The sequence below is a fragment of the Leisingera sp. F5 genome, assembly GCF_001593695.1.
Genome location: NZ_LUKH01000004.1, coordinates 111,553 through 167,478 on the forward strand (window position 1 = coordinate 111,553; position 55,926 = coordinate 167,478).

Consider the following 55,926-nt stretch of genomic DNA (forward strand, 5'->3'; position numbering starts at 1 on the left):
AAGGTGACCGAAACAATGGTCGCCATCGGCGCGATCTTCAGCGAATTCCACATCGCAGACTGCCAGGAGTCGTTGCTGAAGAAGTCGCGGTAGTGCTTCAGCGAGTAGCCTTCGGGATCCAGCCGCAGCATCTCCGGTGTGAAGGTGAAGAAGTCCTGCGCATTAAAGCTGAGCGGGATGATCACCACGATCGGCGCGATCAGGAAAAAGAACACCAATCCGCAGATGACCCGAAAGGAATAGTACCAGGCACGCTGGCCGGTGGTTGCATAAGGAGGAAGTGCGCTCATGTCCGTTATCCCAGCTTCACGTTATCGATGCCGACGATCTTGTCGTAGACCCAGTAGAGAGCCAGAACGACCGCCAGAAGGATTGCGCCCAGTGCCGCGCCCAGACCCCAGTTGCCCGACGTCGAGATGTGGTAGGCGATCAGGTTCGAAATAAAGGTGCCTTTGGTGCCGCCGACCAGGGCCGGAGTGATGTAGTAGCCAACAGCCAGGATGAAGACGAGGATCGATCCGGCACCGATGCCCGGCACGGTCTGCGGGAAGTAGACCCGCCAGAACGCAGTCCAGTCGGTTGCCCCGAGGGATTTGGCGGCGCGCAAGTAAGACGGGTTGATGGTCTGCATCACCGAATACATCGGCAGGATCATGAAGGGCAGCAGGATGTGGGTCATCGCAATAATGGTGCCCAGCTCGTTGTTGATAAGAACCAATCGGTTGGCATCATCCACCAGCCCGATCCAGACCAGCGTATCGTTGATAACACCCTGCTGCTGCAGCAGGATTTTCCAGGCGGAGGTCCGCACCAGGAGCGATGTCCAGAACGGCAGCAAGACCAGAATCATTAGCAAGTTTGCCTGGCGCGTGGGGAGGTTCGCCAGGATCCAGGCAACCGGGTACCCCAGCATGATGCAGCTGAAGGTGATGATCAGGGACATCCGCATGGTGCGGATCAGCATGGTGTTGTAGATCCGCTCATTCTCGGGACGAACCTCGGGGCCTTCAGCCCCCAACCGCATATCGACCGCGTTCAGGAAATAGCCGGACGTGAAAGTACCGGAATACGTCTTGATCGTCCGCCAAAGCTCGACATCACCCCAGCCGTCGTTAAGTTCGATGAGTTTTTCACGGAAAGGACCGTCGTTTGCGATATCCCAATTCTTAACCTTGCGGCCGGACTTCCGGAACACAGACGAGAGACCCGGATTTTCATAGTTCAGACGCTTGGCAACTTTGGTGTGGGTCTTCACGTTTGCCGCCTCTTTAAGGTCGGCGGCCAAAGCGGCAAAAGCAGCCTCTTCTGGCAGTTGTCCCGATGCGGGGTCCCAGTCTGCCAGAACTTCAACCGTGCGGGGCAGTGTATCCTGGACGATCCGGTTCTCGACCGAACGGAACAGCATGTCCGCAACCGGGAGGATGAATGTCACAAGGATGAACAGCAAGAGCGGCGCGATCAGCAGCAGTGCGCGCAGCTTCTGCATGCGCAGCGCACGCGCCAGGCTGCGCTTCAGCGGCCTGCCGTCGGCCGCCAGCACCGGGCCGGATTGGGTAATATCACTCATTGGGTTCCCCGTCGGGTCTTTATTTTTTTGGGCAGGGGGCCTGTTTCGTTCAGGCCCCCTGCAGTATCTCGGATACGGTCAGATTACTTGGCCAGCCAAGCCTGGAACTTGCCGTTCAGGTCATCGCGGTTGTCTGCCCACCATTCGTAGTCATAGACATGGACGTTGCCTGCATTGGCCGGATCAGTCGGCATATGCGGGGCCATGTCGATACCCAGTTCAGCGTGCTTGCCAACCAGCGGCGCCGAGGAGGCACGGGCCGGACCATAGGAGATGTAGGCGGCCTGATCGGCCAGACGCTGTGTGTCGGTGGCGAACTTCAGGAAGTCCATCACGCGCGCCTTGCGGTCTGCAGGCAGACCAGCCGGGATAACCCAGCCATCCAGGTCAAAGGACTGCATGTCCCAAAGCATGCCGATCGGCTGACCCTGTTCAGCGATTGCCGAGAACAGGCGGCCGTTGAAGGTCGAGCCCATGACAACTTCGCCGTCGGCCAGCAGCTGCGGAGTTTCCGCACCGGCAGTCCACCAGACCACCTGGTCCTTGATGGTGTCGAGCTTGGCCAACGCACGCTCCACACCTTCGTCGGTGCCCAGAACGTCGTAGATTTCGTCCTTGGCCACGCCATCGCAGTAGAGCGACCATTCCATGTTGTCGATCGGGCGCTTCTGCAGCGAGCGCTTGCCCGGGTACTTTTCGGTATCAAAGATTGCGCAGACAGTTTCCGGCTTGTCGATCAGGTCGGTGCGGTAGCCGAATGTCGTCGAATAGACGATCTGCGGCACAAAGCAGTCGCTGACGATCAGGTCACCGAAGTCTTCGGAAGCTGGGGAGCCATCGGGCGCCGCTGCCAGATCTTCGTCATGGTTGATTTCTTCGGCCAGGCCTTCGTCGCACAGGCGCATGGAGTCGGAGGCAACGGCGTCCACCAAGTCCCAGGTCACATTGCCGGCTTCGTTCATGGCGCGGATCTTGGCCACAGCTTCAGCAGAGCTTTCGTCCCAGATCACCTTAACGCCGGGGTTAGCAGCCAGATAGGGTTCCACATAGGCTTTTTGCTGGCTGGCCTGATAGGCACCGCCCCAGGATACCAGTGTCAGCTCATTGGCCATTTCTTCGGCAAAGGCCGAAGGGGCGCAAAGCGCAGTGGTCACCGCCAGTGCAGACAGTTTGCTGAGTTTCATAGAGAGTCTCTCCTTGTTGAAATTCACAGATGTGAGTTCCCCCGGTCGTTCGTCCGCCGGGGGTTTGCGCGTGCGGATCAGGCGTCCAGCGCGCGGCAGTCTTCCGGCAGCCAGCCGATTTCAATCTGCTGACCGGGCTGAAGACGGACTTGGTCCGGGGCATTTCGGGTCTTGATGATAAACTCATCATTGCCGGCCACCCGCAGACGGGTGCGGAAGATGTCGCCCATATAGATGAACTCCAGCACTTCCGCCTTGAGCGTATGAACACCTTCCTGCAGGCGTTCCTTGTTGTATTCCACCCGCTCGGGGCGGATCGACACGCGGGTGCGCTCGCCGGGACGGGATACGTTGACCGGCTTGCAGTCGATCAGTTCGCCATCATCAAGCTGCACCAGGGCAATGCCGTTGTTGATTTCCTTGACGGTGCCTTCCAGCGTGTTGTTCTCGCCGATGAATTGGGCAACAAAGCTGTTATCCGGGCTTTCATACAACTGGTCCGGCGGCGCGATCTGCTGAATGCGGCCATCGTCGAACACGGCGACACGGTCCGACATTGTCAGTGCTTCGGTCTGGTCGTGGGTCACGTAGACCACGGTGATGCCCAGGCTGTGCGCCAGATGGGTGATTTCGAACTGCATCTTTTCGCGCAGCTGCTTATCAAGCGCGCCCAGCGGCTCGTCCATCAGAACCAGTTCCGGTTCAAACACCAGCGCGCGGGCCAGGGCGACCCGCTGTTGCTGACCGCCAGAAAGCTGCGACGGGCGGCGGCCGCCAAAGGCGCCCATTTCGACCATGTCCAGCGCGCGCTTCACCTTGGCTTCGCGCTCGGATTTGCCCATCTTGCGGACTTCCAGCGGGAACGAGAGGTTTTCCGCAATCGTCATGTGCGGGAACAGCGCATAGTTCTGGAACACCATGCCGATGCCCCGCTTGTGTGGCGGAATGTTGTTGATTGATGTTCCGCCCAGGCGAATGTCGCCATGAGTGGCGGTTTCAAATCCCGCCAGCATCATCAGGCAGGTTGTCTTGCCCGAACCGGACGGGCCAAGCATTGTCAGAAACTCGCCCCTGGGCATGGTGAGGTTGAGGTCTTTGACAACGAGATTTTCGCCATCATAGCTCTTTTGGACGCGTTCGAATTCAACGAACGCATCGACGTTTGACGCATCAGCCAAAGCAGGCTCCCCGTAGTTTTGTCATTCTGGCAGATTTGCTCTGCACTTATTCGAAGTTAATCACACCGAAGCTATCAAGCGCTAGGTATGAAAAAAATATTCTTTCCATGGCGAGTGTACGAAATTCGTACTTCGGCCGCTCCCCAAGAAGAAATGAACACCCTTAGGGAACCCTAGTCCTGATCGGGCATGCAGCATCGGACTTTTTGCGACGCAGTTCGGACATTTTGCGCCGCGCCCTGCAAAACACCAGCCTAAAAACGACCTTTTCAATCCTTCTACCGAAGAAAACGGCCCGGCAACAGTGTTGCCGGGCCGTGATGAGTCGCGGTGGGAACCGGCACCATTGCGGTGCCCGGGAGGAGAATCAGGCGCTGTGCAGCAAGTCCTGCGCCTTCAGTTCCGCATAGCATTCATCCAGGGATTTGGAGGCGCGTTCGATCAGAACGTCGATTTCCGCGGGCGTGATCACAAGCGGCGGCGAAATGATCATCCGGTCCCCGACATGACGCATCACCAGGTTGTTGGCAAAGCAGCGCTCGCGGCAGATATAGCCGACAGTACCCGCCTCCGCGGCAAAACCCGCGCGGGTCTCCTTGTTCGGGGTCAGCGCGATTGAGCCCATCATGCCGGCGATCCTGGCCTCTCCCACCAGCGGATGATCCGCCAGCGCTTCCCATTTTTCTTTGAGGTACGGCGCGGCCACATCGCGCACATGGCCGAGGATGTTCTCCTCCTCCATGATGCGCAGATTTTCCAACGCGACAGCCGCCGCCACCGGATGGCCGGAATAGGTGTAGCCGTGGTTGAACTCATCCCCGGCAATCACTGACGCCACCTCGTCGCTGACAATCGAGCCGCCGATCGGCGAATAACCAGAGCTGAGACCCTTGGCGATCGTCATGATGTCAGGGCGGATGTTCAGGGTCTCGCTGCCAAACCAGTTGCCGGTGCGCCCGAATCCGCAGATTACCTCGTCCGCGATCAGCAGGATTTCATATTTGTCGCAGATGCGCTGGATTTCCGGCCAGTAGCTGTCCGGCGGCACAATCACCCCGCCGGCGCCCTGCACCGGCTCGGCAATAAAGGCGGCAACGCGGTCTTCGCCCAGTTCCAGAATCGCCTCTTCCAGCTCGCGTGCGCGCTGCAGACCGAATTCCTCCGGCGGCATGTCGCCGCCTTCGGCCCACCAATGCGGCTGGTTAATGTGGTGGATATCCGGGATCGGCATGCCGCCCTGGGCGTGCATACCGCTCATCCCGCCCAAGGAGCCGCTGCCGACCGAGGAACCGTGATAAGCATTCTTGCGGCTGATGATGACCGATTTCGTCGGTTTGCCTTTCAGCGCCCAGTAATGGCGCACCATGCGGATGTTGGTGTCGTTGGCCTCGGAGCCGGAACCGGCAAAGAACACATTGTTCAGATCGCCCGGCGCCAGTTCGGCAATCTTGGCGGCCAGCGCAATGGCCGGCACATGGGTGGTCTGGAAGAAGGTGTTGTAATAGGGCAGCTCGCGCATCTGGCGGGCGGCCACCTCGGCCAGCTCATCCCGGCCATAGCCAATGTTGACGCACCACAGGCCCGCCATCGCATCAAGGATCCGGTTCCCCTCGCTGTCGGTCAGATGCACGCCATCGGCGCGGGTAATGATGCGCGCACCCTTCTGCGACAGTTCGCCATTGGCGGTGAACGGGTGCATGTGATGGGCGGCGTCCAGCGCCTGCAGCTCGGCCGTCGGCATGTGATTGGTGATAACGGTCATGGGACTCGCTCCTGAGAATGACTGATTGGCACCAGAATATGATCAAATTCTCAAGTGTCAATCGAATCAGTTCGCGGCCTGCAGCCCCTGAACCACATGCTCCATGCCCTCGCAGACGTCCCGTTCCATCGCCAAAGCGGCCATTTCCGCGTCCTGCCGCCGCAGCGCGTCTAGGATGTCCTTGTGGCGGTCCGGAAAGCTTTGAGTGCCAAGCCGCCCGCTGACCACCCGCAACGAGGGGCCGAAGCGCAGCCACAGCCGGTCGGCAATGTCGCTGAGAATGGGCGCATCCGCATGAGAGTAAAGCGCGGTATGAAAGCTGTAGTTTTGCACCAGATACCCCGCCACATCGCCGGTCGATATGGCCTTGTCCAGCGCAGTATCGATGGCCACCAGCTGCTCAATACTTGTCGCGGCAATGCGCAGAGTCGCACGCCGTGCAAGCTCGCACTCTATTGTTTTTCTGGCAAAAATAAGCTCTTCAAGGTCACCGGGCCCCAACAAGGGCACCGATACGCGGCGGTTGCCCTGGAACACCAGCGCCCCGTCTGAAATCAGCCGCCTGATTGCCTCGCGGACAGGTGTCATGCCGGCCCCCAGCGTTTCCACCAGTCCTTGGATCGTCACCGCCTGCCCGGGCACCAGCTCGCCGAACAGAATCTGCGACCTGAGCGTCTGATAGACGATCTCATGCGCGGGCAGTTTTGCAGGGCTCTCATGCGCCGCAACGGGTGGTGAAGTGGTCTCGGTCACCTGGGGTTTTCCTCCTCGGTTTTGGCCAGCTTGCACCATCCGGAGCCAAGTGAAAACATAAAGAGTATTGCCGAACGCGACAAAACTTGATCAAATCCTTTCACAGCCGGACCCGGAAGCCGGCATGCACAGGGAGAAATTCATGACACTGAAAACGATGACCATGACCGCCGTCGTTGCCCTTGGCACGGCCGCCGCCGCTACTGCGGAAGAGGTGCGCGTCTACAATTGGTCGGATTACATTGATGAAAGCCTGCTGGAGAAATTCGAAGCCGAGACCGGCATCGACCTGATCTATGACGTCTTCGACAGCAACGAGGTTCTGGAGACCAAGATGCTGGCCGGCGGATCGGGCTATGACGTTGTGGTGCCGACCGGTTCCTTCATGGCGCGCCAGATCCAGGCCGGCGCCTTCCAGAAACTGGACGCGTCGAAACTGGCCAACGCCGGCAACATGTGGGACGCGATCGAGGAACGCACCGCCCTTTATGATCCCGGCAATGAGTATTCCATCAACTATATGTGGGGCACCACCGGCATCGGCGTGAACATCGCTAAGGTTAAGGAAGCCCTGGGCGAAGACGCCCCGATCGACTCGCTGGAGCTGGTGTTCAACCCGGCCAACATGGAAAAACTGGCCGGCTGCGGCGTGCATTTCCTGGATGCCCCGGATGAGATGATCCCGGCGGCGCTGAAATACATCGGCGAAGACCCCAACAGTATGGATGCCGATGTGGTCGCCAAGGCCGAGCCGGTGCTGCTGGGCGTGCGCCCCTATATCACCAAGTTCCACAGTTCTGAATACATCAACGCGCTGGCCAACGGCGATATCTGCGTGGCCTTCGGCTGGTCCGGTGACATCCTGCAGGCCCGTGACCGCGCAGCCGAGGCGGAAAACGGCGTCGAGATCGAGTTCAACGCGCCCAAGGAAGGCGCACTGATGTGGTTCGACCAGATGGCAATTCCGGTCGACGCCCCGAACCCCGAAGGCGCCCATAAGTTCCTGAATTTCATCATGGATGCGCACAACATGGCGGCGGCGTCCAACTATGTCTATTATGCCAACGGCAACAAAGCGAGCCAGGAGTTCCTGGAACAGGATGTGATCGGCGATCCGGCGATCTATCCTGGCGCCGAGACCGTCAAGAACCTGTACATCAAGGAAGGCTACCCGCCGAAAGTGCAGCGCAAGGCCACCCGCATGTGGACCAAGGTCAAATCCGGCACCTGATCAGCCGTACCTGACCCGCGGGGCGCATCCGCCGCCCCGCATTTCCTGACGCGCCTGGGTTGCCCCACGCGCGGCCATCCGAGACATTCGCGCGATACTTCGCAGAAGAGGCCCGGCTTGACTGCTTCCGAATTCGAACCCTGGAACGATCCCGAGGCAAAGCCCTTGATCCACTTCCAGAACGTCACCAAACGCTATGGCGAGTTCACCGCCATCGACGACCTGACCATCGGTATCTACGAAAAAGAGTTTTATGCGCTGCTGGGTCCTTCGGGTTGCGGCAAGACCACGCTGATGCGGATGCTGGCCGGGTTTGAAACCCCCTCCGAAGGCACCATCCGTCTTGCCGGGCAGGATATCGCGCCGGTGCCGCCGAACAAACGCGCCGTGAACATGATGTTCCAGTCCTACGCGCTGTTCCCGCATTTGTCGGTCTGGGAAAACATCGCCTTTGGCCTGAAGCGCGAAAAGATGCCCAAGCACGACATCAACGACCGGGTTGACGAAATGCTGCGGCTGACTCGCCTGGAGAAATTTGCCCGCCGCAAGCCACATCAGATTTCCGGCGGCCAGCGGCAACGGGTCGCCCTGGCGCGGTCGCTGGCGAAACATCCGAAACTTCTGCTGCTCGATGAACCGCTGGGCGCGCTCGACAAGAAGCTGCGCCAGGAAACCCAGTTTGAACTGATGGATATTCAGGAGAAGACCGGCACCACATTTGTGATCGTGACCCACGATCAGGAGGAGGCGATGACTGTGGCTTCCCGCGTGGCGGTGATGGATCACGGCAAGATTATCCAGGTGGCCACGCCGGACCGGATCTATGAAAATCCGAATTCCGCCTATGTCGCTGATTTCATTGGAGATGTGAATCTGATTGCAGGCACCGCCAAACCCAATGGCAGCGACACCTATGCATTGTCCTGGCACGAAGGCCATGCACCGCTGACCGTGCAGTCCCCCAATCCGCTGTCGGACGGGCAAAATTGTCAGCTGGCAATTCGGCCGGAAAAGGTCTCGATCAGCGCCGAAAAACCCGAACAGGCGGACAATTCCGTGCAGGGCCGGATCCTCGATATCGCCTATCTCGGCAATCTCTCCACCTACCATGTAGAGCTGCCGACCGGCACTGTGATCAAGGCGCAAACCGCCAATACCCGCCGCATTGCCCGCCGCGCCTATACCTGGGAAGACACTGTCTGGCTGTCATGGACCGCCACGGCAGGCGTTCTGCTGGCAGACTGATGCGCCGCTTTGTCCTGATTGCCATCCCCTATGCCTGGCTGCTGGCGCTGTTCCTGGTGCCCTTTGCCATTGTCCTGAAAATCTCGCTGTCGGATTACGCAATTTCGATCCCGCCCTATGTTCCGCAGTTTGATCCGGAAACCGGTATCGGAGCTCTGATCGACGCATTGGACTTTGAAAATTTCATCTGGCTGACCGAAGATGACCTGTACTGGAAGGCATACCTCAGCTCCCTGAAGATCGCGGTAATCTCAACTTTTTTCACCCTGCTGGCAGGTTACCCGATCGCCTACGCCATGGCACGCGCGCCAGCGGAGTGGCGGCCCACCTTGATGATGCTGGTGATTCTGCCGTTCTGGACGTCGTTCCTGATCCGCGTTTATGCGTGGATGGGGATCCTGTCGAACGAAGGGTTCCTCAACCAGTTCCTCCTGTGGACAGGGCTTATTTCCGAGCCGCTCACGATCCTCAACACCAATACCGCCGTCTATATCGGCATCGTCTACACCTATCTTCCGTTCATGATCCTGCCGGTCTATTCGGCACTGGAACGGCTGGACGGATCGTTGATTGAAGCCGCCGAGGATCTGGGCTGCTCGCGCCTGTCAGCGTTCTGGCTGGTGACAATTCCCTTGTCGAAAACCGGCATCATTGCCGGCAGCTTCCTGGTCTTCATCCCGGTGCTGGGTGAATTTGTCATTCCCTCACTGCTGGGCGGATCGGACACGCTGATGATCGGCAAGGTGCTGTGGGAGGAGTTTTTCTCCAATCGCGACTGGCCGGTGGCATCTGCGGTGGCGGTGGTTCTGCTGCTCCTTCTCGTCATCCCGATTGTGCTGTTCCAGCGCAACCAGCAGAAACAGCAGGAGGCAGAGCAATGAACCGTATGAGCTGGTTTAATGCCGTATCGCTGACCCTTGGCTTTGCATTCCTTTACATCCCAATGGTGATCCTGATCATCTTCAGTTTCAACGAAAGCAAGCTGGTGACTGTCTGGGCCGGGTTTTCGACCAAATGGTATGGCGAACTGATGCAGAACGAGGCGTTTCTGAACGCCGCCTGGGTGACGATCAAGGTCGCCGTGTTCTCCTCTACTATCGCCACAGTGCTGGGCACAATCGCCGCCTATGTAATGGTGCGCGGCGGGCGGTTCATGGGGCGGACGCTGTTTTCCGGCATGATCTATGCACCGCTGGTGATGCCCGAAGTGATCACCGGCCTGTCGCTGCTCCTTTTGTTCATCGGAATCGGACTGGACCGCGGGGTGCTGACCATCGTGCTGGCGCATACCACGTTTTCCATGTGCTATGTCTCGGTGGTAGTCTCTTCGCGGCTGGTGACTTTTGACCGGTCACTTGAGGAAGCCGCGCTAGACCTGGGGTGCTCCCAAGCCGAAGCGTTCCGGCTGGTGACCCTGCCGATCATCGCACCCGCGGTGATATCCGGCTGGCTCTTGGCCTTTACTCTGTCGCTGGATGATCTAGTGATTGCCTCCTTCACCTCCGGCCCCTCGGCCACCACCCTGCCGATCAAGATTTTCTCCGCGGTGCGTCTGGGCGTCAGCCCCGAGATTAACGCGCTGTCGACGATCATGATCAGCATTGTGACCGTTGGAGTCATCACTGCCTCGCTGGTGACCAAACATCAGATGACCCGCCAGAAGCGGGAGGAACAGGCCGCGGAGCGCACCTGATGCGCCGGATTTTTTCCGATTACGCCTACGGTTCCGGCCCCCGCACGAACTGCTGGTGGGACGAAACCATTGCGGCACCGGACTGGCCGGTGCTGCAGGGCGAAGTTTCCGCCGATGTCGCCGTCATCGGCGGCGGGTTCACCGGCATGTCAGCCGCGCTGCATCTGGCAGAAAGCGGCGTGTCCGTTGCGGTATTGGAGGCAGAGACGCCGGGTTGGGGCGCATCAGGGCGCAATGGCGGTTTCTGCTGTTTGGGCGGCTCCAAGCTTTCAGGCGGCACGATGCGGAGGGTCTTTGGCAAATCTGCGGCTGATACGTATCATGCCAGCGAGGAAGCCGCGGTGCATCTGGTGCGGAATCTGCTGCAAACCCATGGCATCAACGCCGACACCCATTCACATGGGGAGACCCAGCTGGCCCACAACGAAAAGGCCGCGCGCCGCCTGCGAGCAGAAGCGGATGCACTGCGTCAAGCGGGAGAGGAACCGGATTTTCTGACCCGCGACCAGCTCGCGGACAAAGGGCTGAATGGCAGCTTCCATGCGGCGCTGACAACACCGGTGGGTTTTGCGCTCAATCCGCGCAAATACCTGTTCGGCCTATCCAAAGCCGCGCAGGATGCCAGTGCCCGAGTATACCAACGCAGCGCGGCGCAGTCGGTACAGCAGGCAGGCAGGGGCTATGTAATAAAGACTATCCAGGGGGTCGTAAGGGCATCCAAGGTCATCATCGCGACCAATGGCTATTCCGCCGAGGACCTGCCCGGCTGGCTCGCAGGGCGGTACATGCCTGCACAATCCACCGTCATGGTGACCCGGCCGCTGACCCGGGCGGAATTGGACGCTCAGGGCTGGTTCTCGCATCAGATGGCCTATGACACCCGCAATCTGCTGCATTATTTCCGGCTGATGCCGGACAACCGGTTTCTGTTCGGAATGCGCGGCGGGTTGCTCGCGTCCCCCCGGGCTGAAGCAGGGATCCGCCGTAAACTGCGGCAGGATTTTGAGGCGATGTTCCCGGCCTGGCATGATGTGGAGACCACGCATTGCTGGTCAGGCATGGTTTGCCTGTCGCGCAACCTAGCCCCCTTCATCGGCCCTGTGCCGGAGCACCCCGGCATGTTTGCAGGGCTGTGCTATCACGGCAATGGCGTGGCGATGGGCAGCTATGCCGGACGGCTCCTGAGCGATCTGGTACGGGGGGCCACCCCCAAGTTGCCCTACTCTCCGGTGGTGCAGAAAATGGCGCGCTTTCCTTTTGGCCGCGCCCGCCGGATGCTGATGCCTCCGGCTTATGCGGTTCTCGGCCTGATGGACTGAAGCGCCGCGCGCTCCAATACCGAAGCCTGCAAGTCCTGCGCGCCCCCGCGTTCGGCCCGCCACTGGCAATAGGCTGCCATGCGCCAGTGGAACCATGGCTTCAGCGCCAAGGCCCGCCCGGCAATCCGCGGATCGGGATAAGCTCGCAAAAAAGCGTCTTCTTCATCCTTGGACAGCGGCGCCCCCCGGTACATCAGCTGCATCGCAGGCGACAGGAACAACGCCAGGTCCTCTGCCGGATCGCCGATTTGCGGGCATTGCCAATCAATCAGCGTCAGCGTGCCATCATGTGCCAGCAGATTGCCAGGCACCGGGTCGCCATGAATCAGCACCAGCTGAGGCAACGGCGGAACCCGGCCCAACGGGCGAAGCGCAGCCAGCTGATCGCGATCGCGGCAGTTTCTCAGAATTTCAACGGTTTGCCGTTCCAGCCCCGCGCTGCCATTCACGCCGCAAGGCAAGCCCGGCGGGGGCGCCAGATCATGCAATCGCCCCAAGAGCTGTGCCACATGGCCAGTGTCCCGCTGCCAGGGGCTGCCGTTGACATGCGCATAACCCAGCCATTTCCTGCCTTCAAATTCACCGGTCTGGACCAGCGGCGGCACCATACCGGTGCCGGACAATGCCGTCAGAACAGAAACTTCGCGGGCAGGATCATTGGCAAACAGCGGGTTGGCACCTTCTGCTGAAAAAAGTTTGATCACCAGCGCGCCGGCCCGCCAGACATGATTTGACCGCCCGCCTGCCAGCCGCCGGGGCGCGGGCACATGCAGACCTAACGCAGACAGATGCGCAAAAAAGCGGAGTTCGAACTGGTCAGGAAGCGGTTGCAGGGCGGTCTCCGATGTTATGCCGCCCTGTTCTTAGACAGTTTTTCTGCCTGCGCATACCACCGGATCAAGCCTCGGGATCGCGCAGCGCGTTCACCGACGAGGCCAGGACCACGGAGCCGCCTTCGGTAATCAATCCCACTTCGCCGCCCTGCATCCGGGTTTCGTTCACCTTGAAATAGATCTCGGCATATTCCTGCAGCAGCAGCTCGTCGCCTTTGCTGCTTTCGATCACAAAGGCGTATTCCCCCGCCTCAAGCGGGTTGCCGTCATCATCCAGACCATTCCATTGATAAGGCTCTGCCGAGACCGGCAGGGCGACGCGCTGCACTTCGGTGCCGTTTGTGTCCTGCACGACCAGCGTCACCGAATCCGCGGCAGCAGCCGGGTTAGGCGCAATAGTAATTTGATTGCTGCCATCAAAGTAACCAGGGGCCACGGCCCGTGCTTCCATGCCGACCCAGCCTGAAAGAGCCGCCATATTGGCCAGGCCAAGCTGTGATTGCAGTCCTTCCAGCAGGTTGTTGCTCTTGGTTTGCTGCTCGACCATAGAGAACTGCGCGAGCTGTGCCGCATATTCGGTGGAATCAATTGGCTCCAGAGGATCCTGATACTTTGCCTGAGCGGTCAGCATCTTCACGAAGGTTTCGAAATCGGATGTCAGGCCGGAAGCCTGCTGCGACGATGGCGTCAGCGGGTTGGATTGCCCTGCGGTGCCGCCGGCGGATGTAACTGCAGTTGTCATCTGTTCAGACCCTCATATCCACACCGGCTGCTCCGAGCCGGAGGTTTTGTATTGCTGCTTCGCCGGCGTCCATTGCATCGGCGCCGCCTGTCTCTGTTGTTCCGCGGGGCAGTCCGGAACCGCCCTCCGCGTCTTCGCCAGGGTGACCCCCGCCGGCCTGTCCGCCGCTGAATTCAAAGGAGATGTCTTCATATCCCATGCGGCGGAATTCCTCCGCAAGTTCATGGATGTGGCGGCGCATCAAATCTCCGGTTTCCGGACGTTCCGTCTGGATGATCATGGTGATGCCTGTTTCGCTGGACACCACGCGCATTTTCACATGGCCCAACTCCTGGGGGTTCAAACTCACCTCAACCTTCTGCTCGCCTTTGGCTGCAAATGCCTCAGCCATCTGGGCCGCAATCATGCGCGGCGCTTCTGGCCGGTGCGCCCCATGTGTGCCAATTGAGGCTTCCGTCAGCAGCTGTGTCAATCCGGGTGCCTCGCTGGACAAGCCCAGCGCTCCTGCCAGCGCCTCATCGGTTCCGAACAACAGCTGTGGTCCTGTTTTTCCAGCAATCATCCCGCCGGCAAGCAGTGGCTGCAGCTGAGCCGCTGACGACTGAAGGACTTGCGGCGCTACAGACAATGTGACCGTCCGGACTTCACTGCCTTTCAACGGATCGGCTAACGGGCGCTCAACTCCGGATGATTCCGCTTTCACCTGCGCTCCATTTCCGTTCGAAACAGATGTGGAAGCCAGGTCACTTTTCTGTGTCAGACTCTTTGCAGCAGTCTGCCCGGCCGCAGCATCCGGATTTTCGTCTTGCGCAACCGGAATACCCGCCTTGGCTAAGGTGTCAGCTTTTCCGCCGACCGATTGAGGCACCGCATGGATATTTAAACTTGAACCAGTCGCGAAGGATATCGACTGCGCCGCGCTAGTTGCTTTTCCCTTATTGCTTTGGCCTGAACTGCCGCTAACCTGTGCCCTTTCCGCCTGAGCCTTTTCGACAGCTGGCGCAGCAGCTTGAGCAGTAGTCTCAAGCGAAACGCGGGCGGTATTTGCCCGGCGATTTCCAGTTTCCCTGGCATCAGCCCTGCGGACGCCTGGTTCAGTACTATCCCCCCGCAGCTTTGTGGCTGCGTTCTCTGGCGCTGCTGCTGAGGTTTCTGCTTCCGCCTGTGTTGCTGATGCAACTGAAGGCTGCGCTTTCTCTGAGTTTCCAACTTCCCCGGCCTTCTCAGCAAGTTGCACGTTGCCTTCAACTGCTGGGCCGTGATGAATAACTGCCCCTGCTTTGAAACCCGCAACCTGATCAGTGGGATTTGCGCTGGAGGCTGCTTTGGACATAGCACCTGGTTGATCGTTTTCCTCGACAGGTGAAACTGCCCCGGGATTAATACCGGTGTCGGCCCCAGAGCCCTTCACAATCGGCAGTCCGCTCCGCTGCTCAGCGGCCCGTGCCTCAACTCTTTCTCCAGCTGCTATACTGACGCCCTGCGGGGACTGAACCTTAGCCTCTGCGGCGTAGGCCTCTTCAGCGGTGGAAGCTCCAGTTTTCTGCAACTCTGAAGCCACTTCCGCATCGGAAAGAATTGCCTCAGCCTTGGAGTGTTTCTGTGCCGATGTATCCTGCCCCACTTCGAAGGGTGTGCCTTGGCTTGCCTGAACCGGTACGCCCTCGGGTACGTCCTGCACAGCCTTAATGCGTGTGCCTTGGCTTTCGTCGCTGTCCTCGGCCGTACTCTCCTGCATCCCGGGTTCAGCTTCGGTCTCAGCCGATTCGCTCTCGGTCGATTGCAGTTCATCCGCCCGTTCACCTGAGCCGGGCTGAACAGACATGAAATCTGAGAAGTCTCTGGAAGTGTTTGATTTTTTACCGTCTTCCGGAGAGGCGGACGGTGGCTTACCAGCAGAGCCGGCTTCCAAGCCAAGGATTGAATTCATATTCATGATCGTTTTCCAGACATTCTATCTCGACCCGGACAGACATACCCCAAAGCGGTTACGGCAATTTTAACCGGTTCCTGCGCAGTCTTAGAAAAATCGATGAAATTCGACTTTCAACCGGAGAACCGGACATGTCAGATCTATTGCCAAACCTGCTTCAGACCGCACCTGCAGCCACCCCGGTGCGCCCCGCAGTCAACGATCCCCTGCGCGAGGCCGCGATTGAGCTCGAAGCCTCCTTCCTTGCAGAAATGCTGAAGTCCGCAGGGCTCGGCGAAGCCAGCGAAGGCTTCGGCGGCGGCGCTGGAGAAGAGCAGTTTTCCAGCTTTCTCATTCGCGAACAAGCCACGCAGATCGCCCGCTCTGGCGGGATCGGTTTGGCTGAATCACTTTATCACGCACTGAAGGAGACCCAAGATGAGTGACCCGAAACCACAGCAGCTCATTGATGAACTTGATCAGATCCTGGACCGCGAGCGCAAGGCACTGATGGCCGGCGACCTTGGCAAGCTGGAAGATCTTCTGGCCAAGAAAGAGAAAGTCATCGGCAAGCTGAATTCCGTGTCAGAGCTTGAGCGCGAGTCGCTCGAGCAAGTCCAGACCAAGGTGTCACGAAACCAGCAGCTTTTGAACAGCGCCAAGGACGGAATACGGGCCGTCGCCGAACGAATGGCCGAGTCGCGCCGCATCCGCAAGGGATTGGATGTCTATGACCAGGCCGGCAAGCGGGCCCGTTATGGCACCCGTGGCGGCGGCAAACTTGAGAAACGGGCCTGAGTGCAATTTTGAGAAAATTCTAAAAATCTCAAATTCCGGCATTAGCACTCCCTTAGCAACTCCTGCGCCAATGTCGCCTTGCACCTTATGAAGGGTGGCGCGGAAGCCGGACGGCGGAACGCACAGTCAGAAAGACGTCACACAGCGCCCCTCGGGGCAAGTAAAATTGGGGCCAAAGCGCCCCGCAGTTAAAGGAAAAAGCTATGACCAGCATTCTGACCAACAACGGCGCAATGGTTGCTCTGCAGACCCTGCAGTCCGTGAACAAAAACCTGGAAGAGACCCAGAACCAGATCTCGACCGGTAAAGAGGTCGGCATGGCCAAGGACAACTCCGCTGTCTGGGCGATCTCCAAAACAATGGAATCCGACATCCAGGCCTATGAAGCCGTAAGCGATGCTCTGAACTTTGGTGAAGCAACCGTTGCCGTCGCCTCGTCTGGCGCGGAGCAGATCGTCGATGTTCTTAAAGAGATGAAAGAACTCATCGTATCTGCAAACTCGCAAAACGTTGATCATGTCAAGATCCAGACCGACATCGTTAAGAAACAAGAGCAGATCACCGCGATTATCGGATCGGCTGAATTCAATGGCGCCAACCTGCTGAACGAATACGTTGACGCTGCTGATACCGAATCTGCCTTGACCGTTCTTGGTAATGTTGACGGCACGACCACGATCAGCGTTGCAGCTGTGGATATGGAAAACGATCTGGATTGGACCACCACTCCTCTGACGCCTATTACAGACGCCGCAACTGCATCCACTGCGCTAGGTGAGATCGACGGTCTGATCGCCGGGGCAATCAACGATGCAGCGGCCCTTGGTGCTGATGCCAAGCGTATCGACGACCAGAACGAGTTTGTATCCAAACTGACCGACTCGCTGAAGTCCGGTGTCAGCACCATGACCGACACCAACATGGAAGAGGCATCTGCCCGCCTGAAGGCGCTGCAGACCCAGCAGCAGCTGGCAGTTCAGTCGCTGACTATCGCGAACTCGGCGCCGTCGACCCTGCAGCAGCTGTTCCGTTAACAGCCCTAACCGGGGCGCTGATGGCGCCCCGGTCTTCCCCTCTCAGAGAACCTGAAGAATAATACGTTAGGAAAACACGTGAATGCCCTTCTGAAGGCGAAGAGTGCCTATTCGGCGGCAAAGGCCCCGACCCGGACAGCAAAGAATTTCGAATATGAAGTGATCGCCCGCGTCACCCGCCGGCTGATCACAGCAGCGCAAAAAGGCCGCAATGAGTTTGCTGAACTTGCAGCAGCATTGAATGACAACCGCAAGCTTTGGTCAATTTTTACCGCTGATCTCGCGTCAAAGGGCAACCCCCTGCCGGATGAACTCAAACTCAGCCTGTTTGAGCTTGCGGAATTCACAAGGCAGCACACCAGCAAAGTGCTTCAGCGCAAGGCCGATGTCCGGCCGCTGGTAGAAATTAATACGGCCATCATGCGTGGCCTCCGTGGCGGAGCTTCCTGAATATGAGCGGACTTGTCCTGAAACTTGCCCCCAAGGAGCGTGTCCTTGTAAATGGCGCGGTGATTGAAAACGGCGACCGCCGCAGCCGCCTGTCCATTGTCACCCCCGATGCCAACATCCTGCGCCTGCGCGATGCGATCCATCCGGAAGAAGCCAATACGCCGGTGCGCCGGGTGTGCTATGCGGCGCAGTTGATCCTGTCCGGCGATGCCGATCCCGAGGAAGAGCACCTGCCAATGCTGCGCCGGATCGAAGAGTTGAGCCAAGTCTTCACCGATCCGGACAGCCGCGCATCCATTGCCGAGGCAACAGATGCTTTGATCGGCAACAACCACTACCGCTGTCTAAAGGCGCTGCGCACCCTGCTGCCGCGCGAAGACCGGCTATTTGCAGTCAGACCGTCCTAATCGCCTGCAACTTCTCCAGCCTGCCACAAGACTTGCGGGCTGGAACATCTTTCAAGCGCATTGCGCATGAAATGCACACGGCAGCGCTGGACGGTCGCTCCAAGCACCTTGGTCGCGGCGGCTTTCAGGCCCTTGTGATCGTCCGTTGCCCGGCAGGCGTATGCGCAGCATGCTGCCGATAAGGGCGATGATCAGGCGTGTGCCGCGCAGGCGGCGATTGGCGAGAGCGGCAGGAACTCGTCCCCAAAGACCTCCGCTTCATAGGGCTGAACAGCGATGCCCAGAACCTCGCGACGGCCAGTATGGCCGCGGCGCTGATGATCCCACCTTGAGGCAGGTGGCATCCAGCCAGAGGGAGGGCCATTCCCCTTCCAAAGGGCGGCTCAGGAAGGCATCGACCCGTTCGTCGATCTCGCCGCAGAGCCGTGAGACCTGACTTTTTGACACGCCGGTCATGCCCATGGCCTTGACCGGATCGTCCACCGAGCGCGTCGAGAGGCCCTGGACATAAGCCTCTTGGATCACCGCCGTCATCGCCTTGTCCGCCGCCCAGCGCGGCTCCGGGAACTCGGGAAAATAGCTGCCCCTGCGCAGCGTCGGGATCTTCACGCCAACCGTCCCGGCGCGTGTCCCCCACGCTCTGGGCCGGTAACCGTTGCGCCGGTTCACCCGGTCGGCACCGCGCTCATGCGCACCGGCGCCGCAGATCTGGCCGGCATCCAGCGCCATGAGACGGCCGGCGACGAACCAGAGCATCCCGGCAAGCAGGTGGGTGTCGGATGTCTCCGGCAAAAGCGCGCGCAAGGCCGCGGTCTTTGACAGGCGGTCCTTGGTCATGGCCGTTCTCCTCGGTCAAAGTCAGGTCGGCAAAAAACCTTAGCCGAAGAACAGCCGTGGCCGCCAAGCGATCCACGCGGGAATGACACCAAACGTGGGGACACTGCTCGGAACTCCAACCGCCCATTCGCGAATTCGAAGCTGTCCAGGTATTTGCGGGGGTCCGCGGTCACCTCGTTCTCCTCGAGCAGGATCCACTGGCGGTCGTAAGAGAAGCCCAACTGCCGGCTGACAAAGCGCTCATCGCGAAAGCACAGGATTTCCCGCAGCCAATCCGGCCCGGCGTTCAGAGGCCGTGCAGATCATCCGGGCAGGCCTGCGGCTTGAAGAACTTTGCATAGCCCTGTTCCATGAAACCGGGAAAGAACGTATTGGCTGCCGCCATGCCCGAGATGGCGGCCAGCTGCAGTTCCTTCATCAGCCAGTCCTGCAACGTACTGTTGGCCCGTTCCACGCAACCCTTGGCCTGGATGGAATACGCGCAGGGGATCCCGATAGCCAACTCATTCAAAGCCCGGCCGAACTGGGTTATTTCATGGTCGGACTTTGTCCCTGGTTGCACTTGCGTCACCTGTCTGCCGACAGAGGGCTCGATACCGGTTTGGCCCAGCCATTCGCTACTTGATCGACAAATACAGGCTGCCGCGGCCGGAGAGGTGAACAAACCGCATCACCGCCGGGAACCATCGCTCATGAACAGCCTGTTCCAGGGCATCGGCAGCGAACCTGGCATGGGCCGGGGTTCTGACCAGCCAGCCGACAGTCTTGCGGGCTTAACGGCTGCATCTATTGCCGGTAGAGTTCTCCAGAAAAATCTGGAAGCAGCCTTTTCTTGAAAGCTCGAAAGACTGCCAGGTTACCGCCCGGCCTTTGCGCGGCGCAGCAAAAGAAGCAGCCGGTTGAAACTGCTGGTGATTCCTTCCGGATCTTCGCGGCCAAAAAAACCGTCCAGCTCCGGCCACAGCTTCACAGCCTTGTCCAGCACTGCATCATTACCCTCAGCATAGAGACCGGCCCTGATCATCACTTCCGACTGTTCATAAGCGCCTAAGAATTTGCGCACATCCTGGATTGCAGTGTTTTCATCGGCAGTGGCCGCAGCAGGCAGACTGCGGGATACTGAGCGTGAGACGTCAATCGCCGGGAACCTGCCGCGTTCGGCAATTTCCCGGTTCAGTACAATATGACCATCCAGAACACCGCGAAGAATATCCGCAATCGGTTCGTCCATGTCGGAACCGGCCACCAGGACGCTGAACACGGCGGTGATATCCCCCTGCCCGTCTGCGCCCGGACCAGCCCGCTCGCACAGACCGGTGATCAGCGGTGTTACGGATGGAGGGTATCCGCGCAAGGCAGGTGCTTCGCCTGAGGCCGCCGAAATCTCCCGGTGCGCCTCGGCGAAACGGGTAACCGAGTCGGCAAGAAACAGAACATTCTTACCCTGATCGCGGAAATGCTCGGCAACTGTCATGGCGGCCCAGGCGCAGCGGCGGCGGACCAGCGCGGACTGATCGGACGTGGCAGCCACCACAACGGCCCGGCGCATGCCATCGGGTCCCAGAACTTGTTCGACAAAGTGATTCACCTCCCGGCCGCGTTCCCCGATCAACGCCATGACCACCACATCTGCTTCCATGCTTTGGGCCAGTTTTGCCAACAGCGACGATTTCCCGACGCCGGAACCGGCAAAAAGACCCACCCTTTGGCCGCGCACTATTGGGAGAATCGTGTTCAATACCGCCTGTCCGGTCGCCAAACGCTCCCCCATCGGCCGCCTGCCTGCGGCTTTGGGCGGGGACGCCATCAGATCCCGCGGCGCGAATCCCGGCAGCAAGGGACGGCCATCCAACGGCTCGCCAAAAGGATCAATCACCCTGCCAATCCAGTGATCGCTAGGCAAAAACTCCGGCGAAGGATGCAGCACAACTGGATCGCCAACCGCGGCGCCATCCGGAGCCCTGTCAGGTAACATGCTGATATTATTACTGCTAATCTTCAGAACTTCGCCATGCAACTCGTCCTGAGGGCCGCGGCGCAGCACCAGCCGGTCACCTATCCGCGCGACCGCAGCCAGCCCGCTGACTTCGATTTCCCCGCCAGATATCCCGGTAACCCTGCCCATCTGTGTCGCCAGACGTTTTCCGGCTATTTGACGGGTCAGTGCTTGCAGCTCTGCTTTCATTGCAGCGGCCTCCATTGATGTCCTGAAAACAATTTCTAAAGGAATCGGGGTTAAGCCTTGATTGAAATCGATCAAGGGAGAAGCCCTGGTGTTCACAGAACTGAACGTATTCAAAATTTCTCACTCCATGGCAGTTCATGCCGGGAAGCGCCAGGCATTGGTGTCCCAGAATATCGCCAACGCCGATACGCCCGGTTACCACGCCAAGGACATCAAGCCATTCAAGGAAGTTTTTGCAGCCGGGGCCCGTCCGAGCAGCATGATCGCAACCCGCGGCAGCCATCTGAACGGCACTGCCGGCGATGGTATGGACTGGGCCGTGACCTCAAGCGAGGACGGCAGCGATCCTAATGACAACTCAGTGTCTGTCGAAACCGAACTGCTGAAGGGCGTTGAAGTTTCCCGGCAGCACAAGCGGGCCTTGGCCATCTACAAATCCTCGATGAATGTCCTGCGCGCAAGCCTTGGCAAAACCTGAGGGAGGTGAGAGATGAGTGAATTTTCCAGAGCCCTTTCCGTCACTGCAAGCGGCCTCAAGGCACAAGCCTCGCGTCTGCGCCACGTGTCCGAAAACATCTCCAACGCTGACACTCCGGGCTACCGGCGCAAGACCGTGCCGTTTGAAGCGGTGCGCGAACTGCAGACGGATGTGGAGCATGTGCGCACCGGCCGGGTCACATTGGACCGCAGCGATCTGGAGGAAGTCTACGACCCGTCGCATCCGATGGCCGATGAAAGCGGGCATTACGACGGCTCCAATGTCGATCTGATGATCGAGATCGCCGACGCCCGTGAAGCCCAGCGCAGCTATGAAGCCAATCTGAAGATGTTCGAGCAGACACGCACGATGTCGGCATCACTCATGGACCTATTGAGACGTTAACTAAAACATTTGGAGATCCAGAATGGATATTCGCAGTCTTTCCGCCGCAACCGGCTATGCCGCTGCCCGACCCGCCACCAAGGCCGATCCCGAACATGCGGGCACTGGCGCAGGCCCCCGCCTGAAAGAGAGCTTCGAGAATTTCGCGGAGACTCTGCAGCAAAGTGAACAGGTCTCAATGCAGGCGATGACCTCAGGCGCCGACCCGCACGCTCTGGTGCAGGCCCTGGCGCAGACCGAACTGGCAGTCGAAACTGCGGTTACCGTGCGCAACAAGGTTGTCGAAGCTTACCAGGAAATCCTGAGGATGCCGGTTTAAGCCATGATGAGCGAAAGCCTCTTCTATGACACGCTGCGCCAGGCGCTGTGGGCCGCCGTCACCATGTCGACGCCGATCCTGGTAGTCGCACTGGTTGTCGGTCTGGCCATCGGCCTGTTTCAGGCTCTGACGTCGGTGCAGGAAATGACCCTGACCTTCGTGCCCAAACTGACAGCGATCCTGGTCGTGTTCTGGATGACAATGGGCTTCATGACACAAACGCTGGTGGCCTTCTTCCACGGCCACGTTGTTCCGATGATTGCCGGAGGTTCGTAATGGAAAATGCAGGCTACGCAACGCTTTCACGCCAAACGGGCTTGATGCGGGAGATGCGCGTCATTGCCAACAATATCGCGAACTCGGCCACCACTGGGTACCGCCAAGAGGGCCTGATCTTCTCGGAATTTGTGCAGTCCTCACCCGGCCAGCAGTCGCTGTCAATGTCGCGCGCGAATATCTTCAATACTTCGATGGAACAGGGCCAACTGACCAAAACCGGCGGCTCCTTCGATTTTGCGATCGAGGGCGACGCCTTCTTCATGGTGGAAACGCCGCAAGGCGAGAGGCTGACCCGTTCGGGCGCCTTCTCTCCCAATGCTGATGGCGATCTGGTGACCATGGATGGATACCGGGTGCTGGATGCGGGCCGTGCGCCGGTCTTTGTTCCACCGGATGCCGGCAAGATCGAAGTCGGGGCTGACGGCTCGCTCAGCGCAAACGGGCGGCTGCTGGGCCAGCTTGGTCTGTTCAAGCCGATGGAACAGCACACGCTGGTGCGCGAGGACGGGGTGATGTTCCGCGTCGACGGCGAGATTGAGGACAGTTTTGATGCGAAGGTGCTGCAAGGCTTTCTCGAGGGTTCCAACGTGAATGCGATTTCCGAAGTGACCCGGATGATCGAAGTCCAGCGCGCCTATGAAATGGGCCAAAGCTTTCTGCAGGCGGAAGACGAACGCATCCGCAATGCCATCAAAAACCTGATCAAGACCTAGGAGAATCCAGATGCGTGCCTTGAAAATCGCAGCGACCGGCATGAGCGCTCAGCAATTGCGGGTGGAGACCATCTCCAACAACCTCGCCAATATGAACACCACAGCCTACAACGCCCGGCGCGCCGAGTTTGCCGATCTGCACTATCAGCAGATCTCGCGGGCCGGCAGTGTCAACGCATCGGATGGCACGGTGCTGCCGACCGGTGTGCAGGTTGGACTGGGTGTGCGCCCGGCCGCCGTCTCGGTGCATTTATCGCAAGGCGCGCTGCAGCAGACCAACAATGATCTGGATCTTGCCATCGACGGCAAAGGCTATCTTGAGGTCACACTGCCCTCCGGCCAATCCGCCTATACCCGCGACGGCGCTTTGAAACGCTCAGCCGAGGGGCTGATCGTGACGTCGGACGGCTTCGCAGTCTCTCCCGAAGTCACCATTCCCGATGATGCCGTCAGTATCTCGATCAACGCTGAGGGCGAAGTTTACGGGTACTTTGATGAAACCTCGGCAGGGCAGTTGCTGGGCCAATTCACCGTGGCGGGTTTCACCAACCCCAAAGGGCTTGAGGCGATCGGCAGCAACCTGTTCACCGAAACAGAGGCTTCTGGTGCAGCCACTGTGTCCACGGCCGGCGAAGACGGGCTTGGCACCCTGCGCCAAGGCTATCTGGAGGGCAGTTCGGTGGATGCGGTGCGCGAGGTCACCGAGCTGATCGAAGCCCAGCGCGGCTATGAAATGAATGCCAAGGTCATCTCGGCTGTCGACCAGATGATGGGTGCAACAACACAGGTGCGCTGATGAAACTTGCTCTTGCCTGTCTGACCGCCGCCGCGCTGTGCGCGCCGCCCGCCTGGGCGGAATATCTGATCCCGCTGCGCACGATCCGCGCAAAGGCGATCGTCAATGCCGAAGACCTGGCCCTGAAAAAAGGCGAGATTCTTGGTGCTCTGTCAGATCCGGCAGCGGTTGTCGGTCAAGAAGCGCGCGTCGCTCTGTACGCCGGACGGCCGTTGCGGGCTGGCGACATCGGCCCGCCGGCCATCGTTGAACGCAATGACCTGGTCACTTTGACCTTCCGCCATGGGGGCCTGACCATTGCCGCCGAAGGCCGCGCCCTGGGGCGCGGCGCTGCAGGTGAGGCAGTCCGGGTTATGAATCTTAATTCCCGCACCACCGTAACCGGGCGGATCGCGGCAGACGGTTCCGTTGAGGTAAACTGATGAAAAAGAAACTTTCCCCCGTCAAACCGTTACTGTTCGGGCTCGCCCTTCTGGGTGCCTGCGGCCGGATGGATCATATGGGCAAACCGCCCTCCTTCACCCCGGCCAATGAAAGCTCTGAGCATGTTGCGATGCTGTACCAGGGGCTGCCTGCGCAGACACAGAACCGGCGCACCGTTGATGGCTCTTCGCTGTGGAGCGGCTCGCAGCAATCACTGCTGGGCGACCGCCGCGCAATCAAGCGCGGTGATATCCTGACAGTGGTGATCGAGATCGATGAAGAGGCGGAGATTTCCAACGACACCCAGCGGTCGCGCTCGGGGTCCGAAAGCCTGAACATGCCGCATCTTCTTGGCCTGCCGCAGCGCCTTGACAGGAAGCTGCCGGAAGGCGCCACTTCCGCCGAAGCTGTGGAACTGGGCAGTTCCAGTTCTGCGGGCGGCAAAGGATCCGTCAAGCGCAGCGAAAAGCTGGAGCTGCGGGTTGCGGCTACCGTTGTCGATGTTCTGCCCAACGGCGTGCTGGCTATCAGCGGCACCCAGGAACTGCGGGTGAATTTTGAACTGCGCGAGCTTTTGGTGACCGGCTATGTCCGGCCGCAAGACATCAGCCGCCAGAACGAGATCACCTATGACAAGATCGCCTCGGCCCGTGTGTCCTATGGCGGCCGCGGCCAAATCACCGACGTTCAGCAACCGCGCTACGGCCAGCAGCTGCTCGACGCCATTCTGCCGTTCTGAGGATTGCCATGCTATCTAAACTCCTTCCAGTCATCCTGCTGATCATCGGCACCGGGGGCGGCATAGGCGCCGGCATTATGCTGGCGCCTCCGCCTGAAGAAAATCAAGCCGCTGCCGGAGGCGAGGCCGCGCCAGCCCCGGAAGAGGCCGAAGAGGAAACCGCAGAAGAAAGCGAAAAGAACCAGCGCGAATACATCAAAGTCGGCGACCAGTTTGTGGTGCCGATAGTGGAGCGCGACCAGATGACATCCCTGGTGGTGATTTCGCTCAGCCTTGAGGTCAAGAAAGGCATTGCCGAAAAAGTACATTCTTACGCGCCCAAATTGCGGGATGTTTTCCTGCAAGTTCTCTTCGACCACGCCAATATGGGCGGTTTCCGCGGGGCGTTTACCCGCTCAGATGTCTTGGAGCCCCTGCGCACAGCGCTGCGCGAGGCGGCACAGAAACATATCGGCAAAGGCGTCTATGACGTTCTGATCATGGAGATATCACGGCAGGACGTCTAACACGCAAGCAGCATACCCATCCTAGAAAAGGCCGGTCCCGCAAAGGACCGGCCTTTTTGGCTTACCCCATACTCAAGGTATCTCAACCGTCCAACAGCCGGTCCATGAAGACCTTTGCCTGCTCCGCCTTGTGCCGCTTGCGTTCGGAGGCCGCCATGGTTTCCACCGCATGTTTGCGCCCAAAGGCTTTGCGCAGCTGATCCATCATCCGCAGCTTTTGTGCCGTGGCCTGCGCCAGCTCCAGGTTCAATTGGCGCCGGGTGCGGGTATGCCAGCCTTGCCACAACAGATCTGCCCCCAAAGCCTTCATTGTGTGATCGCTGTCTACCTGTTCCCGGACTGTCTGCACCTGGCTGTTCAGCTTGGCCAGCTGGCCGCGAAGCTGCGCCTCCCGGGCCAGAGCCGGCTGTATCTTCGCATGTTCCTGCATATACTGCGCGGCAGTCACTGCCGCCATCTGATCCAGCATCTTCTGCTTCATGTGATCTTTCCTTTAGCACGCTTGCGCATCTCTTCGGCAAATCGGATGGCCGCCGCCACCGGTGCGTAATGCTCTTCCAGAATTTCGCCGCCGATCTCAATCGTGGCATGCAAAGCCCGCGCCGTTGGCGGATCACTATGAATCGGGACGCCGTTTTCATTGGCAACACGCCGGATTGCCGCGGCCACTTCATCCACCCCTTTGGCAACGCAGACCGGCGCAGATCCCTTTTCACGGCTCCATTGCAGCGCCACCGCATAGTGAGTCGGGTTGACAACCACCACGTCGGCTTTCGGCACATCGGCCATCATTTGCCCCATCGCAATCTGCAGGCCGCGCTGTCGGCGCTGGCCTTTCATATGGGGATCGCCTTCGGATTCCTTCATTTCGTCCTGGATTTCCTTCCGGGACATCATGTTCTTGCGGTGATGTTCAGCATGTTGAAAGGCTGCATCCACAATACCGATCGATAGTGCGATGAGCAGCGCCAAAAACAAAAACTCCATCGCCAGCTGCGACAGCATCAAGACAACTGACTGCGGGCCCGTGCCGGACGAAGCGATCATGTCCGGAAGCCGGTAAGACAGGTAGACACCCAGACAGATCGAATAGAGCACCAGCTTTACAAAACTTTTGAAAAACTCGAACAACCCGGATCTGCCAAATTTGTTCTTGGCCCCCGAGATGAGAGAAATACGAGACAGCTTCGGCTCCAGCTTGCTCGGCGCAAAAACCAGCGCACGCTGTCCGACAATCGACAACAGGACCAGCGCAAAAGGAACCAGAAACCATGGTAGAGCAGGGCGCACGGTGCTTCCGATAACCCCCCCCACAGGTGCGGCAGCCGGCCCTTCGAAGAACAGCGGGGCCAGCTTGTCCGGCTGGTCGAGAAAGGCCATCAAAGCAGTGCCTATCCCCTCAACGCTGCTGCTACCGGCAGTATATACTGCGATGATCAGACCCAAATAGGCTGCGGCTACGGACAGATCCGTGGATTTGGCAACTTCGCCTTTCTCCCGGGCCTTGCGGAGCTTCTGTTCCGTCGGCTCGAATGACTTGTCTGAATCGTCGTCCTGGCCGCTCATGGCATTCCGCCTCCAGGGTTCGACATAAAGCTCATCAATGCCCTGGACCAAACATCCAGGATCATCGGACTGCCGACCATCAGGATAAACAGACCGCCGAAAGTGATCGCCGGCGCGCCAACCATGGCCACCATCAGCTGCGGCATTGCCCGGTTAATCACGCCCAGCGCCAAATTGTAGATCACCGCTGTAATGACAAAGGGCGCCGCCAGTGTGAACGCCAGCGAAAAGCTTTGCGAAACCCGGTACACCCCCCATTCCGCCAACCCGGAAGCCGCAGGAAACTGACCAGCAGGAAACAGCTGGTAGGAGCCAATGAGCAATTCCGCCGCCCGTACATGCAGACCCATCATGACAGCAAGGGTCACACCGGAAATCATCAGAACGGCCCCCAGAGCCGGCATTGGCTCTGCTCCGATGCCGCCCAGAACCTGTGACAACGATGTGCTTTGCGCCGCCATTGTACCGGCCGTCTGCAGCGCCAAAACAAAGATCCGGACACCAATACCCAGCGCCAGGCCAATGATCGCTTCGGCAACAGCAATCCGGGCAAATTCTATGGCTCCATCCGGCTCAGGAAGGGCCGGAAGCGCAGGCGCCACCACAAAAGTAAAAACCGCCGCAACTGCAAGTTTGACCCTGGTGGGGACATACAGCTCACCCACCGCGGGCAGCACCGATACCATGGCCGACACCCGCAGAAATACGATTGCAGCATGCCAGAATCCTGCCCCCAGCAGCGCTATAAGCTCTGGCGGCAGAAAGTTCAGGTTCATGCTTGCACCATTCCAACCAGGGCAGGCCGCGCTTCAAGGCCGATTTCTTCGAAAGACAGAACCGGGTTGGTGATGCCCCGTGATTTCAGAATGGTCTTCAGGTAACGGCGGCGGCGGGTCGAGGTAACAACAGCCGCAAACACACCTTGGTCGGTGATTGCCGACAGCTTCTCGGTCAGCCCATCCGCAAGCATATTGAACAAGTCGGGCGGCAAGGCTATGTCCAACCCGGCACCCTGCGCATCCACTTGATACGTCGAAAACTTGTCTTCCCACTCCGGCGCCAGCTGGATCAACGGAATGGTCCCGTCCTCGCGTTTCATCTCGGCCACCAGCTGGAAACCCAAGCGCTGGCGCACATGTTCGCAGATCAGCTCGGGCTGGGTGGTGTGCTGCCGGGCTTCGGCAATCGATTCCAAGATCAGCGGCATATTGCGGATGGAAACCCGCTCCTCCAGCAGCAGACGCAACACCGAGTGAAGCGTATCCATCGGAACCTTGTCCGGCACCAGCGCATCCAGCAGCTTGCGGTTCGCCTCAGACCGGAAGTTATCAGAAAGCTGCGTCATCTCATCCAACAGGCGGCGCAGCGATTTAAGTGTCAGCAAGCGGGAGAAATTCTGTTTGATGATCTCCAGCAAGTGGGTTGCCAGGATTTCCGGCGGTGTGACCACAGTAGCCCCGGCCAATGCAGCCTGTTCCTGCGACTTGGCAGAGATCCAGCGGGCCGGCGCGCCGTAGACCGGCTCAGTCACGTCAGTGCCGGGCGGCAGCGCGTCATGATTGTCCGGCATCAGGGCCAGAACCATGTCGGGATGCAGAGTGCCGCGCACCTGCTCAACCCCCTGCACTTTGACCACATAGGTGCCTCTTTCCAGCTCATGCTGATCGGTCAGCCGGATTTCCGGCAGGATCAGGCCAAAGGTGGTGGCAATATGGGACCTCATGTTGGCAATGCGGGCATCAAGCCCGGTGCCAGCATCAAGTACCATGCTGACCAGATCCGGGGAAAACTCCAAATGCAGATCATCCAGATCCAGAATATCTCCCAACGGCCGGGTTGCAGTAGGATCTGCAGCTTCTTCGATCTTTCCCTCAATCTCCGCCTCAGCGTCATCCTGCTTCTTCTTTGCCATCCGGAAAGCTGCGTAGCCCAGCACGCTGCCACCGGTCACGAAGGGCAGAAATGGCAGACCGGGAACCAGTGCAAACAAGATCATCAGCACGGCAACAGTTGTCAGCGCGGCGGGATGGCGGCCGAATTGCTCGAACAGGGCGGTATCGGTGGCACCGGTGGTACCGCCGCGCGCCAGCAGCAGTGCCGCGGCAATTGAAATGATCACTGATGGGATCTGCGACACAAGGCCGTCGCCCACAGTGAGAATGGCATAGGTTTCAAACGCGCTGCCAACAGGCATGCCATGGACCAGAACGCCCATGATCAGCCCCATGACCAAGTTCAGCAAGGTGATCAAAAGCCCGGCAATGGCGTCGCCTTTGACAAATTTCGACGCGCCGTCGAGCGAACCAAAGAAAGTGGTTTCCTGCTGATCACGCTCACGGCGTTCCTTGGCGGTCTGGTGGTCGATGGCACCGGCTGACATGTCGGCGTCGATCGCCAGCTGTTTGCCTGGCATACCATCCAGTGCAAAACGGGCGCCCACTTCTGCCATCCTGGCGGCCCCCTTGGTGATCACCATGAAATTGACGATCAAGAGCACCCCGAAGACCACAAGACCCAGGAATACGCTGCCCCCCATCACAAACTGGGCGAAACCTTCGATCACATTGCCTGCCGCGTCGGTGCCGGAATGCCCCTGGCCGATGATCAGTTTGGTGGAGGATATATTCAGTGACAGCCGCAGCATCAGCGAGGCCAGAAGGATCGTCGGGAAAGAGGAAAAATCCAGCGGCCGTTCGATAAACAGGGTGATGGTAAAGATCAGGATGGCAAGCCCAAAGGAGGCCGCCAGGCCAACATCAAGAACCCAGGCCGGCATCGGCAAGATCATCATCACAATGATAGCCATCAACGCCAGCGCCAGCATGACGGTCGGACTGAATAGTTGTTCTATGGTAAGCTTAGGCACAGTTCAGGCCCCGCAAATTGCTAGATTCAAACTGATGGAATGCCTGGATAGGAGCCCAAGGACCCAATCTGAAGCGCATGTCCGTTTTCCGGGGCTTTGTCAGCACCTGCGGTTGCCGCGCAAATAGCCGTCTGCCAGCCAACCGGTGCCGACGATCAGGCTTCGCGATACCGGTTGCCGGCAACCAGTGCCTGTCAATCTTTATCAAGTGAGGATTCAGAACGGTACTCGTTACTGAGCGCGTCCTGAACTCTGCGCTTATTGCGCGCAGAACCAGCCCTTTCAGGCAAAGTAAAATATAGTTTTCCGGCATTCTGCCCGTTCCAAATCAGGATTCACCCGATCATCACGTTATCGGCAGCCCGTTGACAAAGTGTTATCAGCACAAACAAAGGCCGCCCTTGATCCGGGCGGCCTTTGTTTGTGTGAACATTCTATCTGATCACTGAAGATCCTAAGGACTCGCCAAATCGGTGCCAACTTTGTTCAACAGATCAGCAATGCCGCCACGAGTGCCCGCACTGCTTTCGACCAAGGCCCGTGCATGAGCCAGCGGAGACAGGCCTTCCGGATCTTGCGCGGTTTCGCCAATTTGCGTGGTGACAGAGGCAACGGCACCGAATTGCGCTTCATCTCCAGTCTCCATCGCTTCAATGGCTCCCAAGTTTTCAGAATGCCAAAACCCGCGGGCTGCTGCGTCGGCCTCATCCTCGGCAAGAAGGTACTCTCCGGCCCGGTCATATTCACCATTGCGCCACAAGGCTGCCGCACGCATCCGGTTGGCTTCGGAACCTTCCAGCCCCATCAGCTCAACAAGGGCCCGATGCGGTTTGTCCAACTCCAACGCGGCCTCTGCCATCATCAGGCGGCGGGCTTCGTTTTCCGGCTCCAGCGCAAGCTTGGTTAGCAGGCCCTGTGCTTGCTCAGCAAATCCAAGGTCCAGCAACCTGCGGGCGACGGCCGGTGCTACCGATGCGGCTTCCGTCGCGCTTGCCTGACCGGAGAAAACCAGTGAGTACTGCAAAAAAGTCACGTCATCCGCGCGTTCCGCCAACAGCAGCATCAACGGCTCCAGCGCCGCTGACCGTGCATTCGGGCCGTCCTGTTCAGACAGGCTGTTCAGTTCTTGAAATGCATCCTGAAACTGCCCCATCAAGGCAAGAGAAGCGACCTGCGCCTGACGCAACTCTGCTCCGAGCTTTGTATCGCGGTTTTCAAGTTCATAAGAGGCAATCAAATCCGGCACGTCAGGAGACAGCGCCTTGCGCTCCTTGACGCTGAGAGCAACCAGATCGATCAGTGCTGCCGGTGCATTTCCGTTCCGTTCTGCAACCTCGCTGGTCAGCTCTTCAGCCACCTTTTCGGTATCGCCTGCCAATTCGGCAATCGCCGCCTCAGCAAGATTGATTTCCGGAACGTCCTCAACGCCGGTCCGGTCAACCGCTCTCAGCACTGCCTCGGCGATATGGTTATCTCCGGCTTCGGCAAACATCTTGCTGATCCGCGGCCCCAGGTGCACCCGCAGGTGAGTCGGCATTTTGGAAAACGCTTGCTGAATGGCGTCGGTGTTGGCGCTTTTCTTGACCAGACCATCCGCCAAAGCACCCCACAGGGCACTGTCGCCATCGCAGCCTTGCTGTCCTGAGAACGGGTGATTAACCGGCAGAACAGCTCCATCCATCAGCATCGCCATTGCATCAAGAAAGGCTATATCCGGCGCATCCTGATTTTCTGGAGGGAGAATAGTCAAAATGGAGCGGGCTTCGGCGCCAAAGCCGAAGTAGAGATATATCCGTGCGAGCGCAAAAACACTTGCTGGATTCACATCATCAAATTCTCGGACCAATGCGCTGCGCACCGGTGCCAGCTGATCCGCAAACGGGCTTTCATTGCCCCAGGAATGGATGGCAACATCACGGTCTTGCAAACAATGCTCTGCTTCTCCGCTGCCGCCAGTCAGGGCAGCCATTAGCCCGGTTTCACGATCGATTGCAGAGGTCACGGAAATATGGTCCAAAGGGTTCAACGGCCTGTCTGTACGGCCCAGAGGGTCCAATACAGCGGCGCTATCCGCACCAGTAAGCCCATTTGCCGCCACACTCAAAAGTCCTTGATTTGCAGCCCGTCCGATCTGTTGCAGCAACCGTTGCTCGGAATCTTTGACCGCTGCCGCGCGCTCAGTTTCTTCCATGCTGAGCAGCATTCCGGTCTCAGGGAGCCCGGAAGCCGCATTGGCTTCAGCGGTTTCTGCCTGAACCGGAAAGCTGTTGCCATCCAACGGCAAAGCAACTTCCACAGTTTCTTCTTGCTGCTTGGCTGCGCCCGGTTCAGGTGCTTCTTCAGTGTCCTGCGGCCGGACTGTTTGCGCCGGATCCGCACGATCCGCTACAGCCGCAGCCAATTCCAGCGCCATCCGCGCGTCAGCTGCGGCCGATTGAGAGAAATTGAACCTGTAACCGCTCTGCGTGGCCTGCGGAGTAAGCGGCAAAATACTGCCGGCAGCAGAATACTGCCGCTGTGTTTCCGGTTTGCCACCATCACGTATATCAAGCACCAGGTAGCCATTCTCCTGAACATAGGACGTGACCGTGCAGTCACAGCCAAGTTGCAATCGAAGCGGCTGACCTGGCCCGTTCTGCACGAGTGATTGCAGGCGGGTTCGAGGGATCAGGTTGAAGACACGCGACGTATCGAACACTGCTTGTGGCGCGTCAATATTCACTGTCGCCGTCGTGCCGCTTTGAGCCAGCGACCAATCCGCGCCATCCGGCAGGCGCATCACCAAGCGGGTGAAGCCGTTGTGCTCTCCCGAACGGGTCACAATTGTCTGCGCCTGGACAGCCCCTGCCGTCAGAAGCGCGGCTGCAGTGGCAAGTGCTCGCCAAATCATGCTGCGTCCTGTTTCACCGATTTGAGGGCCTCTTCAAGTTCAGCGAAGCCGGGACGGAAATGCGAAGGTGTGTTCTGGCGCCCGACTTCGATGCAGATTGCTGCTGCATGGTTGTGCAGATTGGCCACCAAAACCTCACGGATAAGCTGATAAAAATGCGCGTCTTCCTCGGTTACCGCTTTTACCTTGGTCGCAAAGGGACCCACGAGGCCATAAGCCAGGAACACGCCAAGAAAGGTACCAACCAGAGCGCCGCCAATCAGCTTGCCCAGAACTTCCGGAGGCTGGTCGATGGACCCCATGGTTTTGATGATGCCAAGCACCGCCGCAACAATTCCCAGTGCCGGCAACCCGTCTGCCAGGGTTTGCAAAGCGTGGCTGGAGTGCATTGCATGATGCAGGTTGGCCTCCATGCGCTTTTCCAGCACTTCTTCCACCTGATGCGGATCGTCATAGTTCATCGAGGCCGACCGCATGGTGTCGCAAATCAGGTTCACCGTTTCCTTGTCAGCCAAAATCTTGGGGTACTTATTGAAGACAGAGGAATTTTCCGGGTCTTCAATGTGTTGCTCCACTTCAACCGGATTCGCCCGCGCGATCCGGATCAGGGCAAACAGAAGGCACAGCAGGTCGCGGTAATCGTCCGGCTTCCACTTCGGGCCCTTGAAGACCTTACCGACGTCCTTCAACGTATGCTTGATGCCGCCCATGTCATTGCCGATCAGAAAAGCACCGGCTCCGGCACCGCCGATCATCATCAGCTCAAAGGGCATGGCCTTAATAATGATCCCCATCTTGCCGCCGGCCAGGAGATAGCCGCCGAACACCATGACAAAGATCACCACTATGCCTACAATCCCGATCATGGGTCCACTCCGAATTCCATTGGTTTTTATTAGCTTAGGCGAGTCTTCCTAAGGAAAGACTAAACGGCGGCGGCCGAATTACTCCTTCGGCACTGCGCCGTTACGTCCAGCCAAAACAACGCTGATAGTATAGGCGGCTTCCGGGCTCAGCCCTGCCATGATTCCTGCCGCAGCCTCGGGCTGCATCCGGGCGAGGAAACCGGCCGCAAAGGCAGGGTCCATTTCCTCAAACAGAGCCGCGGCTTCTTTGGGTTTCATCTGTTCATAGACCGACGTAAGACGTGTCACATCCGCTTCGGTCGCACCATCCGCCAACGCGAGAGTTGCCCGTAAATTCTCTTCTGCCTGTTCCAGCGAAGCCAGTTTCTTGTCGATTGCCTGATCGGCAATTTCCAGAGCTTTCATCCGGTCCTGAATTTCCGCTTCACGGGCGGCCAGGGCATGTTCCCGTTCCTTGAAGGCTGCCAGCATCGTTTGCAGTTCTGCAGAAGTGGGCATCGAGTCACGCTGCGGTTCCCCCTTGTGTGGCTGCGTTTCGCCACCGGGTTCCTGCAGGCTGGCCACTTCACGGGCAATTGCAGGCCCCGCTTCAAGAGCCAGCCGCACAGCAGCAGAGCCCATCAGCAGCACCGCCAGCATCATCAATGTGCCGCTGCGCCGGAACCGCCTGGTTTTCTTTGCTGCCTTTGCCATTACGCCACCCGATTCTGGCTGCGGTTATGCCGGACGAACATCAAGCCGGAAGGCTTTGCGCCATCCTCCTCTTCGCCAGACGGCTGCGAATCCGCCTCGTATGCGGCGGCCATCGCGTCGTCCTCGGCCGAAGGTTTGACTGCCGGAGCCGCAGTTCCGGCCTCGGGGATGTCATGCATGGATGCCATCATCAACTCCAGCCGCTGAGCCACTGTTTCGGCCCGGCCCGTCAGTTGCTGCAGCGCCTTGCTGGAGCCATCGGACACCTGTTGGGCCGATTGCAGTGACTTGTTCAGATCATCGACCTGGGCAGACAGGACGGCAACTGCACCGCCCACACCTTTTTCCAAATCATTGAACCGCTTCAGCCTGCGCGACAGCACCAGACAATAGAATCCGGCACCCAGCGCACCGGCCGCAAGCAGGATATCAGCAATAATTTCCATCCTGTCCTCCTAGTTCAGTACGAAATCCATAATCAGCAGATCACGCACCCGGCCCTGGCCGGTTGCAATATTGATCCGCCGCAGCATCTGCGCCCTCAGTTTCGGCAGCGCCATCGGATCGGTCAGATCCTCTAGCTCCAGTGCTCTCAGGTAGCTGTTCAGGACATCGATAACCCGCGGCAGGATTTTTTCGACTTCGGCCTGGTGGGCCAAGTCGACCTCTAGTTGCGCGCGGAACCGTAAATGCTTGATACCGCTGGCTTTACGCAGGGTAATCACAATCGGGTCCATTTCGATAAAGGCAAGATTGGCGATATCCTCCGCCGTCTCACCACTGTCCACGCCTTCTGGCGCCACTTCGGCCGCAGGCGCCGGTTCCGGCGCCGCTTTCTGACCAAAGGGAAGAAGGCCTGACTGAACGGCAAAGAATCCGCCGCCGCCGCCAGCCAATGCCAGCACCACCCCGATAATCAGGGGCAGTTTGCTTTTCTTGGCCGGGGCATCTGCTTCCGTATCTACTGCAGCGTCTGTCATGGCTATCCCTAAAACGTCGTGCAGCATCTTCATAACCTGCGAGGAACTAACCGAATGTTAAGGCCGATCCGTCAAAAAGGTTGCACGCCGGAGAGAACGCCGGTGCGACGGAGGTTAATGTGCAGCAGATCAAGAATGTCTGGGCTGAAATGGACATGCGAAAGCGTCTGATAGCCGTGGGTGCCACGGTCATCATGATTCTCAGCGTGATCGCGATGTCCCATGTGGCAAGCAAGCCAACAATGACACTGCTCTATGCCGGGCTGGAAAGCGGCTCGGCCGGAGATGTGGTGCGGGCGCTGGAACAGCGCGGTGCCCAATATGAAGTGCGTGGCAGCTCAATCTACGTGCCGTCAACGCAGCGTGACGAACTTCGGATGACACTGGCCAGCGAAGGCCTGCCCGCCAATGGCGGCAAAGGGTACGAGCTGCTCGATTCGCTCAGTGGCTTTGGCACCACCTCGCAGATGTTCGACGCCGCTTATTGGCGCGCAAAGGAAGGCGAGCTGGCTCGCACTATTGTTGGCAGCCCGCATGTAAGCCAGGCACGGGTGCATATCGCAAATGCCGGCTCGAACCCCTTTCAGCGCACCGTAGAACCCACCGCGTCGGTTTCAGTCGTGCCGATGGGATCCCCAGTAACACCTGCACAAGCCAACGCGATCCGCTTCCTCATTTCGTCTGCGGTCACCGGCCTTGCCGTTGAAAACGTTGCAGTGATTGATGCCAACGGCGCGTTGATCGGGTCTTCGGATGCCACTGCAGCCGCCGGCGCCGGAACCGATGACCGGTCCCAGACGCTTCGCGAACGTGTCATGCGCTTGGTTGAGGCACGCGTCGGCCAGGGAAATGCGGTGGTCGAAGTGAGTGTCGCGACCGTCACCGACACCGAATCAATCCGGGAAAAGCGGGTGGACCCGAAAAGCCGTGTCGCCGTCAGCACTGACGTCGAGGAACGTGCCGACTCATCTACCAACCAATCCGGAGAGGTCACGGTTGCCTCCAACATTCCCGACGGCGACGCCGCCTCAGGCCAGGGGTCAAAAGCCAATACCAGCGCCACCCGGGAGCGAATCAACTATGAAATCTCGGAAACCGAGAAAGAGATCCTCCGCGGTCCCGGAGCCATCAAGCGCCTGACCGTTGCAGTGCTGGTCAATGGTTCCGCAGTGACAAATGACGCAGGTGAAACTGTATTCCAGCCCCGGCCGGAAGACGAGTTGACCGCCTTGCGGGAGCTGATTTCCGCCGCTGTCGGTTTTGACGCGGACCGCGGGGATGTGATTACGCTCAAGTCCATGGATTTGCCGACAGTGGAGCCACAGGGTTCCGTGGCCACCGCAGGGTTCATGGACAACCTCTACTTTGACGCAATGTCGCTGATCCAGCTCGCGGCTCTGGCCCTGGTCAGCCTGATCCTGGGCCTGTTCGTCGTGCGTCCCATTTTGTCGAATCAAGCGGCTCCGGTAGCAGCGCTGTCCGGTCCGGAGGGTGGCGGGCTGCCGGGGCTGCCAGGTGTTGGCGGCGACGGGTTCATGACTGCCCCGGATCTTGGTGCGGGACTCGCACTTGAGGGTGAAATTGAAAACAACGAAACCGGACAGTTCGAACCATTGGGCGACCTGCCTGCCATGGGTACTGGCGGTGACATGATGGGAGCGGCCGGTTTTCCGGCACTGGGCGGTGGCATGGATGACCCGGTCGACCGTTTGCGCAACTTGATTGGCGAGCGTCAGGAAGAAACCGTGCAGATCCTGCGCGGCTGGCTGGAAGAAAACAAGGAGCAAGCCTGATGACAATAGCACATTTGCTCGAAGACTTCGGAATGAATACCTCGGCAGAGCCTGCCCTGCCCGCAGTTTCCGAGGAACTTATAGAAGAACAGCGACTAGCCTCCTTTGAGAACGGGTACAGCGCCGGCTGGGACGATGCCGTGACAGCCAAAGATCAGGAAAGCAGCCGGATATCGGCAGAGCTGGCCAATTCTCTGGAAGATCTCAGCTTCACCTATCACGAAGCGCAAAGCCAGTTGCTCGATTCGCTGGACCCAATGTTCAAGGTGCTTACCAGCGCCGTGCTTCCGGATGCCATGGCTGCCTCCTTCGGGCATCATATCGTCGATCAGCTTGCGGAAATGGCCAAGGGCCAGACCGGTCAGCCGATGCAAATCGTGGTCGCTCCCGGGGAGGCCGCACCAGTGCGCAGCCTGCTGCCGGACAATTTCTCCGTTCCGGTCACCGTGCAGGAAGACAGTGTGTTGTCTCCCGGACAGGCCTATCTGCGCATTGGCAGCACGGAATGCGAAATCAATTGCGACGCCCTTCTAGAATCGATCCAGGACTCGATAGAGGCCTTCACCTATCACGCGAAAGAGGACAGCCAGTATGGATGATGCTGCCGACCTGAACATGAAATCCGCTGATGCAAACAATCCCTTTGTTTCGGTTCCCGTCGAAGTCGTTGTCTCGGTCGGCAAAGCCCGGCCGCTGATCCGTGACCTGGTCAGCCTTGGCGAAAATGCGATTCTCACTTTGGATAAGCGGGTCGAAGACCCCGTTGATCTTTACGTCGGCGACCGGCTGGTCGCCCGTGGCCAGCTCGAAGAGCTGGAGGGAGATCAGGCTGGCCAGTTGGCCGTGCGCCTGACAGAAATTGCTGATCTTCAAAGCGGTTTGGGATGACACACAAGACTATTGTGCGGGCGGCCCTGGCTGCAGCAATCCTGCTGGCCATACCGCAAACCGCCCTGGCTCAAGAACTGAGCCTTTCGCTGGCAGACGGCGAGTCGATCTCTGCCCGTTCAATCCAGCTAATACTGCTGATTACCGTGCTCAGCCTGGCTCCTGGCCTGCTGATCATGATCACCTGTTTTCCATTCCTGGTGACCGTGCTATCGATTCTGCGCCAAGGCATCGGGCTGCAGCAAGCACCGCCCAACATGCTGATCATCAGTCTGGCTCTGTTCCTGACCTATTTTGTGATGGAACCAGTCTTTACCGAAGCCTGGACCACTGGCATCAATCCGCTTCTGGAAGAACAGCTGGAACCAGGCGAAGCCATCACTCGCAGCTTGGAACCCTTCCGTGCCTTCATGGCCAACCGGCTGGATCCGGACACATTTTATGCAATTGCAGACCTCAGGCCGGAAACCCAGGGCATGGACCCCGTGCCCGAAGCGCCTCTATCGGCACTGGTTCCAAGCTTCCTACTGTCGGAAATTTCGCGCGCCTTTCAAATCGGATTTCTCGTCTTCCTGCCTTTCCTGGTCATTGATCTGGTTGTTGCTGCAGTTCTGATGTCCATGGGTATGATGATGGTGCCGCCTGCCATCGTGTCCCTGCCCTTCAAACTGGCATTTTTTGTAGTTGCAGATGGCTGGAGCCTGATCGCCACCGCTCTGGTACGCAGCTACTACCCCTGAACCCTTCCAATGATCTGGGGAAAGCCCCGGCATCTATGTAGTGCCCGGACTTTCTCCAGATCACAGTAACTGTCCACAAGCATTCATAGTTGCCTCTGTTTTTGAAATAAAAGGCGTCCCAAAGCACCCCCTGAAATTTCTATTCAGAGGCTCCTTTGAGGGATCGAGAGAGCGGATTGGTGAAGTTGGCGGTGCAAAAAACTGCGAAGATCAGCCGGCGTATTTCCGCTGAGTTAAGTCCTTCAAGCAGATCTACCGCGAGTTTCGAGTGTCCGCGCGAGACGCAAGAGATTGTGCATGACGCCCATGGCAAGGCGTTTTCTCCTTCGGCGGGGCCTGTGCGAGGGGCATCTGCGACAGCGGTGATTGACTGTTATTGGTCCGTCGACAAGGAACGCGAAGACTCCAGTGGATACGACCCTTGACGGTAAGGGCCGGCCCAGCAATCACAGGTTCCAGCAGATTTGGGAGCATTCTCCGATCGATCAGCCGCCCATTGGGCTTGAACCTATGACGCCCAATCGGACAGACCTGTACTCCCGCTTCCGGTTCGGAGAAAGGTCGGGCCGAGAACCAGCTCGGCGTGCTCCGGCGCCGGTTCTTCGTGTCTCGGTTAGAATTCAATTCTTATGGCAAGCTGAAGGCCCGGCGACTGGCCGATTTTCTCGCGCAACCGCATCTGGAGCTGCAAGACAGAACGGTCCGGAATAGCGCACCAACCTTGTTCCGTATGTCAGCCCGGTGTGATCAGGGCCTCTGCCAGCCGATTGGACTGCTGGCAGCCGCGCGCGCCTTCGGACCCGGCAAATCACTCTGCGACCCGCGACACTGTTTTCCTGTTTCAGCCCGCGATCCTGGCACATTGCGCAACGGAGCGCCGTTCAAGAATTGGGAACTGCCTACTGCGATCAGACGCGTTCAGTGCAAACTGGAACGTCGGCCCCGTTCGGTCATAGAGGACCTTCTCCGGTGCCCCACCCATTTCCCCAATAGGCGGCGATGTGGCACCGCAGAACCGTCTGCAAGTTCTGGTTGGACGCAAACCGGCCCCAGAGCCAGCGCGAGTGACCAAGAACGAGGCCTCAAAGCCAGCCTTTCCGGGTCACACCAGGCTCGTCTTTGAACTCCACCTTGAGCTCGGCAAAGTCCACCTGCGCCTGACGACCTGGCCGTGTCTCAAACCGCTGCGCAAAACCGCGAAGATAAACAACGTTGATGCACAGGCATGGCTTACCTGGGTTCTGGCTCAGATTGCGGATCAAAAGATCCACCCATGAGCGAACTCGTGCCATGGCGGTACGCTGCTATCGCAGCGTCGCATGGAGCACCGGAACCGCGCCAAAGCGCCTTTGCCGGGCGGTTACTTCTGATTTGCGGCGCAGGCACCTGCATCCGGAACGACCGGTGCGGGCCGGTCCTTGACGTCGTTGATCTGGTCGCGGACTGGATGCTGGAGCACGCGGAGAACGCCAGGTGCAAATCGCGGACCTGATCTTGCGCCCAGACTTCCTGATCCTGGATGAGCTTTAATACCTGCCCATCGCCCGGATCGGCGGGCAGCTGCTGTTCCACCTGATCAGCAAGCACTATGTGCGCCACTCCATCACCGTCACAACCAACCTCGGTTTCGGTGAAAAGCCAAGTATTTTCGGCGACGCCAAGAGGGCAAGGCCAGTATTAGTTTTAGCGCTTGCAACTTTCATGTTGCAATGCCCACGAAATTTGCGCGGATGAGCCCCCTTCTCCACCCAAACGAAACCGTGCAACAGCATGGGTCCTTGTCCAGAACTGCGCGTCCAGCCCGCATATCGCGATACAAAAAAAGCCCTGGCCGCTGCAAGCTGGGCCAGGGCTCTTCTCCGCGTCTGCTCATGCTGATCTAACGGACGACAAACTCTGCATGCAATGCACCGGCCGCTTTCAGGCTTTTGAGAATATCGATCATGTCCCGCGGCGACACGCCCAAGGCATTCAAACCTGCCACGACTTCGGACAACGAAGTTGTCTCCGGCACTTCGGCAAGTTGGACGCCCTCTTCTTCCTCAATAGCTGCACCGGTGCGCGGAACGACAACCGTTTCACCATTTGCGAAGGGATTAGGCTGCACCACCAGCGGCGTCTCTTCGATCCGCAAAGTAAGATTCCCTTGAGCCACCGCAACGCGGGAAATCCGCACATCGCTGCCCATCACAATCGTTCCGGAACGCTGATCCACCACAACCCGCGCCTTGCGCTGAGGTTCAACCAGTATGTTCTCGATCCGGCCCACGGCGTGAGCCGTCGAACGGGTGTTTGTGCGCTTGATATCAACCTCGACAGTTCCGGAATCCCGCATCAGGGCAACGTTGCGGCCAAACTCATCGTTGATCGCCCGTTCAATCCGGCCGGCTGTGGTGAAATCCGGCTCCCGCAAGGCCAGGCGCATGGAGCTGAGAGAGGACAGATCAAAGCCGATCTCACGTTCGACCCGGGCGCCCGAAGGGATCACACCGGCGGTTGGCACCCCTTGGGTTACCGTGGCAGCGTTGCCTTCAGCAACCGCTCCACCCGCCAAGATTGTACCTTGGGAGACGGCATAAATCTGCCCGTCCGCAGCATTGAGCGGTGTCATGATCAGGGTGCCGCCCAACAGGCTCTTGGAGTCACCGATGGCTGACACCGTTACATCAATGGTGCTTCCCACCCGGGCAAAAGGCGGCAGTGTGGCGGTTACAAAGACCGCCGCAACGTTTTTTGGCCGGAACTGCTCACCGGTCACATTGACACCAAGCCGCTCCAGAATGTTGGACATGATTTCTTCGGTAAACGGCGAATTCCGCAGCCCGTCACCGGTGCCGTCCAAGCCGACGACCAGGCCGTAACCGACCAGATCGTTGCCGCGGACGCCATCAAATTCAACCAGATCCTTAAGACGGATGGTATTTGCCTGCGCCACTGCGGGCAGCAGGAGCAGGCAAGCGAAAAGAAGGCGAAGAAATACCTGCATCAGAGATAATTCAACAGTGAGAGCTGCGAGCTGCGCGAAGTGATTGTATAGAGTCCTTCAAGCTGCGTTTGTGCCTCTTCCAGCCGCGTATAGGTTTCATATGGATCGGCAGACACCAGGTTGTTTTTGACAATGCTCAAGCTGGTTTTCGAAGCCTCATTGCGGGTGTTCACCGCTTCAAGCTGGCCTTCGATAAAGCCAACATCCGCTTGCAACTGAATCAGCTTGTCCACGCTGTCTGTAAGCTCGCTGCTGGCTTGGCGGACAAGGTCGACTTTCACATCATCCGTCAAACCGAGACTGGGTTCATCTGCTAGAGCTGTAATGACGTAACTCTGCAGCGCATGTTTGAGATTGTCATCATCAGCGCGGATGCCCAGTGTTACCTGTTCACCCTCGCCAACGGTGACAGGCTGCAACGAAGTGGTGGAACCGCTGTACATGACAGTGTCGAATCCAGCTGGATCGTCAAACCAATCCTTCACGGCCTGAATGATGTCATTGCTTGTTGTCAGCCCGGAGACCTCGGTGAGGATTGCACTCATAAGGGTGCCGGTGTCATTGAGCGGCTTTGTATCCGTCGCGGTGCCCGCAAAGATTGTACGCCCGCCGACAGATGCATTCAACAGATTGATTGCACTGGATATTCTTTGCTTGGCCTGGCTTCCGAACTGCTCAGCGTTGTCAACGTCAATGGCGGACGACAGCGTCAGGATGTCATTCCGCATCGCTTGCACCTGGCTTTGCACCTTATCAAGGCTGCCCTGCGTCGTGGTGGCAAACAGCTGAACTTCGCCATTGGCGACCATATAGCTGTCGAGCCGGTTCAAGGTGTTTTCGAGATCCGCCAGATAGGTAAAGTCACCACCCAGACGTTCGGTCAGGTTAGACGACTTACCGGTAGCAAACTCTTCGGAGAGCGTTGTTATATTCTGCTGCAATTCCGCATTGCGGCTGCGGAGAAAGAGGTGCTGCGCCATATCACCATAGGAATTCAAAATCATGCGTCAGATCCTCAGTAGTGTATCCATAAGTTCGTCGACAACGGTGATCACCCGGGCATTGGCCTGGTAGTACTTTTCCACCAGCAACAGGTTCTGCAATTCAGCATCCGTATCGACGCCGAGCCCCAGTTCCGCTTGGCTCAATTCGTTGAAGCTGGCCGCCGCAAAGGCCGATGCGCGCGACGCTGTTTCATTGTCCTGTGCAAACCGCGACAGAAGGTTTGCACTCAGCGTCGAAGCTGTCATGTTCGCTGTGCCTAGCCCGACCGAAGATACCGTCCGGGTGGCGTTCAGCGTGTCGGAATAAGCCTGCAGCAAACTGGAATCACCTGGATCACCTTGACCCGCTGCGTAAAGGCCGTCGCGGAACCGCCATGTTTCTCCGGTGCCGTCCAAGGCCACCAGATCATTCAATTCAATGCGGTTGGAGATACCGACGAAATTTGCCGGGTCATAGAAACCGCCATCATCCGTGAAGATGCCGGCGTCGGTGACGCCAATGGTGGCATCCAGTGCGGGATCCTGAAACCGCTCGATCAGATCGGCGGCCATTGTGTCAAGATCCTCTTGGGCTTCCACAGCAGTTACATCCCGGATTTCGAACTGGGCTGTAAGCTTGCCACCCCGAAGCGGTCCGTCCGGGCTGGTGTCAATCACTTTGCCGTTGACCTCAAGCCCGGAAATCAATGCATTCCCCAGTGTCATGTGCGGAAGGATATCCCGCGACGGAGTAAAACTCAGCTCGGACGCCTTGCCGTCCAACAGCATAACCCCGCCGGTTGAGTAGAGCGTCACCTGGCCATTTTCGCGCCGGACAACATTGACTGGAATGATTTCGTTGACCTGATCAACCAGCTGATCCCGCTGGTCCTGCATCGCTACAGCATCCATGCCACCGGCTTCGACGACCATTATGCGGGCATTCAGTTTTTCGATTTCCTTCAGCGCCTGATTCACGGTTTCAACCTGAGAGTCGATCGCATTGTCCGCGTTGATCCTAAGATCCCGCAACCCTTCAGCCGTGCGGGAAATCGAGTCGGCCAGCGAATTCGCCTTCACGGCCAAATCATTCAGCCTGGGCTGTGAATCCGGGCGTGAGACCGCCTCAATCAATGAAGACTCGAAATCCGATAGGTGCGAAGCCAGTGACATCTCGTCGTCAACTGTGCCGACCAGATCGGACATCCGGCCGTAGAAATCAGACTGGATCCTGGACGCGCCGTAGTCTGCCTCGGCAACTCTGCGGTTAGTGATCAGAACCGGGTCGTTGATGCGCTGAACATGCCCGACCCGGACGCCGGGAACGCCAACGCCAGGACTGTTCAGATCCAACACCCGGCGCGAATATCCAGGTGTCAGAGCGTTGGCCAGGTTTTCCGAAACCACTTGCGAGGACCGGCTGGCCGCGGTCAGACCGCTCATCGCGCTGTTAAGGGCGGAATAAATAGACATGTTCAGCCTGCTTTCGTGAAGCCAATGTCAGGGAGCATCAAGCGCTTTAGCGCTTGATGTTGGTGGTTTCCTGCAACATTTCGTCAACGGTCTGGATTACCTTGGCGTTGGACGAATAGGCGCGCTGTGTCTGGATCATATCCGTCAGCTCGGTCGCCACATCCACAGCGGATTCTTCCTGGGCATAACCGAGAATCTCACCCGTCGGCCCGTCGCCGGCATCCCATAGGTAAAAGTCCCCGGATTCATCGGTCGGCATGTAAGTTTGCGAATCCAGTGCCCGCATACCGTTGACGTTGGAAACATCTGCCAAGGGAACTTTGTAAATCACCTTGGTATCGCCGGAGTCATATTCTGCTATGACTTCACCGCTCTCATTGATCTCAACAGCAACAAAAGAACCCACTGCATTACCGTCTTTCTTAGTGGTTCCCGGCACGAATTCATCGCCAAGCTGGCTCATACCGGTGCTACCGCCGATAGTACCAATGTTAATTTCAACCGGCCCGCCTGCAACGTTAATAGTCACCGAACCAGCGGTCGCGTCATATGCACCGCCTGTAACGGTTGCCACGCTCGCCAGAGAACCGCCCGTGGTGCTGCTGTCATCGAAGGTCAGCGTGTATTCCCCGATGTTAGCCGCCCCTGTTGCGGAATCCACGATTTCCATCGTCCATTCATTGGTGCCAGACGTTGCCGGCAGTGTCGCAACATTTGGCGTATACGTAATGGTAAGCTCTTCAGCATTGCCCATATTATCGTAATACAAGACGACCTGTTCAACCGGATCGCCTGACGCCCCAACATCTGTCTCATCAGCGGGCAAGTTGGCGGTCAGGCTGATTTCTGTTGTTGGTTCCGCAGATAGGCGGTTCAGGTCGACATGGATCGGTTCCAACGCATCAGATGTATCACGTGCTGCATCCGGAACTGAACCATCAGCCAGCGCCGGCCAGCCCATCAGCGCCAGGCCCGATTCAGTTGTCAGATACCCATTTGAATCAGTACGGAAAGACCCGGTGGTGGTCAGCATCATCTGCGGGTCGCCGCCAGCCACTACTTCAGTGATCGAGGCCACAGGCAGCATGCCGCGTCCGCGCACTGCAATATCTGTGGCATTGTTGGTTGACACCAGCGGCCCACGCTCATCGATCAGGCGGACATTGGTGGTACGCACACCACCAGCCGAATAGGTGCCGCCTGAATTCGACAAGACCATGGAATGGAAATCTGTTTCTACCCGTTTGTACCCGCGGGTCGAGGAGTTGGCGATGTTATCGGAAATGGAAGCCAACCGGCTGGCGTTGGCGCTCAATCCTGAAACACCCGCGTTCAGCGACGAAGAAATGGTCATAGCGCGCCTTTCTGCTGCATCTAATCATTCTGGATGCAACAGCTAGCGCAGGAGCGATTAACGGGCGGCTAACAGATAAAATATGACTTATCTGCTGGCCGCCTGTCGTAATGTTTTCAGTGGCTTATTCGCGCAAAAGGATGATTTCGATCCGGTCGTTGCGGGCTGCCATCGGGTTTCCGACCGCCAACTTGCGGTCGGCATGGCCGGTCACCCGGTGAATCCGGCCCGTTGCCAGCCCACCCGATTCGAGCAGCGTGCGTGTTTTGTCGGCTCTGTCATGGGACAGCTCCCAAACCGGATTCTTTGCCAGCACAACCGGATGGGATCGGATGTGGCCACCAATGGCGACATTGCTGGTAACACTTTCCGACACCCGCGCAATCATCCTGACCAGATCCCGGAACAACGGCGTTGGCTCAGCTGCACCCTCTTTGAACAGCGGGATGTCTTCTGTGGCAAAAAGTTCGATTATCAACCCTTCGTCAGTGACCCGGGTCACAATGTGGCGGGCCATCGCAACCGTCACCATGCTCTCTCCGCCACGTCCAGACAACTGTTCTTCGATGGCGCGGAACTTGGAGTCTTCTTCCTCGCGCTTCTCGTTGGTCTCGACTCCGGTTTCTCCCTGCGCCTGCTGCGCATCCATCGGATTGATATCCGTTGCCCCGGTACCTGATTGCGGCTGAATTTCCTCGGTGAACATACTGTCACCTTGAAACGCACCATTGCCACCGCCGGAAACCCGGCTTAGCGGAATTGACGGCGAGAAGTAATCCGCCAGACCCTTGCGTTGTTTTTCCGTCGTCGCGTTCAGCAGCCACATCAGCATAAAGAAGGCCATCATCGCGGTCACGAAGTCGGCATAAGCCACTTTCCACGCGCCACCGTGATGGCCATCGCCACCACCTGATTTTTTCTTCTTGATGATAATGGGCGCCACATTGCTTTGTGCGCTCATATCCACCACCACTATTTTCACCCACCCCCGGGATAACAGGCGGCGCGTTAAACCGGTCTTAACAATTAAATTTGCCGGCAGTTCTCACTCTCAGCCGTCGGCTGGTCCAGGCAGGCCGTGCCAGCCTCCCTGCTGTAAATTTGCATCTTAAAGACAGCTTATCTTGACATCGAGAAATCTTATCGAAGGTTGATCGAGAGCAACCAGCCCAAACCGGTCCAGCGATAGAGTCTCCTCAACACGGCAAATGGGACACGAAAAGGAGAACACTATGCTGACCCGCAGAGCCGCACTTATGGGAGCAGCCGGCGTAGCAGCGCTGCCTGTACTTGCCAAAGCCGCCAAAGCTGAAAGCACCACCGTCCACGAGAGCGCTGCACCGGCGGACCTGTCCAGCCTGCAGCGTATCAAGCGTGAACTGCTGCCCCCCCCCTTCGTGCACGAGCACGAACAGGTGGCACCCGCTGCGCCGCGCATCGTCGAGTTCGAGATGAAGATCGCCGAGAAGGAAATCGAGGTCGACCAAGGCGCTTACCTGCAAGGCATGACCTTCAACGGATCGATTCCGGGACCGATGATGGTGGTGCACGAGGGCGATTACGTTGAGCTTACCCTGATCAACCCGCCGGAAAACATGCTGCAGCACAATATCGACTTCCATGCAGCCACCGGCGCTCTGGGCGGCGGCGCGCTGACCTTGGTGAACCCGGGCGAGAAGACTGTGCTGCGGTTCAAGGCAACCCGGCCGGGCACCTTTGTCTACCATTGCGCGCCAGGCGGCCCGATGATCCCATGGCACGTTGTCGCCGGTATGGCCGGATCAATCATGGTTCTTCCGCGGAACGGGCTTACGGACCACAATGGCGATCCGGTCAGATATGACCGCGTCTACTATATCGGGGAAAACGAGTTCTACATTCCGAAGGACGGGAATGGCGACTACATCCGGTACGAAGATGTCGGTGAAAGCTACCCCGATACCCTTGAAGTCATGAACGGGCTGATCCCCAGCCACGTTGTATTCAATGGCGCGGTAGGGGCGCTGACCGGCGAAAACGCACTGAAGGCCAAACAGGGCGAGAAAGTACTGTTTGTTCACAGCCAAGCCAACCGCGACAGCCGCCCGCATCTGATTGGCGGGCACGGCGACCTGGTTTGGGAAGCGGGCAAGTTCAACAATGTGCCGGACCGCGATCTGGAAACCTGGTTCATTCGCGGTGGTTCCGCGGGCGCGGCGCTCTATGAATTCCTGCAACCGGGAGTCTACGCCTATGTGAACCACAATCTGATCGAGGCGGTGAACCTTGGCGCAACCGCACATGTGGTGGTTGAAGGTGAATGGAACAACGACCTGATGGAACAGGTGGTCGCCCCGACTGAATACTCCGGCTCTTGAGCTTAGGCCGGACGTGACACTGGACTGGGCGGCCGCAGCACGCGGCCGCCCGTTTTTGCCTGAAGGGGACGCAGACATGAAAGTTGAGCTGATTGCCGCCGGGCTTGCTGCTGTCATTGGCCTGCCGGGCCTTTGGTATTCCGCTGTCAAGGAACCGGCCCCGCTGACGGAAACCGTATCCATCGCCGCGGATACCATTGCCTACCGCCCGATCGGCAATTTTCACCGGAACGGGAAAAGCGTGGTGCCGCCGGAACAGCAGCGTCCTGTTGCAGGTTTTGAGATCATGAAACACCAGGTCTCCGCCGCAGAATATGCCGCCTGTGTGGCAGCGGGTGCCTGCAAGACGGCTGACACCAACCCGGCGGAGGGCAGCCAGCCGCAAACCCACGTCAGCTGGCATGATGCCACCGCCTATGCCCAATGGTATTCCAAGGAAACCGGCCAGAGCTGGCGGCTGCCGGACGAGGCCGAATGGCAGCTGGCTGCGGCAGAAGTATTCGGCGATGAGGCGGTCGAATCCGATAGCGGCGATCCGGCCCAGCGCTGGCTGCGCCAATACGCCCGCGGCGTCACCCTGCGCGGATTGCCAGGGCCGACGCAGAATCCTAAAAGCGAGCCCGGCGCAAATAGCAACGGCCTCACCGGCCTTGGCGGCAACATCTGGGAATGGACCGGCGGCTGCATGCAGAACGGCGAGGTGCAGAAGGATGGCAGCCTCGCTTTGGGTGATCCCTACTGCAGCGCCCGCATCACCGGCGGCCGCCACCGGGCGGTTGTGATCGACTTTATCCGCGACGCCAGCGTCGGCGGCTGTGCCGTTGGCCTGCCGCCGGATTACCTGGGGTTCCGGCTGGTGAAAGACGGCTGACACTTCGCCACCGGGGCACTCCCGCGCCCGCAGGTGCCCCGGCTGCGCCGGAACCCCTTGGCGGCCTTGGGCCAGGCAGCTGCGCTGCGCTTTCCGCAGATAAACCTTTCACGGGCAAGTCTGCCTTGAAGTGCCTTCAAGATTGTTCGTTTACCCTCCCCGCATCAAGAGTAATCCGCGCCAAGGAACAGCCGCATACACGGCAAATGACACTGTGCCGGCCAATGAGATGCGGTGACACGAGCGGCCGCGCTGTGCGCCAGCACAGAGGAGCCACACCCAACTGTGAGGGGCCTCCAGAAGGAGGCCTTGGAACAGGCGGGAGCACCCCGCTCCCGGTTCAGGAGGCCCGGCTGTAACGCACCCCTTCAGGCACATGCGCATCAAAGCAGCTTGCGATAATCCGGGTCAGCGGCCGGCCTTCGGGCAGGATCTTCAGTGCCGCATCATCCAATTGCACCAGATCGCCGAACCGCGCCGCGATCTGTGCCAGATCCGCATCCAGCATCGCTGCAAGGTGCCCGAAATGCTGCTTCAACTCTACCCGGTTCAGCCGAAACTCGCACATCAGCATCTCAATGGCGCGGCCGCGCAGCAGGTCTTCATCGCTCATCACATGCCCGCGGGCGCCAGTCAAATGCCCCGCCTCGACCCTCTGCACATACGCAGGCGTGGCTGCTGCGTTCTGGATATAGCCGCCGGCAAAGCGGGAGATCGAGGACGCCCCGAATCCGATCAGCGTCGGGCAGGTGTCATCGGTGTAGCCCTGGAAGTTGCGGCGCAGATGCCCGGTGCGCGCTGCCACCTCCAGCCCGTCGCCAGGCTTGGCGAAATGGTCGATGCCAATGGCGGTAAAGCCCGCCTCGGCAAATTTTTCGGCCGACAGCCCGGCCAGATGAAAGCGCGCCAGATCGTCCGGCAGCGTCTCTTCCTTGATAAGCTTCTGCCGCTTGGCCACCCAAGGCACATGCGCATAGCCGAACAGCGCCAGCCGGTCGGGTGCAAGGCTCAACACCTTCTCCACTGTATCCGCCATCCGCGCCTGCGTCTGATGCGGCAGGCCATAGACCAGATCGGCATTCAGAGAAGTGATCCCCGCCGCGCGCAGGTCCTCGACACAGGCCCTGGTCACTTCGAACGGCTGTTCGCGTCCGATCGCCTGCTGGACCAGCGGGTCAAAGTCCTGAATGCCGATGCTGGCGCGGTTCATGCCCTCTGCCGCCAGCGCCGCGATTTTCTCCCGGTCGACCATGGTCGGGTCGATCTCCACCGAGAACTCCCAGTTATCGGTCTGCGGGAAAACCGCCTTCACCGCCTGTGCAAGCCGGTGGATCAAGGCGGGCGGCAGGATGGTTGGGGTGCCGCCGCCCCAATGCATCCGCCCCATCCGCAGTCCCTTGGGAAGCAAAGGCGCCACCTGTTTCAGCTCTTGCTCCAGCGTACCAATATAGCTTTCTACCGGGCTCAGCGTCTGAGTGCCTTGTGTGCGGCAGGCGCAAAACCAGCACAGACGCTCGCAAAAAGGGATGTGCAAATAGACGGAAACCGGCACATCCGGATCCAGCGCCTGCAATTCGCGGGCCTGATCCGCGGCGCCAACGGCTGCAGTAAACACCGGCGCGGTCGGGTAAGATGTGTAGCGGGGCACCCGGCTGTCGAACAGCCCAAGGGCTTGGAGGCGGTCAATCTGTTTCATGACTTTGGTATGCCCCTTTTCAAACCGCGCCACTTTGCGCAGGATCAAACCAGAAATCATTTTTGACGCCCGCCGCAACGTCGGAGACATTTCTTCAACACGTTGATTTAAATCGAAAAAATCAAAAGTCACCAAATTTTTCAGGAATTCGGCGCCTGCGTGCATTTTCCGTTTGACGCTTCTTACGAACCGGCTTATATGCCGGTCCCACGACACCTGCCCAGGTGGCGGAATTGGTAGACGCGCTAGCTTCAGGTGCTAGTGTCCGTATGGACGTGGAGGTTCGAGTCCTCTCCTGGGCACCATTCCCCGAATATGTGAATTCTGCGCTTCGCAACAGCAGATATCCATCTGCTCAGGCAAGAAGGCGCCGGCCGTTTCCGGCAGGCACAAGGGCAGGTTTCAGGCCACCGTGTATTGCGGAGCCGTCGCCAGGAACCGGCCATAAGCACTGGCATCCGGCGGTGCAAATTGCTCAACTATCGGGTTGGACCGCTTCCACTGCGTCGCCCCCATATCCATCAGCAGTTCGTCAAAATGCTTGAAATGGAACGGCGCCGAGCACAGGCCGCCATAGATCTGCGCGGCAGGCCGCTCCTTGCGGCGCCAATCAAGCATCATCCTGATATTGCTCTCCATTTCCGCCCGCGTGGGCTGGCGTGCCAGCTTGCCGTCGGCATAGCGGACCAGCCAGTTTGCCACCATTTCCGCCGATAGGATCGTGCAGAAGCTGGAATTGAAACCAACAAATCCCATCTCCGGCAAGTCCGGGTTCACCGACAGCCGGTAGGTCCGGTACTGGCCATCAGCCTCGATCAGCTTGGCCAGATGCTGCTTGGCCAGATAGGGGATGCCAAGCTTCCAGCCGACCGCCGAGATCACCAGGTCAGCACCGATTCTATCGCCGTTCTCCAGCACCGCCTCATCACCCTCATACCGCGAAATTGTTGTGCGCCTCGGAATAACCGAGCCGCTTTTGAAACCTTCAAACAAACCCGGCGTCACAATCGGAACCGAACAGGATACATCCTTTTCGATCGGCATGCCGGGCACCATGTCCCACTTCTTCAACCCCAGCTGAAGCTTCAAAAGCGTCTCTAACCCGCGGAAATTCACCCAAATCAACGGTTTCGCCAGACTATAGATGGCCTTGTGCAGCCAGCTGCGGCCCCAACAGTTGAACTGCACCTCCTGCGCCCGCATATAAAGCAGCTTCTTAAAGTTGATGCCGCCGACGAAATACGGAACCCGCCAGACATTCTGCCGATAGACAAGATGCACTTGCCGCGCACCATTCTGCACTGCATTCACAGCCACATCGGTGGCAGACTTTGAACCGCCCAGCACGACCACCCTCTTGCCGCGCGCATGGCCTGGATCGAGATACTCCGAGGAATGCATCACTTCCCCGCCCTGCTCTGTGAAAGCGTCCTGCCCGGGATGGGTCAGGATGTTCTTCTCCGAAAACTGGCCGGTGCAGACCACCGCAAAATCCACATCCCGCACATTGGTTTCACCACCCGATTCTGTCACCAGCCGCCAGCCCGGCTGCCCGTCCGGCCGCCGGTCCATTTCCAGCACGTTTGTGTTCAGCTGAAACAGGTGATGCAGATCATGCTTGCTGGCATAGGAATGCAGATAGGCATGCACCTGCGGTCCCTTGGGCCACTCTGGATACTCTAGCGGCATCGGAAGATCAGTATAGCAGTAAAGTTCCTTGGGCGACTGCGTCTGCACCCCCGGATAGGAGCGCGACGGCTCCCACACTCCACCCAAGTCATGGCTGCGCTCAAACCCCAGAACCTGATGCCCCTTTTCCGCAAAGGCCTTGGCTGCCGCCAGCCCGCTTACTCCGCCGCCGATCACGGCAACCGTTTTGCGTTTTACCATGTCCCGCTCCGTCACTCAGCCGGGGGCGGCAGAAAGTCGACCTCATGCAGCGCCGAAAGCCGCACCAGTTCTTCCGGATCGGTCACGCCGTCCAGCACGCAAAACAATTCATACAGCTTGCGGGACGGCGCGACGCCAAACACGCAAGAGGCCGAAGCGCCTGAGCGGTTGAAGATGCCATGCGCGATACCCATCGGCATCCGCACTGTGTCTCCCGGTCCGGCCTGATAGACAACGCCGCCGAATTCCACCTCCAACGCGCCCTCCAGCAATGTGATCCACTCGTCCTGGGCAGGGTGAATGTGCGGCGGCACAAATGTGCCATCCGGGATGAACGCGTGCCAAATAAATGCGTTCTCACAATGCAGCTTGGGCGTGTAGGTGTGGCCAACTACATTCCAGGTCAAGCCCTCCAGCCCGTCGGCCGCCCTGGTAATTCCCTGATCCAAAGCCATGCTTTCCTCCCATTTTATCCTCCCTCCAGCCTAGGGGCGGATTTGCGAATGGATTATCCAAAATGCGCAAAATTGCGCAGCCTGCCGTGATTGCCTGAACGGGCAACCGTGTTAGGCTGCATCAATGATCACGCAACAGGCATCAATCAGGCGCGAGCCCTTGCGCGCATGGCGGCAATTTCACAGCCGTGACATTGATGAGGCGCGCTCGCTGGTCGCGCAAAAATTCTGTGATCACCGGCTGCAACCAAAAGGACAGATCCGCGGCTTTGGCACCCGCCACAACCATGTCTGCGGGCAGAGCCTCTCTCTCAATTATCTCAGCTATGGATCCACCGTACAGATCGACCCCGGCGAGCTGCAGGATTTCTATCTGGTGCAGATACCCATCGACGGTCATGCGCAGGTGAATAGCGGCGCAGAAACCGAGGTTTCGGACTTCCGCATGGCCACCGTGCTGAACCCGACACGGGCCACTCAAATGACCTGGCATGCCGATTGCCGGATGCTGCTTTTGCAGATCGACCGGAAAGCGTTGCATGAAATCGCGGAACGCGCTGCCGGGCTTGCTCTGGCCGAAGCCGTGATTTTCAACATTGCCGTTCCCGTTTCGGCAGGGCCTTTGCACCGTTGGGCACGTCAATTTGCCGCCTGTGTCCACGCCACCGACGCGCAGGCAGGGTTCGGTACCTGGAGCCCTCTACAGCAAAGATTGATCGAAGAGCAGCTGATCCTGGGATTCCTGACTCATCAGAAAAGCAACATCCGCCATCTTCTGTCACCGCGAGCAGCGGCCGGCAGCAGCCAACAAGTCCGCCGTGCACGGGACTTCATTCACGCGCATGCAGGAGATCCCTTAACCGTCTTAGAAATAGCTGCCGAGGCAGGATGCAGTATCCGCACTCTGCAAACCGGGTTCCGTCAGGCCTATGGCTTAACACCGGTGGCGTATCTGCGCGATTTACGGTTGGATCTGGCTCACTATCTTCTGTTGTCCCGGCCCGCCGAGACGCCGGTCAGTAGCATTGCATATGACTGCGGCTTTTCTCACTTAGGCCGGTTTTCCCAGCTCTACCGCGACCGGTTTGGCGAGCTGCCCAGCACCACCTGCGCTGCCCGAGGGAAACCAGAAAAACCCGCAGGATCCCCACTTGCGCGGCATTCAAGCAGTGTTTAAACGGGCAGCACTGTTTTCAGCGGCAGGCAGAAAACAGCGCCGGTGTAGCTCAGCTGGTAGAGCACGTCATTCGTAATGATGGGGTCGTAGGTTCGAGTCCTATCACCGGCACCACCCCCTCCATTTGCCATACCCCGCGTTGACCTAGGGCAACAATGCCTGCCCCGGAACATGGGAACTCCTTCGCAACGTACATGGGCAACACTTCCCCAGCCCCTTGGTATAGGAACTAGCAATCCATGTTCGCGACGTGGGAAGGATACACGTGCCGCATTGGAATCTAACCAATACAGACGTCACACACCTACTTTGGCCGACTGGTGACAAGCCCCTTCAACAGCGAGGGCAGGCCTTGTATTGTCCATGTTTTTTGTCATCACTGATCGTCTTGCTCACAAGCCGCTCCGCCTTGTGCACTGGTCCGAAATTCCACGGCTACCCGTCTTACCTTGTGTACCACACGGCCGTGATTGATGATGATCGGGTTTTGCCAGGCAGGCTGGTCCATTTTCATTTGACGCTGCCTGCGACTCCGCTTATACGCCGGTCCCACGACACCTGCCCAGGTGGCGGAATTGGTAGACGCGCTAGCTTCAGGTGCTAGTGTCTGTATGGACGTGGAGGTTCGAGTCCTCTCCTGGGCACCATTTCACCAGGCATGTGCATTCAGTTGTTTCCCTGTGCCGTGTGTGAAAATTTGCTTCTGCCCGCGTAAACCTGCTTGCCCTGCTGCAGTTGAGTTTGGCCGCCAAAGCGCCTATCTCCACTCCAGCACCTGTGGGCGCGTTGATCAGCAAAAGGGAACACCAGTGGCCAACCACCTTTACAAGAACGACCTGCCCGACGGGCTGGATCTCGGTTCCGTTGTCGCAATTGACTGCGAAACCATGGGGCTGAATCCGCACCGTGACCGGCTTTGCGTGATTCAGATGTCGGGTGGTGACGGCAATGCCCATATCGTGCAGGTTGAAAAGGGCCAGACTGAAGCGCCCAACCTGTGCCGGATGCTGAAAGATGCCAATGTGCTGAAACTGTTCCACTTTGGCCGTTTTGACATTGCCGTGATGCACCACGCCTTCGGTGCCCTCGCTGCACCGGTCTATTGCACCAAGATCGCCAGCCGTCTGGTCCGCACTTATACAGACCGGCACGGGTTGAAGAACCTGACCCAGGAGCTTTTGGCCGTCGACATATCCAAACAGCAGCAGATGAGCGACTGGGGCGCAGAAGAACTGACCGAAGCACAGCTTGAGTATGCCGCCTCCGACGTGCTTCATCTGCACAAGCTGCGCAAGGCGCTGGACAAGCGCCTGGCCCGCGAGGGCCGCACCGAAATGGCGCAAGCCTGCTTTGACTTCCTCCCCATGCGTGCCAAGCTGGACCTGGCCGGCTGGCCCGAAATCGACATCTTTGCCCACTCATGACTGACACAGAAAAACTCCTCGCCACCGCACGGCAGGTGATCACCGATGAAGCCAGGGCGCTGGACACCCTGGCCGAAGGCCTGGACGAACGCTTTGCCGAAGCGGTGCAGCTGATACTGCAGGCAAAGGGCCGCATCATCGTCAGCGGCATCGGCAAGTCCGGTCATATCGGCCACAAGATCGCCGCAAC

The 55,926-nt window shown here is 58.6% G+C and carries 55 protein-coding genes, 3 tRNA genes and 6 pseudogenes (2 of these 64 cut by a window edge); 33 read left to right on the top strand and 31 right to left on the bottom strand.

Annotated features, from left to right (window positions below):
* The 6 genes and pseudogenes from A2I95_RS03920 to A2I95_RS03945 form a co-directional block, all read right to left on the bottom strand.
* Positions 1-281 (bottom strand): annotated as a pseudogene (locus tag A2I95_RS03920) (ABC transporter permease); its annotated part reaches 565 nt to the left of the window's first position; the annotation flags it as partial.
* Between the two features lie 14 nt (positions 282-295).
* On the bottom strand, positions 296-1,567 hold the full coding sequence (locus A2I95_RS03925) for an ABC transporter permease (RefSeq protein ID WP_027257117.1): 1,272 nt from the start codon (positions 1,565-1,567) through the stop codon (positions 296-298).
* Positions 1,568-1,650: 83 nt separating this feature from the next.
* Positions 1,651-2,751, bottom strand: a complete 1,101-nt coding sequence (locus tag A2I95_RS03930; protein ID WP_291728060.1) for an extracellular solute-binding protein — start codon at positions 2,749-2,751, stop codon at positions 1,651-1,653.
* Between the two features lie 77 nt (positions 2,752-2,828).
* Positions 2,829-3,929 carry an ABC transporter ATP-binding protein gene (locus A2I95_RS03935; RefSeq protein ID WP_291728062.1) on the bottom strand — a complete coding sequence of 367 codons (1,101 nt, stop codon included), beginning with the start codon at positions 3,927-3,929 and terminating at the stop codon, positions 2,829-2,831.
* 367 nt (positions 3,930-4,296) lie between these two features.
* The gene (locus A2I95_RS03940) at positions 4,297-5,691 is read right to left on the bottom strand and encodes an aspartate aminotransferase family protein (RefSeq protein ID WP_291728064.1); all 1,395 of its coding nucleotides are present in this window, start codon (positions 5,689-5,691) and stop codon (positions 4,297-4,299) included.
* A gap of 66 nt (positions 5,692-5,757) precedes the next feature.
* Entirely contained in the window at positions 5,758-6,444 is a 687-nt protein-coding gene (locus A2I95_RS03945) for a GntR family transcriptional regulator (protein ID WP_291728066.1), read from the bottom strand.
* A 142-nt stretch (positions 6,445-6,586) separates the two neighbouring features.
* Here A2I95_RS03945 and A2I95_RS03950 point away from each other — a divergent pair, with 142 nt between their 5' ends.
* From A2I95_RS03950 to A2I95_RS03970, 5 genes are all read left to right on the top strand, one after another.
* The gene (locus tag A2I95_RS03950; RefSeq protein WP_291728068.1) at positions 6,587-7,675 is read left to right on the top strand and encodes a polyamine ABC transporter substrate-binding protein; all 1,089 of its coding nucleotides are present in this window, start codon (positions 6,587-6,589) and stop codon (positions 7,673-7,675) included.
* Positions 7,676-7,792: 117 nt separating this feature from the next.
* A complete protein-coding gene (locus A2I95_RS03955; RefSeq protein WP_291728069.1) occupies positions 7,793-8,920 on the top strand; it encodes an ABC transporter ATP-binding protein in 1,128 nt (375 codons plus the stop codon).
* On the top strand, positions 8,920-9,801 hold the full coding sequence (locus tag A2I95_RS03960; RefSeq protein ID WP_291728071.1) for an ABC transporter permease subunit: 882 nt from the start codon (positions 8,920-8,922) through the stop codon (positions 9,799-9,801). The genes A2I95_RS03955 and A2I95_RS03960 overlap by 1 nt, the downstream gene beginning before the upstream one ends.
* Positions 9,798-10,613, top strand: coding sequence for an ABC transporter permease (locus A2I95_RS03965; RefSeq protein ID WP_291728073.1), 816 nt, complete (start codon positions 9,798-9,800; stop codon positions 10,611-10,613). Before A2I95_RS03960 ends, A2I95_RS03965 begins: the two co-directional genes overlap by 4 nt.
* Positions 10,613-11,932 carry an FAD-binding oxidoreductase gene (locus tag A2I95_RS03970; RefSeq protein ID WP_291728074.1) on the top strand — a complete coding sequence of 440 codons (1,320 nt, stop codon included), beginning with the start codon at positions 10,613-10,615 and terminating at the stop codon, positions 11,930-11,932. Before A2I95_RS03965 ends, A2I95_RS03970 begins: the two co-directional genes overlap by 1 nt.
* Here the strand turns inward: A2I95_RS03970 and A2I95_RS03975 are convergent.
* From A2I95_RS03975 to A2I95_RS03985, 3 genes are all read right to left on the bottom strand, one after another.
* Positions 11,905-12,681 (bottom strand): aminoglycoside phosphotransferase family protein, encoded by a 777-nt coding sequence (locus tag A2I95_RS03975; RefSeq protein WP_291728199.1) that lies wholly within the window; start codon positions 12,679-12,681, stop codon positions 11,905-11,907. The genes A2I95_RS03970 and A2I95_RS03975 overlap by 28 nt on opposite strands.
* A 148-nt stretch (positions 12,682-12,829) precedes the next feature.
* Entirely contained in the window at positions 12,830-13,507 is a 678-nt protein-coding gene (locus A2I95_RS03980) for a flagellar hook capping FlgD N-terminal domain-containing protein (protein ID WP_291728076.1), read from the bottom strand.
* Positions 13,508-13,511: 4 nt separating this feature from the next.
* A complete protein-coding gene (locus tag A2I95_RS03985; RefSeq protein WP_291728078.1) occupies positions 13,512-15,443 on the bottom strand; it encodes a flagellar hook-length control protein FliK in 1,932 nt (643 codons plus the stop codon).
* A 128-nt stretch (positions 15,444-15,571) separates the two neighbouring features.
* On the opposite strand from A2I95_RS03985, the gene A2I95_RS03990 reads away from it, so the two are divergent.
* The 5 genes from A2I95_RS03990 (at position 15,572) to flbT (ending at position 18,108) form a co-directional block, all read left to right on the top strand.
* Positions 15,572-15,865, top strand: a complete 294-nt coding sequence (locus tag A2I95_RS03990) for a rod-binding protein (protein WP_084294330.1) — start codon at positions 15,572-15,574, stop codon at positions 15,863-15,865.
* Positions 15,858-16,217 carry a flagellar biosynthesis protein FlgN gene (locus tag A2I95_RS03995; RefSeq protein WP_291728082.1) on the top strand — a complete coding sequence of 120 codons (360 nt, stop codon included), beginning with the start codon at positions 15,858-15,860 and terminating at the stop codon, positions 16,215-16,217. Before A2I95_RS03990 ends, A2I95_RS03995 begins: the two co-directional genes overlap by 8 nt.
* 203 nt (positions 16,218-16,420) lie before the next feature.
* The gene (locus tag A2I95_RS04000; protein ID WP_291728084.1) at positions 16,421-17,251 is read left to right on the top strand and encodes a flagellin; all 831 of its coding nucleotides are present in this window, start codon (positions 16,421-16,423) and stop codon (positions 17,249-17,251) included.
* A 78-nt stretch (positions 17,252-17,329) separates the two neighbouring features.
* Positions 17,330-17,701, top strand: coding sequence for a flagellar biosynthesis regulator FlaF (gene flaF, locus A2I95_RS04005; protein WP_027257100.1), 372 nt, complete (start codon positions 17,330-17,332; stop codon positions 17,699-17,701).
* Between the two features lie 2 nt (positions 17,702-17,703).
* Positions 17,704-18,108 (top strand): flagellar biosynthesis repressor FlbT, encoded by a 405-nt coding sequence (gene flbT, locus A2I95_RS04010; protein ID WP_291728088.1) that lies wholly within the window; start codon positions 17,704-17,706, stop codon positions 18,106-18,108.
* 53 nt (positions 18,109-18,161) lie between these two features.
* On the opposite strand, the pseudogene A2I95_RS04015 reads toward flbT, so the two are convergent.
* The 3 pseudogenes from A2I95_RS04015 to A2I95_RS04025 form a co-directional block, all read right to left on the bottom strand.
* A pseudogene (locus A2I95_RS04015) lies at positions 18,162-18,945 on the bottom strand (transposase); the annotation flags it as partial.
* 349 nt (positions 18,946-19,294) lie between these two features.
* Positions 19,295-19,462: pseudogene (locus A2I95_RS04020) on the bottom strand (ISNCY family transposase); the annotation flags it as partial.
* Between the two features lie 63 nt (positions 19,463-19,525).
* Positions 19,526-19,661 (bottom strand): annotated as a pseudogene (locus A2I95_RS04025) (IS3 family transposase); the annotation flags it as partial.
* Between A2I95_RS04025 and A2I95_RS04030 the strand changes: the two are divergent.
* Positions 19,638-19,781, top strand: coding sequence for a hypothetical protein (locus A2I95_RS04030; protein ID WP_291728090.1), 144 nt, complete (start codon positions 19,638-19,640; stop codon positions 19,779-19,781). The pseudogene A2I95_RS04025 and the gene A2I95_RS04030 sit on opposite strands and share 24 nt — an antisense overlap.
* A 20-nt stretch (positions 19,782-19,801) precedes the next feature.
* Here A2I95_RS04030 and A2I95_RS04035 read toward each other — a convergent pair whose 3' ends face one another.
* Entirely contained in the window at positions 19,802-21,130 is a 1,329-nt protein-coding gene (locus tag A2I95_RS04035; RefSeq protein ID WP_291728092.1) for a FliI/YscN family ATPase, read from the bottom strand.
* 88 nt (positions 21,131-21,218) lie between these two features.
* Between A2I95_RS04035 and A2I95_RS04040 the strand changes: the two genes are divergently transcribed.
* The 9 genes from A2I95_RS04040 to A2I95_RS04080 are packed head-to-tail and all read left to right on the top strand — an operon-like array spanning position 21,219 to position 25,788.
* A complete protein-coding gene (locus tag A2I95_RS04040) occupies positions 21,219-21,608 on the top strand; it encodes a FlgB family protein (protein ID WP_291728094.1) in 390 nt (129 codons plus the stop codon).
* Positions 21,609-21,620: 12 nt separating this feature from the next.
* A complete protein-coding gene (gene flgC / locus A2I95_RS04045) occupies positions 21,621-22,013 on the top strand; it encodes a flagellar basal body rod protein FlgC (protein ID WP_024092263.1) in 393 nt (130 codons plus the stop codon).
* Positions 22,014-22,035: 22 nt separating this feature from the next.
* Positions 22,036-22,332, top strand: coding sequence for a flagellar hook-basal body complex protein FliE (fliE, locus tag A2I95_RS04050; RefSeq protein ID WP_291728097.1), 297 nt, complete (start codon positions 22,036-22,038; stop codon positions 22,330-22,332).
* Between the two features lie 3 nt (positions 22,333-22,335).
* The gene (locus A2I95_RS04055; protein ID WP_027257092.1) at positions 22,336-22,608 is read left to right on the top strand and encodes a flagellar biosynthetic protein FliQ; all 273 of its coding nucleotides are present in this window, start codon (positions 22,336-22,338) and stop codon (positions 22,606-22,608) included.
* Entirely contained in the window at positions 22,608-23,324 is a 717-nt protein-coding gene (locus tag A2I95_RS04060; RefSeq protein WP_129372533.1) for a flagellar hook-basal body complex protein, read from the top strand. Before A2I95_RS04055 ends, A2I95_RS04060 begins: the two co-directional genes overlap by 1 nt.
* Positions 23,325-23,334: 10 nt before the next feature.
* Positions 23,335-24,120 (top strand): flagellar basal-body rod protein FlgG, encoded by a 786-nt coding sequence (gene flgG / locus A2I95_RS04065; RefSeq protein ID WP_291728101.1) that lies wholly within the window; start codon positions 23,335-23,337, stop codon positions 24,118-24,120.
* On the top strand, positions 24,120-24,542 hold the full coding sequence (gene flgA, locus A2I95_RS04070) for a flagellar basal body P-ring formation chaperone FlgA (protein ID WP_291728104.1): 423 nt from the start codon (positions 24,120-24,122) through the stop codon (positions 24,540-24,542). The genes flgG and flgA overlap by 1 nt, the downstream gene beginning before the upstream one ends.
* Positions 24,542-25,282, top strand: a complete 741-nt coding sequence (gene flgH, locus A2I95_RS04075) for a flagellar basal body L-ring protein FlgH (RefSeq protein ID WP_291728106.1) — start codon at positions 24,542-24,544, stop codon at positions 25,280-25,282. Before flgA ends, flgH begins: the two co-directional genes overlap by 1 nt.
* A gap of 8 nt (positions 25,283-25,290) precedes the next feature.
* Positions 25,291-25,788 carry a flagellar basal body-associated FliL family protein gene (locus A2I95_RS04080; RefSeq protein WP_291728108.1) on the top strand — a complete coding sequence of 166 codons (498 nt, stop codon included), beginning with the start codon at positions 25,291-25,293 and terminating at the stop codon, positions 25,786-25,788.
* A gap of 82 nt (positions 25,789-25,870) precedes the next feature.
* Here the strand turns inward: A2I95_RS04080 and A2I95_RS04085 are convergent, their stop codons facing one another.
* From A2I95_RS04085 to fliL, 9 genes are all read right to left on the bottom strand, one after another.
* Positions 25,871-26,269 (bottom strand): hypothetical protein, encoded by a 399-nt coding sequence (locus tag A2I95_RS04085; RefSeq protein WP_291728110.1) that lies wholly within the window; start codon positions 26,267-26,269, stop codon positions 25,871-25,873.
* Entirely contained in the window at positions 26,266-27,354 is a 1,089-nt protein-coding gene (gene flhB, locus A2I95_RS04090) for a flagellar type III secretion system protein FlhB (protein WP_291728112.1), read from the bottom strand. The genes A2I95_RS04085 and flhB overlap by 4 nt, the downstream gene beginning before the upstream one ends.
* Positions 27,351-28,130 carry a flagellar biosynthetic protein FliR gene (locus A2I95_RS04095; RefSeq protein ID WP_291728114.1) on the bottom strand — a complete coding sequence of 260 codons (780 nt, stop codon included), beginning with the start codon at positions 28,128-28,130 and terminating at the stop codon, positions 27,351-27,353. The genes flhB and A2I95_RS04095 overlap by 4 nt, the downstream gene beginning before the upstream one ends.
* On the bottom strand, positions 28,127-30,220 hold the full coding sequence (gene flhA, locus A2I95_RS04100) for a flagellar biosynthesis protein FlhA (RefSeq protein WP_291728116.1): 2,094 nt from the start codon (positions 30,218-30,220) through the stop codon (positions 28,127-28,129). Before flhA ends, A2I95_RS04095 begins: the two co-directional genes overlap by 4 nt.
* A 454-nt stretch (positions 30,221-30,674) precedes the next feature.
* The gene (locus tag A2I95_RS04105) at positions 30,675-33,110 is read right to left on the bottom strand and encodes a hypothetical protein (RefSeq protein ID WP_291728118.1); all 2,436 of its coding nucleotides are present in this window, start codon (positions 33,108-33,110) and stop codon (positions 30,675-30,677) included.
* A complete protein-coding gene (gene motA, locus A2I95_RS04110; protein ID WP_291728120.1) occupies positions 33,107-33,976 on the bottom strand; it encodes a flagellar motor stator protein MotA in 870 nt (289 codons plus the stop codon). The genes A2I95_RS04105 and motA overlap by 4 nt, the downstream gene beginning before the upstream one ends.
* 78 nt (positions 33,977-34,054) lie before the next feature.
* Complete coding sequence (locus A2I95_RS04115; protein ID WP_291728122.1) at positions 34,055-34,669, bottom strand: hypothetical protein; 615 nt, start codon at positions 34,667-34,669, stop codon at positions 34,055-34,057.
* A complete protein-coding gene (locus tag A2I95_RS04120) occupies positions 34,669-35,115 on the bottom strand; it encodes a hypothetical protein (protein ID WP_291728124.1) in 447 nt (148 codons plus the stop codon). The genes A2I95_RS04115 and A2I95_RS04120 overlap by 1 nt, the downstream gene beginning before the upstream one ends.
* Positions 35,116-35,124: 9 nt before the next feature.
* Positions 35,125-35,649, bottom strand: coding sequence for a flagellar basal body-associated protein FliL (gene fliL / locus A2I95_RS04125; protein WP_291728126.1), 525 nt, complete (start codon positions 35,647-35,649; stop codon positions 35,125-35,127).
* A 119-nt stretch (positions 35,650-35,768) separates the two neighbouring features.
* On the opposite strand from fliL, the gene fliF reads away from it, so the two are divergent.
* Genes fliF through fliP form a run of 4 tightly spaced genes read left to right on the top strand, consistent with a single transcriptional unit; the run spans position 35,769 to position 39,070 of the window.
* Positions 35,769-37,442: a flagellar basal-body MS-ring/collar protein FliF gene (fliF, locus tag A2I95_RS04130; protein ID WP_291728129.1), complete on the top strand. Its 1,674-nt coding sequence runs from the start codon at positions 35,769-35,771 to the stop codon at positions 37,440-37,442.
* Positions 37,442-38,041: an ABC transporter ATP-binding protein gene (locus A2I95_RS04135; RefSeq protein ID WP_291728131.1), complete on the top strand. Its 600-nt coding sequence runs from the start codon at positions 37,442-37,444 to the stop codon at positions 38,039-38,041. Before fliF ends, A2I95_RS04135 begins: the two co-directional genes overlap by 1 nt.
* Positions 38,034-38,330, top strand: a complete 297-nt coding sequence (locus tag A2I95_RS04140; protein WP_027257075.1) for a FliM/FliN family flagellar motor C-terminal domain-containing protein — start codon at positions 38,034-38,036, stop codon at positions 38,328-38,330. The genes A2I95_RS04135 and A2I95_RS04140 overlap by 8 nt, the downstream gene beginning before the upstream one ends.
* Positions 38,327-39,070, top strand: a complete 744-nt coding sequence (gene fliP / locus A2I95_RS04145; protein ID WP_291728134.1) for a flagellar type III secretion system pore protein FliP — start codon at positions 38,327-38,329, stop codon at positions 39,068-39,070. The genes A2I95_RS04140 and fliP overlap by 4 nt, the downstream gene beginning before the upstream one ends.
* A gap of 946 nt (positions 39,071-40,016) precedes the next feature.
* Here the strand turns inward: fliP and A2I95_RS04150 are convergent.
* Positions 40,017-40,263: pseudogene (locus A2I95_RS04150) on the bottom strand (DDE-type integrase/transposase/recombinase); the annotation flags it as partial.
* A 227-nt stretch (positions 40,264-40,490) separates the two neighbouring features.
* Between A2I95_RS04150 and A2I95_RS04155 the strand changes: the two are divergent.
* A pseudogene (locus tag A2I95_RS04155) lies at positions 40,491-40,732 on the top strand (ATP-binding protein); the annotation flags it as partial.
* Between the two features lie 217 nt (positions 40,733-40,949).
* On the opposite strand, the gene A2I95_RS04160 reads toward A2I95_RS04155, so the two are convergent.
* The 5 genes from A2I95_RS04160 to A2I95_RS04180 all read right to left on the bottom strand — a co-directional run bounded on the left by A2I95_RS04160 (position 40,950) and on the right by A2I95_RS04180 (position 46,827).
* The gene (locus tag A2I95_RS04160; protein ID WP_291728136.1) at positions 40,950-42,056 is read right to left on the bottom strand and encodes a flagellar basal body P-ring protein FlgI; all 1,107 of its coding nucleotides are present in this window, start codon (positions 42,054-42,056) and stop codon (positions 40,950-40,952) included.
* The gene (locus tag A2I95_RS04165; RefSeq protein WP_291728138.1) at positions 42,056-43,060 is read right to left on the bottom strand and encodes a flagellin; all 1,005 of its coding nucleotides are present in this window, start codon (positions 43,058-43,060) and stop codon (positions 42,056-42,058) included. The genes A2I95_RS04160 and A2I95_RS04165 overlap by 1 nt, the downstream gene beginning before the upstream one ends.
* Positions 43,061-43,063: 3 nt before the next feature.
* The gene (gene flgK, locus A2I95_RS04170; protein WP_291728140.1) at positions 43,064-44,512 is read right to left on the bottom strand and encodes a flagellar hook-associated protein FlgK; all 1,449 of its coding nucleotides are present in this window, start codon (positions 44,510-44,512) and stop codon (positions 43,064-43,066) included.
* A gap of 46 nt (positions 44,513-44,558) precedes the next feature.
* Entirely contained in the window at positions 44,559-45,866 is a 1,308-nt protein-coding gene (locus A2I95_RS04175; protein WP_291728142.1) for a flagellar hook protein FlgE, read from the bottom strand.
* Between the two features lie 124 nt (positions 45,867-45,990).
* Positions 45,991-46,827 carry a flagellar motor protein MotB gene (locus A2I95_RS04180; RefSeq protein ID WP_291728200.1) on the bottom strand — a complete coding sequence of 279 codons (837 nt, stop codon included), beginning with the start codon at positions 46,825-46,827 and terminating at the stop codon, positions 45,991-45,993.
* A gap of 271 nt (positions 46,828-47,098) precedes the next feature.
* Between A2I95_RS04180 and nirK the strand changes: the two genes are divergently transcribed.
* Positions 47,099-48,223 carry a copper-containing nitrite reductase gene (gene nirK, locus A2I95_RS04185; protein ID WP_291728143.1) on the top strand — a complete coding sequence of 375 codons (1,125 nt, stop codon included), beginning with the start codon at positions 47,099-47,101 and terminating at the stop codon, positions 48,221-48,223.
* 76 nt (positions 48,224-48,299) lie between these two features.
* Positions 48,300-49,094, top strand: a complete 795-nt coding sequence (locus A2I95_RS04190) for an SUMF1/EgtB/PvdO family nonheme iron enzyme (protein WP_291728145.1) — start codon at positions 48,300-48,302, stop codon at positions 49,092-49,094.
* 340 nt (positions 49,095-49,434) lie between these two features.
* Here A2I95_RS04190 and hemN read toward each other — a convergent pair whose 3' ends face one another.
* Entirely contained in the window at positions 49,435-50,790 is a 1,356-nt protein-coding gene (gene hemN / locus A2I95_RS04195) for an oxygen-independent coproporphyrinogen III oxidase (RefSeq protein WP_291728202.1), read from the bottom strand.
* 218 nt (positions 50,791-51,008) lie between these two features.
* Between hemN and A2I95_RS04200 the strand changes: the two genes are divergently transcribed.
* Positions 51,009-51,095 (top strand) — tRNA-Leu (locus tag A2I95_RS04200).
* 97 nt (positions 51,096-51,192) lie between these two features.
* Here A2I95_RS04200 and A2I95_RS04205 read toward each other — a convergent pair.
* Both A2I95_RS04205 and A2I95_RS04210 read right to left on the bottom strand, forming a co-directional pair.
* A complete protein-coding gene (locus A2I95_RS04205; protein ID WP_291728147.1) occupies positions 51,193-52,680 on the bottom strand; it encodes an FAD-dependent oxidoreductase in 1,488 nt (495 codons plus the stop codon).
* An 11-nt stretch (positions 52,681-52,691) separates the two neighbouring features.
* Positions 52,692-53,135 (bottom strand): cupin domain-containing protein, encoded by a 444-nt coding sequence (locus A2I95_RS04210; protein ID WP_291728149.1) that lies wholly within the window; start codon positions 53,133-53,135, stop codon positions 52,692-52,694.
* Positions 53,136-53,259: 124 nt separating this feature from the next.
* Here A2I95_RS04210 and A2I95_RS04215 point away from each other — a divergent pair, with 124 nt between their 5' ends.
* From A2I95_RS04215 to A2I95_RS04235, 5 genes are all read left to right on the top strand, one after another.
* Positions 53,260-54,312 carry an AraC family transcriptional regulator gene (locus A2I95_RS04215; protein ID WP_291728151.1) on the top strand — a complete coding sequence of 351 codons (1,053 nt, stop codon included), beginning with the start codon at positions 53,260-53,262 and terminating at the stop codon, positions 54,310-54,312.
* 38 nt (positions 54,313-54,350) lie between these two features.
* Positions 54,351-54,426: transfer RNA gene (locus tag A2I95_RS04220), tRNA-Thr, on the top strand.
* A gap of 446 nt (positions 54,427-54,872) precedes the next feature.
* Positions 54,873-54,959, top strand: a tRNA-Leu gene (locus tag A2I95_RS04225).
* Positions 54,960-55,121: 162 nt separating this feature from the next.
* The gene (locus A2I95_RS04230; protein WP_291728153.1) at positions 55,122-55,736 is read left to right on the top strand and encodes a ribonuclease D; all 615 of its coding nucleotides are present in this window, start codon (positions 55,122-55,124) and stop codon (positions 55,734-55,736) included.
* Positions 55,733-55,926, top strand: the 5' portion of a protein-coding gene (locus A2I95_RS04235; protein ID WP_291728154.1) for a KpsF/GutQ family sugar-phosphate isomerase. The gene runs 775 nt beyond the window's last position; 194 of the gene's 969 nt are visible here — the first part of the coding sequence; it begins with the start codon at positions 55,733-55,735; its stop codon lies off the right edge, out of view. Before A2I95_RS04230 ends, A2I95_RS04235 begins: the two co-directional genes overlap by 4 nt.

Coding starts and splice junctions, on each gene's coding strand:
- A2I95_RS03925 (WP_027257117.1), bottom strand. CDS start 1,567: ATGAGTGATATTACCCAATCCGGCCCGGTGCTGGCGGCCGACGGCAGG.
- A2I95_RS03930 (WP_291728060.1), bottom strand. CDS start 2,751: ATGAAACTCAGCAAACTGTCTGCACTGGCGGTGACCACTGCGCTTTGC.
- A2I95_RS03940 (WP_291728064.1), bottom strand. CDS start 5,691: ATGACCGTTATCACCAATCACATGCCGACGGCCGAGCTGCAGGCGCTG.
- A2I95_RS03950 (WP_291728068.1), top strand. CDS start 6,587: ATGACACTGAAAACGATGACCATGACCGCCGTCGTTGCCCTTGGCACG.
- A2I95_RS03960 (WP_291728071.1), top strand. CDS start 8,920: ATGCGCCGCTTTGTCCTGATTGCCATCCCCTATGCCTGGCTGCTGGCG.
- A2I95_RS03965 (WP_291728073.1), top strand. CDS start 9,798: ATGAACCGTATGAGCTGGTTTAATGCCGTATCGCTGACCCTTGGCTTT.
- A2I95_RS03970 (WP_291728074.1), top strand. CDS start 10,613: ATGCGCCGGATTTTTTCCGATTACGCCTACGGTTCCGGCCCCCGCACG.
- A2I95_RS03980 (WP_291728076.1), bottom strand. CDS start 13,507: ATGACAACTGCAGTTACATCCGCCGGCGGCACCGCAGGGCAATCCAAC.
- A2I95_RS03985 (WP_291728078.1), bottom strand. CDS start 15,443: ATGAATATGAATTCAATCCTTGGCTTGGAAGCCGGCTCTGCTGGTAAG.
- A2I95_RS03990 (WP_084294330.1), top strand. CDS start 15,572: ATGTCAGATCTATTGCCAAACCTGCTTCAGACCGCACCTGCAGCCACC.
- A2I95_RS03995 (WP_291728082.1), top strand. CDS start 15,858: ATGAGTGACCCGAAACCACAGCAGCTCATTGATGAACTTGATCAGATC.
- A2I95_RS04000 (WP_291728084.1), top strand. CDS start 16,421: ATGACCAGCATTCTGACCAACAACGGCGCAATGGTTGCTCTGCAGACC.
- flbT (WP_291728088.1), top strand. CDS start 17,704: ATGAGCGGACTTGTCCTGAAACTTGCCCCCAAGGAGCGTGTCCTTGTA.
- A2I95_RS04030 (WP_291728090.1), top strand. CDS start 19,638: ATGAACAGCCTGTTCCAGGGCATCGGCAGCGAACCTGGCATGGGCCGG.
- A2I95_RS04035 (WP_291728092.1), bottom strand. CDS start 21,130: ATGAAAGCAGAGCTGCAAGCACTGACCCGTCAAATAGCCGGAAAACGT.
- flgC (WP_024092263.1), top strand. CDS start 21,621: ATGAGTGAATTTTCCAGAGCCCTTTCCGTCACTGCAAGCGGCCTCAAG.
- fliE (WP_291728097.1), top strand. CDS start 22,036: ATGGATATTCGCAGTCTTTCCGCCGCAACCGGCTATGCCGCTGCCCGA.
- A2I95_RS04055 (WP_027257092.1), top strand. CDS start 22,336: ATGATGAGCGAAAGCCTCTTCTATGACACGCTGCGCCAGGCGCTGTGG.
- A2I95_RS04060 (WP_129372533.1), top strand. CDS start 22,608: ATGGAAAATGCAGGCTACGCAACGCTTTCACGCCAAACGGGCTTGATG.
- flgG (WP_291728101.1), top strand. CDS start 23,335: ATGCGTGCCTTGAAAATCGCAGCGACCGGCATGAGCGCTCAGCAATTG.
- flgA (WP_291728104.1), top strand. CDS start 24,120: ATGAAACTTGCTCTTGCCTGTCTGACCGCCGCCGCGCTGTGCGCGCCG.
- flgH (WP_291728106.1), top strand. CDS start 24,542: ATGAAAAAGAAACTTTCCCCCGTCAAACCGTTACTGTTCGGGCTCGCC.
- A2I95_RS04080 (WP_291728108.1), top strand. CDS start 25,291: ATGCTATCTAAACTCCTTCCAGTCATCCTGCTGATCATCGGCACCGGG.
- A2I95_RS04085 (WP_291728110.1), bottom strand. CDS start 26,269: ATGAAGCAGAAGATGCTGGATCAGATGGCGGCAGTGACTGCCGCGCAG.
- flhB (WP_291728112.1), bottom strand. CDS start 27,354: ATGAGCGGCCAGGACGACGATTCAGACAAGTCATTCGAGCCGACGGAA.
- A2I95_RS04095 (WP_291728114.1), bottom strand. CDS start 28,130: ATGAACCTGAACTTTCTGCCGCCAGAGCTTATAGCGCTGCTGGGGGCA.
- A2I95_RS04105 (WP_291728118.1), bottom strand. CDS start 33,110: ATGATTTGGCGAGCACTTGCCACTGCAGCCGCGCTTCTGACGGCAGGG.
- motA (WP_291728120.1), bottom strand. CDS start 33,976: ATGATCGGGATTGTAGGCATAGTGGTGATCTTTGTCATGGTGTTCGGC.
- A2I95_RS04115 (WP_291728122.1), bottom strand. CDS start 34,669: ATGGCAAAGGCAGCAAAGAAAACCAGGCGGTTCCGGCGCAGCGGCACA.
- A2I95_RS04120 (WP_291728124.1), bottom strand. CDS start 35,115: ATGGAAATTATTGCTGATATCCTGCTTGCGGCCGGTGCGCTGGGTGCC.
- fliL (WP_291728126.1), bottom strand. CDS start 35,649: ATGACAGACGCTGCAGTAGATACGGAAGCAGATGCCCCGGCCAAGAAA.
- A2I95_RS04135 (WP_291728131.1), top strand. CDS start 37,442: ATGACAATAGCACATTTGCTCGAAGACTTCGGAATGAATACCTCGGCA.
- A2I95_RS04140 (WP_027257075.1), top strand. CDS start 38,034: ATGGATGATGCTGCCGACCTGAACATGAAATCCGCTGATGCAAACAAT.
- fliP (WP_291728134.1), top strand. CDS start 38,327: ATGACACACAAGACTATTGTGCGGGCGGCCCTGGCTGCAGCAATCCTG.
- A2I95_RS04160 (WP_291728136.1), bottom strand. CDS start 42,056: ATGCAGGTATTTCTTCGCCTTCTTTTCGCTTGCCTGCTCCTGCTGCCC.
- A2I95_RS04165 (WP_291728138.1), bottom strand. CDS start 43,060: ATGATTTTGAATTCCTATGGTGATATGGCGCAGCACCTCTTTCTCCGC.
- flgK (WP_291728140.1), bottom strand. CDS start 44,512: ATGTCTATTTATTCCGCCCTTAACAGCGCGATGAGCGGTCTGACCGCG.
- A2I95_RS04175 (WP_291728142.1), bottom strand. CDS start 45,866: ATGACCATTTCTTCGTCGCTGAACGCGGGTGTTTCAGGATTGAGCGCC.
- A2I95_RS04180 (WP_291728200.1), bottom strand. CDS start 46,827: ATGAGCGCACAAAGCAATGTGGCGCCCATTATCATCAAGAAGAAAAAA.
- nirK (WP_291728143.1), top strand. CDS start 47,099: ATGCTGACCCGCAGAGCCGCACTTATGGGAGCAGCCGGCGTAGCAGCG.
- A2I95_RS04190 (WP_291728145.1), top strand. CDS start 48,300: ATGAAAGTTGAGCTGATTGCCGCCGGGCTTGCTGCTGTCATTGGCCTG.
- hemN (WP_291728202.1), bottom strand. CDS start 50,790: ATGAAACAGATTGACCGCCTCCAAGCCCTTGGGCTGTTCGACAGCCGG.
- A2I95_RS04205 (WP_291728147.1), bottom strand. CDS start 52,680: ATGGTAAAACGCAAAACGGTTGCCGTGATCGGCGGCGGAGTAAGCGGG.
- A2I95_RS04210 (WP_291728149.1), bottom strand. CDS start 53,135: ATGGCTTTGGATCAGGGAATTACCAGGGCGGCCGACGGGCTGGAGGGC.
- A2I95_RS04215 (WP_291728151.1), top strand. CDS start 53,260: ATGATCACGCAACAGGCATCAATCAGGCGCGAGCCCTTGCGCGCATGG.